This window comes from Brevibacillus panacihumi, assembly GCF_003710985.1.
Classification (GTDB): Bacteria; Bacillota; Bacilli; order Brevibacillales; family Brevibacillaceae; genus Brevibacillus; species Brevibacillus panacihumi.
Map to the genome: position 1 here is coordinate 516,399 of NZ_RHHT01000002.1, position 40,879 is coordinate 557,277.

The window sequence follows — 40,879 nt, forward strand, 5'->3', positions numbered from 1 at the left end:
ACGGTCAGCGGTCTCGTAGAAGAAGTGGAGATTCGAAAGGACAACGGAGAGATCACATCCGCCAAAATCGTCCTGGACGGCAAAAAATACGATGTTAGCGAAGAGGATGCGGTCGAAGATCTGGAGCAGTTCTTCTATGCGACATTGACGCTGAATCGCGACCAGGAAGTAACGGCAGCAACCGCGCAAGGGAAAAAAGCGGAAGAAAAAGTGAAATTCATCGGCATCGAGTCCCGCGTCAATGGTGACAAGTACGTCTTTTTCGAGGATGTCTCCACCAGCCTGAAGCTGGCTGAAGATGCGAAGGTAAAATATTACGACGGCTCTGACATGGACGAAGACGATCTGAAAAAAACAGATAAAATCGATCTGTGGACCAAAGCAGATGGGCAAGTCTACGCCATCGTAGTATTGAAACGATAACGAATAGAAGGTAAAGAAGATGGCCGTTTCCCCTACATTAAGGGAAGCGGTCGTTTTTTATCTGGAGAAACATACCTGAATCGCGTAAGGTAAGGTAATAAGAAGCTTTACGTCATCTTATATACTTGTGAGCGGAGGAAAAAATGCTGAGAAGACTGTTGTCCGCCCTTCTTTCATCCATCATTTTCTGCGTCATTTTGGCTTATCTTCAACACACACCGGTTGCTGAGCGCCAGCCGAGCACGTCTTACATGTCTTTTTCTTCCCTTGTGTTCATCTATCTCATTTATGCAACACCAGTTTATCTGCTCGGGGGCATACCTTGCTCGATTTTGATTGACACCATCACGAAGCGGATCTTCCGCCGTTCTTCGATTATCTTTTACCTCGTCAACATCATCTGCTATGCGTTAGCTGGCATGCTTTTGATCTTACTTTTATTCAGCTTGACCAAGATTAAGGAGTGGATATGGCTAGGGGCAGCTCCCGCTCTTCTTTACTATGTCGTGTATCTCCTGGTGAGACTCTTGATTCGCAAGCCACAATCCATCAATTACCCCTGGGAGGAAGGCGGCAAAAAAATGGGGTAGCAAAAGGGCGTACTAGCATGAGCCTTTCTCCATAGGGTTTAAGGAGGAGGTGAAAACAGTGGATCAGTTGCGCCAGTTCAAGCAGTTTATCGACCAGGCTGAACAAGTATGGACACAGATTGCCGCGTCACCAAGGGGGAAGCCTGTCTATACCGTGAATGGCGTCGATTATACGCCGCTCCCTGAACGTTATGGAAGCAAACGGAAAATATCTCGAATTTTTCGGCGGTACTGGGGGATCAAGCTGACGGAGAGGATGATTCGCAATCTGCGACTTCGCCTGGTTAAAGGAAAGCTGTGTGTGCCCTATCGGGTCTATCCTCCGCTTCCGATGAAGGTTGAATCCTTGAAATGGAGGAAGAACGGTCCGAACCAGAAGGTCATTTCGGCGGTCTTGAGCGGAGGAAGCAAGAACGTCCGTGTCGATTACCGGTTCATCCGTTCCGGGAACACCGTCTCTTTTACCATCATGAAACGCTCCAATTGTGAATACGATCTGCGCTACCGTGCAGAGGGTGCATCAACTGCACACACGCGAAACCAGCGGAAGAGAAATCAGCGGAAGAAAAATCAAAAGGGCAGAAACAATCTCCTCAAACCCCCGTAAAGTCCGGGGAGAGGAGTTTTTCTGTCCTTTTTTTGTCCAAGCTTAATGCTGGATGGTGACGCGGTACTCCCGAAGCCAATAATCCAACTGAGCGAGAAACGCGAACAATTGCGGCGTGCTCATCAATTGACCGAAAAAGGGGATGCCGGAGGCTTTGGCGTCCATGGCTGCGATTTGCCGAATGGCAGGTACGTCGATGAGGGGAAGCAGGGGAGAGGTCGAATCATCCAGAATCTGCAGCAGCCACGAGCGAACTGCTTCCGTGTACGCAGGGTTATGAGTTTTGGGATAGGGGCTTTTCTTTCGGTACAGAACCTCGTCCGGCAGGCAGCCCTCCATTGCTTTTCTCAGGATGCCCTTTTCGCGGTTGCCGTACATTTTCAGCTCCCAGGGAATATTCCAGACGTATTCTACAATCCGATGATCGCAAAACGGGACGCGCGCTTCCAGACTGGCAGCCATGCTCATCCGATCTTTGCGGTCCAACAGCGTGTTCATAAACCAAGCAAGATTGAGGTAGAACATCTCCCTGCGGCGGGCCTCTAATGGATTTTCACCCGGCAAGGCAGGGACCTCAGCCAATGTCTCCTCGTAACGCCTCGCTGCATATTCCTGTGGCTTCACCCAATCCCGCAGCTCGGGCGAGAGCCAGGCAGCGCGTTCCTGCGTCGCGCGCGCCCAAGGAAAAGTGTTCGCGAAAAGCATTTCTTCGCGATGGAACCAAGGGTAGCCGCCAAACACCTCGTCGGCACACTCCCCGGAGAGAACAACGGTTGTCTCCTTTTTAATCTCTCGACAAAAGAGATACAAGGAGCCATCGATATCCGCCATGCCAGGCAGATCCCGGGCAAGAGTGGCCGTGCGCAGGGAATCGATCAGATCCTCGGTATCAAAGGTGATCGTGCGGTGCTGCGTCCCCAAAAATTCGGATACCTTCTGAATGTAGGGGGCGTCTTCGTCGGGCTGAAAGGTGTTGGATTCAAAATGTTGCGCGTTATCTATATAATCGATCGAATAGGTAAAAAGCGTCCCCCGTTGCTGCTGTTTGAAGCTGGAAGCGGCGACAGCCGTGATGACACTGGAGTCGAGACCGCCGGACAGCAAGGTTGACACGGGTACATCGGCCACCAATTGACGCTGTATAGCATCCGTTACCAGCTCTCTTACCGTCTGTACCGTCCGTTCGAGGTCATCGGAATGGGGGCGGCTTTCCAATTGCCAATAGCGAAGGTGACGGAGCCGATCCCGTGTCACGGTCAGCATATAGCCGGGCCGCACCTCGTGGACGTTATGAAATACGCCGTGTCCTGGCGTCCGCGAAGGGCTTAGAGCGAAAACCTCCGCGAGACCTTCCCGGGAGAGGACCGGTTTCACCTCTGGATGGGCGAGCAATGCCTTCAGCTCAGAAGCAAACAGGAACGAATTGCCTCTTTGGGCGTAAAATAGCGGTTTGACTCCCATGCGATCACGTGCCAGAAACAATCGCTGGGCGCTCTCATCCCAGATCGCAAAGGCAAAAATGCCATTAAGCCGCTTCAGACAATCCGTGCCCCATTCCAGATAGGCATGCAGCAGGACTTCCGTATCCGAATGAGAGCGAAAGGAATGTCCAGAAGCGAGCAGCTCCTGTCTCAGATCCTCTGTATTGTACAATTCCCCGTTGTAGACCATCGTACATGCCTGCTCCCGATGGAGGGAAGTCATCGGCTGTTGTCCTCCTGCGGGATCGACGACGATGAGACGTCGATGCCCAAGCCCAACATGCGTATGGAACCAATAGCCTTCCGCGTCAGGCCCCCGTGAAGTGAGCCTCGTCGTCATTCTCTGCAAAACAGGCTGCTCCTGGGAAAGGTCTTTTTCCCAATCCAACCATCCGGTAATTCCACACATCGTCATCATCCTTTCCCTGCAGCGATTGCAAACTCAGCCTATGCAGAATGCCCAGGCGATTTGTCTGTCCAGAAGGGAAAATGAAAAAAAGAGGGAAATAGTAGAAAGTCGGTTTGGAAATGGGAGGTTCAAGTGGACAATTTAACCATTATGCTCATTGAACGAATGGGGATTTTGCTTACTTTTGCCTTTCTCCTCACGCGAATCCCGTTGTTTCGCCAGGTGCTGGATCGGGAAATCCACATGGGCACCTCGATTCTCTACTCACTGATGTTTGGGTTGTTTGGAGTGGCAGGGACTTATGCGGGTATCGTCGTCAATGAAGAATCATATATGCCGGCATTCTGGATCTTTTCGCTTGCCGAGCGGGAGATGATCGCCAACTCTACGCTGGTCGGAGTGGTCATCGGGGGGCTTCTGGGCGGTCCACTGGTCGGTTTGGGAGCCGGACTGATCGCAGGGGCACATGTATACGGACTCGGGGGATTCGCAGCGTTGCCCATCGGCTTGTCCATCCCGATTACCGGCCTTCTCGCCGGCTATGTCGCGCGATTTTTTTCACAGGAGCGGGTTATTTCACCGTCGAAGGCCTTGTTCATCGGCATGTTCGCACCTGTGATCCAGATGTCTTTTATGCTCATACTGGCCGGACCTCCTGATTTGGTCAAAACGGTCGTCAATGTGGTTGGAATTCCGATGGTTCTGACGAACAGCATCTCGATTGCCGTCTTTACTACGATGATCCAGATCGCGCTAAAGGAAGAGGATCGCAAAGCGGCATTGGAGGCGGAACGGGCTTTTACCATAGCAGAACGCATACTGCCTCATCTGAAAATGGGGTTGACGCCGCAGACGGCTCATGCAGCAGCCTTGCTCCTCCAGCATGAAGTGAATGCTGCCGCGGTGGCCGTTACGAACAGGGAACAAATTTTGGCCCATGTAGGAGCAGGCGGCGACCACCATTTGGCGGGAGAAGCGATACGAGGGGAATTGAATCGCCGGGTCCTTTACACGGGTATTATTCAAAAAGGATTGAATCGGGAAGTGCTTTCCTGTACAAAAAGCAACTGTCCGCTGCAAGCGGCGATCCTCGTCCCGATCCGGGAAGGCGGCAGTGTAGTGGGACTGATCAAGCTGTATTTTCGCAGACCGCAGCAGATCGGGAAGGTGCAGGAGGCCCTGGCGAAAGGACTGAGCAATTTATTGTCCAATCAGTTGACGCTGGCATTGACAGAAAAGATGAAAAGCCTGATGAAAGACGCGGAGCTGCGCATGCTGCAGGCTCAAATCCATCCTCACTTTCTCTTCAACACGCTGAATTCGATCGTTACGCTGATCCGCATCGATCCACAGCTGGCCAGACATATGACGATCCAGCTTGGCACTTTTATGCGCCTCAATCTCAAGCTGACCTCAAGTCCTTTGATCTCGGTCAGGCAAGAACTGGACCATTTATACGCGTATCTGGAAATTATCAAAATCCGTTTTTCTGAACAGTTCGCAGTTCGCTGCCGAGTCGACGAAGGAGTAGAAGATGCCCTGATCCCGCCAGGCACCTTGCAGCCTTTGATTGAAAATTGCATCCATCATGGATTGCGCGACATGCCGATCGGGGGAGAGATTTTGCTGCACGTAAAAAGGCAGCCGCGACAGGTTATCATCAGCATCGAAGATAATGGTGCGGGCATCCCCGCCGAGAAGCTGGCGATTCTGGGGAAAGTACCGACAGACAGCGAGGACGGCAACGGAATCGGCGTCCACAATGTCAATCAAAGGCTCGTCAGCCTGAGAGGTCCTGATGCCGAATTGCTCTATTACAATAAAGCGGAGGGGGGATGTGTCGTCACTTTCAGCCTACCATTGTCTGGAGAGGAGAGTGCTTGATGCCGATTCGAGTCATGATTGCGGAAGATGAGCGACTCGCACGGGAAGAACTTTATTACTTGCTGCAGCAGGAAGCAGATGTCGAACTGCTGCCTTTTGCGACGAACGGTAGAGAATTGCTGGAGATGGTCGAGGAGTACAAGCCGGACGTGGTGTTCCTCGACATCAAGATGCCGGAAGTGGAAGGGGGACAAGCAGCGCGGATGCTGGCTGCTCGAAAAGAACAGCCCCTGATCGTCTTTTCAACAGCGTATGAGGAGTACGCAGTAGATGCCTTCAAGCTGCATGCCGTTGATTACTTGTTGAAGCCGACCGAACCGACCCGATTGCGGGATACCATGCAGCGAGTGCGGGAGCGGCTGGAAAAAAACAAGACCGAGCAGGTCGCACCGCTCAAACTCGGTGCCAAGCTGCTGGTCGAGGAAAATAACCGACTTGTGGTCATTGATCCGGCGACGATTGTTTACGCCGTCAGAGATGAGCGGAATGTTCGGATCCATACCCAGAAGCAGGTTTACACAGCGCGGATGACGCTGCTGCAATTGGAGGAAAAGCTGCAAATGTACGATTTCTATCGCACACACAAGAGCTACCTGGTGAATCTGCAGTACGTGTCAGAATTGGAGCCGTGGTTTAATGGCGCCTACAACCTCATCTTGAAAAACGAAGAACAACTCCGTATTCCGGTTTCCCGCTCGGCAGTCAAAGACCTCCTGAAAAAACTGGAAGGATAGTTCGACAATCCCATCTGATCAGATGGGATTTTTTGCATGTTACGCAGGCAAGTCGACATGTTGCGCAAAAAATCATCCGAATTTTGCGAAATCTTCTATAATAACGTAAGCGCTTTCAATTCTGATTTATCTTGAAGGAGGTTTGTGTATGTCTCAAATGGATCTTGTCAGCCAGAATTTGCACAAGAAGAACAGTGCCGGACAAGACATCTCGTTGACGACACAGTTTGTAACAGAGGAGGAGCTGGAAAAGGTAAATGCTTCCTTCCATGCGCAGCGCAGACTCAGCTTTTCATTCGGAATTTATTTTTTTCTCATCACCTTGCTTATCCCGTTTTTGAGCGGAACCTCTGAATGGTGGTACGGAACACCTCTCATTTTTGGTCTCACGCTGAACTTCTGGACAACGCTTCTGCTGTTCCACATCTTTTACTGGGTACTGGCATTTATCTTTGTCAAAAGGGCCAATCGCCTGGAGGATCAACTCAATAAGATGTAAGTTCTGATACGTTTGAAGGAGGAATGTGTATGCTCAATATGTGGGCGATCCTGATGGTGATTCTGCTAGTCGTCGTGACGATTGGCATTTCGGTGTACACTCGCAACTTTAACTCCAATACCGCCAACTTTTACCTGGCGGGACGCAAGATCGGCTTTATGACCAACTCGACAGCCATCTGTGGGGACTATTTTTCAGCGGCTTCCTTTCTCGGGGTTGCTGGTGCCGTATACGCATCCGGCGTGGATGGAATGTGGTACGCCATAGGATTTGGGGCGGCTTTTGTTCCTGTGGTGCTTTTTCTGGCCAGCCCGCTGCGCAAATTCGGTGAGTATACGATACCAGACTTTTTGTTCGCCCGTTTTGGAAAAAGCCATAAAGCCCGCGTCATCGGCGTGGTCATGGTCCAGTTGATTTGTATTTTCTACCTGGCACCGCAGATGGTGGGCGCTGGAACGACTTGGGATGTGCTGGTGGGTGTCGGCTTCCTTGGCATGACTCCTTATCAGACTGGTGTTGTGGCCACTGTCGTCGTCATGATGTTCTATGTTGCGCTTGGAGGCATGAAGGGAACCACTCTCAACCAGATGATTCAGTTCTGGGTGTTGTTCACCGCGATGTTCCTTGTATTTGCACTCGTACTGATCAATGGAGTAGGAAATTACGCTTCACAAAACCAGCCATTGACCAACGCAAGCACTGTTACGGTAGCAAAGTTGATGGAAGGAGAAGAAGGGAAACGGGTATACGACAAGGCGAAAGCGACGATGTCGCCTGAAGCATTTGCCACTGAAGTAGATGCCGTCGTCCAAAAGGGTGACCCGAACGCCACTGTTCACGTTGTTGTGCCGCAGGCGAACAAACTGCATCCGGATCGGACCATGGTGATGCAAGAACCGGGTCATCGCTATGATTGGCTGAACCAATTCTCGATGGTGCTGGCACTTGTCCTGGGAACCATGGGACTGCCCCATATCATGAATCGTTACTATACGAACCCGTCTGGAAAAGTAGCGCGTCTGACGACCCTGTGGGTGCTTGCTTTCGTCGCATTCTTCTATATCATGAGCTCGGTGGTTGGACTGGGGGGAAGACGTTTTCTTCCGGAATTGGCGGGTGCTGATCCTACCACGGCAGCTTTGACCGTAGATGGCGTCCTGCTCAAATCCGACCAAATCCTTCCCGTCTTAGGGAAACTGCTCTTTGGCGAGTTTGGCCTTGGTTACGTAGCAGCAGGTGCGTTCGCAGCCATGTTCTCGACGGTAGGCGGTCTGCTGATTGCTTCGGCTGCTTCCTGGGGACATGACATCTATGAGAACTACGTCAATCCGAATGCTCCTGAGTGGAAAAAAGTAATGGTTGGGAAAATTGCTGTTGTAGCCATGTCGTTGTTCTCCTTGCTGGTGGGACTTGGCATTCCGGCCATTGGTCTGGACACGGCATATCCATCCTTGATTGCGATGATGGTTACCTGGGCATTTGCCGTCTCGGGGGGCGCATTCGTTCCGATGCTGCTCAGTTCCATCTGGTGGAAAAAAACAACCCGAAAAGGGGCCATCGCCGGCATGATCGTCGGCGGAGGCGGCTCCATCTTCTTTATCCTGATGAACATCTTGAAAGAGACAGGGGTATTTGCAGCAGGCAGCTTCGGAGCCACACTTGGCTCGCTGGCGTTTCCATCGATCTTTATCGTTCCGCTCAGCTTCCTGACGATCTATCTGGTCAGTATCACGGATAAGAATCAAATGCCAGTCTATGTCAACAATATATGGGCGCGTATCCACGGCTCCGATGAATTGTCCGAGCGGATTCGCAAGCAGATGAAGGAAGCGGACCAACGCTCTGCATAAGTTCGTGTGAAATTCAAATCAGGATGTCTTTGCGAGCCTGAAGTCTCGGCTCACAAAGACATCTTTTTTGATATCCACACAGTAGTTTCTTCTTGAGACTCTCTCCTTACGTGGGGAGAGGCAGTTTAAGCTGGTCGAGGAAAAAGGGAGCGTCCTCGATGAAGACCTAACAAGAAGGAACTGGGTGTAACAGAAAACACATCCATGATATGCTAAGTTTATAAAATTCAGACAAGGCAGGTGTCTCCATGAGCCAAAGCCCGTCCAACATGATCGACCACTCTGCTCTCCTTCGTCAGCTCATTCAAAAAAAGAAGCGCTTTCTCATTCCAATGTGTCTGTTTTTTCTGTTTTTTTACTTTTCACTTCCGGTTTTGATTATTATCAAGCCGGAATGGATGAACCAAGCAGTGTACGGCAGCATCTCGCTTGCCTGGATCTATGCGGCAGCACAATGCCTGATGACCTTGCTGCTCTCCTCGATTTACATGCTGCGGGCCCGTCATTTTGACCAGATGGCGGCACAGATCACCAGCTCCGTGGAAAGTGAGGAGATTACGTGAATCTATCCTCCGTTATTTTTTTTCTGGCGGTGATCATTGGCACCTTGGCGATCACGTATTCGGCCGCGAAACGGACAGGCAATACGAGAGAGTTCTATGCAGCGGGCAATCGGCTGACAGGACTGCAGAACGGGATTGCTATCGCCGGTGACTACATGAGCGCCGCCTCCTTCCTCGGAATTGCCGGCACCATCGCGATATATGGGTTTGACGGATTTATCTACGCGATCGGATTTCTGGTCTCCTATCTGATCATGCTGCTGTTGATTGCAGAGCCATTGCACAATTTAGGACGCTATACGCTCGCAGATGCAATCGCGGTGAGATTTGAAAGCAGGCTGCTGAGAGGAATGATCGCCTGCAGCACCTTGATGATCTGCATCATGTACATGTTGGCGCAACTCGTCGGCGCAGGGGCTTTGATCCACCATCTTTTGCACATCGAATATGAATGGGCCGTAATGGTCGTAGGGGTGTTGATGACCATCTACGTCGGCTTCGGGGGGATGGTGGCGACCTCTTGGGTTCAGATCATCAAGGCGATCATGCTGCTGACGGGTACGTTTCTCCTCAGTCTGATCGTGCTGTCCCGCTTTGACTGGAATCTTGTGACGATGTTCGACTATGTCAAAACAGCGACGCCACTGCAGGAAAAGTTCCTGCAGCCCGGCAATCAAATGAACGATCCCAAGGAGGTCATTTCGCTGCATCTGGCGTTAATCATGGGCACCTCCTGTCTGCCGCACATCGTATCACGACTGTTTACGGTAAAAGACGCCATCTCGACACGCCACTCCATCTACACCGCAACGTGGATCATTGGCGCCTTTTATCTGATGACGATCTTCCTGGGCTTCGGCGCCAGCGCGTTTGTCGGCTACGTGGTGCTGCGCGATGTCGGATTTGGAGGCAATCTCACCGTAACGCTTCTGGCAGATGTGTTGGGAGGGGAATTTTTGACCGCCTATATTTCTGCTGTAGCCTTTGCGACCATATTGGCTGTCGTGACCGGACTGGTCCTTTCCGCTTCATCTGCTTTTGCCCATGACGTATACAGCCATCTGATCCGCAAAGGAATGGCCTCTGAGCGTGAGCAGGTTTTGGTCGCAAAATGCTCCTCTGTCGTGGTGGGACTTGTCTCCACAACACTTGCGATCGGGGCAGAAAAGATGAATGTTGCGATCCTGGTAGGGCTGACCTTTGCGGTAGCTGCCTCGGCGAATTTGCCAATGATCCTGTCTACCTTGTATTGGCGCAGATTTACGGTACAGGGAGCGATTGTCGGCATGGCAAGCGGTTTATTTGCTTCCATACTGTTGGTCGGATTGGGTCCCATGGTCATGAATACAGAGCATGGGTTGATCCTGCGCGAACCGTTTTTTTTGCTGACGAATCCGGGTTTGATCTCGATTCCCCTGGGCTTTTTGGGGGCGATCGTCGGCACGTATTGCAGCCGTCCCGAGCCGGGGGCGGATGCGCGCTATGATCAGGTGCTTTTCCAGGCTCATACGGGAATCCGGATGACAAAAGCGAGGGAACAGAGGAAAAAGGGTGCATAAGGAAGGCAGATGGGTCCCACTCTAACGAAAGAAGGAGGGGGTACATATGGATGGGAAAAAAATCTCGGATTCTTTGCCATTATCTCAGCAGGATGTATATGAACAAACGCGTGATGTGCTGAATGATTTGCTCGCCGAACTGTGCGAGGCCATGGATGAAGAGGATGTAGAGGCTTATCGCCGCAAAGGGTATGAAATGATTGGTCTCTACTACCAAAAGCCGGTCAATACGGGAGAACTGATGCTGACGTTGGCGGCTGCACTGGAGGACATTCTTCACCAGCTGGAGATGACGCAACAAGGCGAGGAAGTATCCATGGTGCGTGGCGACTACAGTGTTATGAAGAAAGACGAGGAGGAATAGAATCGACCCTGTTGCCAAGGGTCTTTGTTTTTGAAAAAGGTTTGCGAAAAGAAGTTTCGATAGCAGGAAGATAGGGAATGAACAGGGGGAGGATGAATCAGGAGGAAGACCCCATGAAATATATCTCTGTAGAACAAGTTGAACCGGGGGATATACTGGCCCGCAGCATTTATACGAGTGAAGGCTTGACCTTGCTTCACGCCGGCGTTCAGTTGACGGTAGGAATGATCAATAAATTGCGTCGTTTTGGGGTGACAATGCTCAGTATTAAAGACCCCTTGCTAGATGATGTCGATATGGAAGAGGTTGTAACGGAAACCACGCGAAAAGACGCCATTCGCAACCTGTCTGCCGCGATCCAATGCGTGCAGTCCGGGAAGTACATGGATGTGCGCGGAATTCAAAAGTCGGTGGGAAATATCGTAGAGGAAGTTCTGCGGAATCGCCGGGTGCTGTTGAACCTCGGAGAAATACGGACAACGGACAATTCCCTGTACATTCACTCGCTCAATGTATGCATGATGGCGACCGTGATGGGCGTAGGCTTGGGGTATACCGCCAATCAATTGAAAGAACTGGCGATCGGCGCTCTGCTTCACGATATTGGAAAGATAAGCACCTCTCCGGAAAAAAAAGAAGACACATACGATGAGGAAGATCTGGAGAAGCATTTTACCTGGCTGGGGTTCAACATCTTGCGGAAGAAGCACGAGATGAGCATCGTATCGGCGCATATTCCCTTGCAGCATCAGGAATGGGTGGATGGGAGCGGGATTCCGAGGGGCTTGGCGGGCGACGAGATCCACGAGTTCGGCAAAATCGTGGCGATCTGCAATTACTATGATGATCTGATTTCTCCTTTTTCCGAAGAGCGGGAGACCCTCGCTCCTTATGAGGCTTGCGAACGCATCATGGGCTTGGCGGACAAGCGCTTCGATTTGAAAATGGTGATTCACTTCTTGCGTTCGATCGCTCTGTATCCGACGGGAAGCTCTCTGAAACTGAGCACGGGTGAAATCGGCGTCGTGATCGACCAGAACCGGGGCCTTCCTTCCCGTCCGGTGGTCCGCGTGATTCGCCGCGAGCAACACGCAAGCGAGGTCATGGCGGAACAGCATGATATTCGTGACATGGATCTGAGTGCGGAGCCCACCATCTTTATTACAGGTGTCATGGAGTAAGGGTTATTTGGATGAAAGATCAGGGGAGTTCCCTATAGTAGAAGGATTCCAACTTTTCTACAATAGGGGCAGATAACCAAATGATACCTGCTTGAGAGGGAGTGTTTGAATGTCTCGAATTTTGGTGCCGGTCGATGATACGGAACAATCGCTGCAAGCTCTCCGGTTTGCCCTGGCGTATGCGAAGGACAAGCATGAGCTGACATTGCTGCACGTCATACCTTTCTATCCGTCCAAAAACGTCATTAACCACGTTGGCCAAAAACGGTTGAAAGAATTCCAATTGGAAGAAGCGCATGAAAAATTGGCGCAGGTAAAAGAATTCGCTGATCAATCTGGCATCCCCTATACGCTGGAAATTCGTTTTGGCGATGTACCGCAAATCATCAAGGAATTTTCCCAAATCAATTTTGAAGCCATGGTTATGGGAACGCACGGATACGGGCGCTTGATGGGCTATTTGATGCAAAGTGTCAGCTACCCGACGATCCATGATGCGAACATTCCCGTTTTCCTCATTTCGGATGAGACGAATGTCGAACATTTTCCATGGAGCAAGGTGCTGATTGCTGTAGATGGCTCCGAGCAAGCAAAAGAAGCGCTTAAGAAAGCCACCGCGCTGAGTCAGTCCCTGGATGTCACCTATTCGCTGGTTACGGCAGTTCCGCCTCCGGTTTCCTATGCAGGGGCGTATGGACCAGGCTGGCAAGATGTGGCGACGCTGGAGGAGTGGGGCAAATCAACCTTGCTGCCCTATGAAGAAATGCTCCAGGAAAAAGGCGTATCATATCAAAGTCAGGTTCTGATCGGCGATCCCGCGACGATGATCAAGCAAACCGCAAAAGAACAAGGTGCAGATCTCATCGTCCTGGGCCATCATGGAATGGGGGGCGTAGCCGGAACCATGATGGGAAGTGTCACCTTCAAGCTGATCCATCGCGCAAAAACTCCCTTGTTGATCGTAAAAAAATAGCGGAAGCGAGATAAAAAGCTGCTTGTATGTTTCATACAAATGCGGCTTTTTTCTTTTTTAAGCAAGCCTTGTGTAAGGTTCAAGAGAAATAGGCATCATATACATATGGGGGGTATATTTTGCGAGCCTTTACCCAATAGCCACAAGGAAGCTGGAGGTAACTAAGATGAAAATGGCAGAACGAATGGTCGCAGCACTTTTTATCCTCGGTCTACTGGCCGGATGCGACAGGTCGGATGGTCAAGAAGCGCTATCGACCACAGAAGCTCATCACGACAGCCACGTTGGACATAAAAGCGATGAACATGGAGATGCCAAACGGATGAAAGCGGCATTTTCGTTCAGATCAGGAGCAGCAAAGGCGAAGGAAGAAGCGGAATTGGCAGTGCGTATTACCGATCCCGCGGGAGGGCCTGTGAAGGATTTTGAGCTGAATCACGAGAAGCTGCTGCATCTGATTGTCGTAAGTGAGGATCTGTCTTACTTCTCCCATCTCCACCCATCGTATCAAGGAAACGGGATTTTCCGTCTTCCCCTCACATTCCCTGCTGGCGGCAAATACAAGGTGTTTGCGGATTTCAAGCCCGTCGGAGGCAACAATACGACAGTAGGGCAGTGGCTGACTGTTGAAGGAACGCCCATGAAAGCCGAATCGATACAGGTGGATCTCGGACGGGCAAAAGAAGTGGGAGGTAAGGAAATTGCGCTCACACCGCTCGCATTGAAAGCCAACGAGGAGATAACGCTGACGTTCTCGTTTCGCGATGCCCGTACGAAAGAACAGATCACGGACCTGGAGCCTTATCTGGGAGCCACGGGTCATGTGGTGATCTTGTCCCGGGATGCAGGCCATTATCTGCATGTTCACCCGCTGGATGAGGCTTCAACCGGACCGGAAGCGAGGTTTGTGACCTCTTTTCCTCAGCCGGGCATCTACAAGATTTGGGGTCAGTTTCAGCACCGCGGGAAGGTAATTACCGTTCCATTCGTGGTGCAGGTGGAATAACATTCCCCGTCCGATCCCAAAATAGAAAAAAGTGTGGAGGCTTACGCTATGTTGGTGGGGTGTCATGTCAGCATTCGCGCCGGTTACTTGGGGGCTGCCAAAAACGCGTTTGGGCAAGGTGCCAGGTCGTTTCAATATTTTCCCAAAAACCCGCGCTCTCTTGCGGTGAAAGCATTTGATGCCCAGGATGCGAGGGCTTGCAAGCAGTTTTGTCAGGAACACTCCCTGCTCTCCATCGCACATACCCCGTATCCGACCCAGCTTTCGGTCGACGACAAAACGATGTATCGCGTAACCGTGGATTCCTTGCTTAATGACCTCGAAATTGCGGAAGCATGCGGATCCATTGGGATCGTCGTGCATTTCGGACAGTACAAAGGAACCAGGTCAGATCCTCTTTACGGCTATTTGCAAATGATCGGGATGCTCAACGAAGTACTGAGCCAATGGCAGGGCAGCGCTCTGCTATTGCTTGAGAACAACGCCGGACAGGGCAACCGGATGGGAACGACGCTGGAGGAGTTGACGCAGGTCAGGGATCTCCTCGACCAACCGCAAAAAGTGGGATTTTGCCTTGATACCTGCCATGCTTTCGCCAGCGGACTTTGGCAAGGGGAAAATTGGGGGGAAGTGGCAGCCCATGCACGTGCTTTGGGCTATCTGCAGCATGTCAAGGCAGTCCATCTCAACGACTCCGTGTATCCGCACCAATCGTACCGGGATAGGCATGCCAACATCGGCACGGGATTCATCCCGGAGCAAGGCTTTGCGGATCTGTTTCAGACGCCCGAATTCCAGGAAGTACCATTTATCTTGGAAACACCCCATCACCCGGGAAAGAACCATGAACAGGAACTGGCGGAGGTGAAGCAGCGTTGGCAGTCTAGTCAAACGAGCAGCTTAAGGGAGTAACTGGTCGCCGGATCATTGGCAGAGGCTGTCTCCTGTGTTAAAGTGTGAGATGTGTGTTGAATAGGGAGGTAGCAAGCAAATGAAAAGACGAATCAAGGTGACGATTGCAGATTTTGCAGCCTTGCAGGAAAATCTCAATGACCCGCAGGAGCTTGCGCTGTACGAGTCAGCGAACGGGAATACATACGATGCCGAAATCGAGCACGATGGCTATGCCATAGTAGACGTAACGGAGGAAGATTATATCGAGCTTGCTCCAGGCGAGTATCAGCTCATGATCGAAGAGTGGACCGATGCCGGACGTGTAGGGGAGTGGCAGTTGCAGACGAAATCCGATCCTGCTGATGACACGGCTCTTCTGTACAGGCTGGTGGATGCGAACGGCAAGGAGCAGGATGCGCCTGTATCCCTGTCCAAACAGGTTGTCGAGTTGATCGCCAAAGCTTGGTTCGGAAAAAGCAAGAAGCCGCAAGCCGATGAATAAATGGCAAAAGCCGCTGCTTCCAGGAATGGAGGGCAGCGGCTTTGCTTTTTCCTTATGCTATTACATTTCTTCAGGTGCAGCCAGACCCAGCAGACGCAATCCTTCTTTAAGAACCACGACAACGGCCGCGACAAGCTGCAGGCGGGATGCCTTCACGGCGTCCTCTTCGGCGAGGATGCGGACGTTGGCATAAAACTTGTTGAATACCTGTGCCAAGTCAATCACATATTTCCCGATCAGCGACGGGTCGAACTGGTTCCCTGCGCGGTCGACTACTTCCGGGAATGCGTTCAGAAGCGTGACGACAGCCCAGGCTTCCTTGCCTTCGAGGGCGCCTGGCACCAGTTCAGATGAGCTGGCAGGCTGGTAGTTTCCTTTGCGCAAAAGCGAGCAAGCCCGCGCATGCGTGTATTGCACATATGGTCCAGTCTCACCCTCAAATGTGAGCATCTCTTCCCAGGAGAAGTTGATGTCGTTGAGACGATAGTTTTTCAAATCGTGGAAGATGACAGCGCCTACTCCGACCTGCCGCGCCACTTCCTCTTTGTTCGCAAGGGACGGATTTTTTTCCTCGATCACCTTTTGGACGTCTGCGATGGCCTGTGCCAGCACTTCCTCCAGCAGGACGACCTTTCCTTTGCGAGTCGACATTTTTTTGCCGTCTTTCAGCATCATCCCGAACGGAATGTGGTGCATGTTGGCAGCCCACGGATAGCCCATTTTCTCCAACACTTTATAGAGCTGCTGGAAGTGCAGGCGCTGTTCATTGCCGACGACATAGACAGCCTTGGCGAAGTCGTAGGTTTCATGGCGGAAGAGAGCAGCCGCCAAATCACGTGTCGCGTACAGGGTGGCACCGTCCGATTTTTTGATCAGGCATGGAGGCATATCGTACTCATCCAGCGAGACGACCTGTGCGCCGTCAGATTCGGTGAGCAACCCTTTTTCTTCCAGAAGGCTGACAACGCGGTCCATCTTGTCGTTGTAGAAGGCTTCTCCATGTGTAGAATCGAAGGAGACGTTCATCAGGTCGTAGATCTTCATGAACTCTTTCAGAGACTCATCGCGGAACCATGACCACAGATGCTGTGCCTCTTCGTCGCCATCCTCCAGCTTTTTGAACCACTCGCGCCCCTGGTCCTCCAGCGAAGGGTCTTTTTCCGCCTCTTCGTGAAACTTTACGTACAGGTGGAGCAGCTCCTTGATCGGCTCAGCCTTTACTTTTTCTTCGTCTCCCCAGAGGCGATAGGCTACGATCAGTTTGCCGAACTGTGTGCCCCAGTCCCCAAGGTGATTGATGCGAACGGGCTTGTAGCCTTGCTTTTCCATGATGTTGGCGATTGCGTTCCCGATGACAGTTGAACGCAGATGCCCCATGGAGAAGGGCTTGGCGATGTTCGGGGAGGAGAGGTCGATGGGGACATTGCGGCCTTGTCCCAGATTGCTCTGGCCATACGCTGCGCCTTGGGCAAGAATCGTCCCGATGACTTGTGTGCTGACAGCTGCCTGATCAAGAAACAGATTCACGTATGGACCGACAGCTTTTACTTCCTGCAAAGGGGAACCCGAGATGTTCGCGGCGAGTTCAGTCGCGATCATCGGCGGCGCTTTGCGCAACGCTTTTGCCAATTGGAAGCAAGGGAAGGCGATATCCCCCATAGCGGGATTGGGTGGTGTCTCGAGCATGCCGTACACCTGTTCTTTGTTCAGACTATCCACGCCCATGTGGACCAATGCGGAGGCGATCATCTCCGCAACTTGATGTTTGTAGCTCATCTGTTTTTTTGCTCCTTTCCAAATTCGGTGATCTTCCGCCAAATAGAAAAAACCCCTGCGTCTCCTGAAAAAAGAGACGAGAGGTTGTGCTCCCGCGGTGCCACTCTTGTTGTCCCTGCCCAATGTCTTCTTGAGGCAAGGACCGCTTGATCTGCAATAACGGGCAGTCCCGGCTAAACCCTACGCAATCTGCCGGACAAATGGCAGACGTTCAGGCAGCATCTCCGAGGGGCGCTTCCTCTCATGGTCCGCATCGGGCTTTCACCATCCCCGACTCGCTACAGCATCTCACATGGAGTACTCTCCTCATCCACGATTATACATTCTTCCAGCATTATAGCCAATGAAGGGGGGAGTTGCAACTTACTCTTCCGGCTTTTTCAAAATTTCATCGAGCTTCGCAAAATAGGCTCGCGTCAAATTCTCGCGTTCCTCGGCACTCAGGTTCTCTGCGTTTAGCATTTGCTGTTTGAAATGCTCCAATTCAGCCCGCATGGCAAGCTCTGCTTTCGCTTCTTCTTCCAGGCCGTAATTTTCGGTTGGATCGAACGGGATCAGCCGATTGTCGTTACCGCTTCGCAGATACGGCCGGCGCCAGTTGTCCGGAAAATGAAACGGCTGCTCGCCGAACAGAAAGCCTAAGACATCGTCGGAATCGATCGGCAGGAAGTGATCGTATTCATCGCGCTGCCCTCCTTCCATCCATTTGATATGGACGAGAAAATAGCGCAGATAATGCTCCTGTGTTTCGGTATGTTTGACAATACTGTATGTCTCAAATTCGCTTTGCTCCAGCACCTTGACGGTTTCCAGGCAATCGAGAAATTCGTCCTTGTCGCGGGGGAGAAGTGTTTCCACGGCGTTTCGCTCCTTTGTTGGACTTCGTTCCCCATGATAGCAAAACAGCGGCGGACTGACAATCGACCGGGACAGAATCAGCGCCAGGCATGTCAACATGGATAACGCGAAAAAAGCCCGGGATTTCTCCAGGACCTTTCTCATATGGGTGAAATGCTGATCCTAATCGTCGCAAGAACACCCAACGATTACCAATAGGATAAACAGTACGAGCACGATTGCAAAGGTTTCTCCGAAGAACCCGTTGCCGCAAAATGAAGTACTCATGTTTGTTTCCCCTCCTTTCCTTTATGCTGTAGTCTATACACGAACGTGTAGATTGGCGTGGGCGAATGTCTAGAATGTAATAAATTTGGGCTCGTACACAGCATACATCAGAAAAATAGACAAATTCTCAATTGACTCTCCAACGAGGGGGTGTTAAGATACTTGCAAATGTCTTGTAAAATTCCAAAAACTTGAATAGCTGTACAACTCTTATCCAGAGAGGCAGAGGGACTGGCCCGATGAAGCCTCGGCAACCGGAATAAAATTCGGTGCCAATTCCAGCAAAGCGCTTTGCTTTGAAAGATAAGAGGATGGTTCAGGCGTATCTGTATCCGCGGACAAATCCTCTTCTTTCACAAGAAGAGGATTTTTTAATGCCCAATAACGAGAGCGATGGAGAGAAAAGGAGCAAGCCGATGAAACCTACTTTTCGAGAACAGCTTACCCGGAAAATTTTGATCCTGGACGGTGCCATGGGGACCATGCTGCAACAGGCGAATCTGACAGCAGAAGACTTTGGCGGGGAGGAATACGACGGCTGTAATGAGTTGCTTAATCTGACCAGACCCGATGTCATCCGAGGCATCCATGAGAAATATCTGGAAGCGGGCGCCGACATCGTCGAGACCAATACGTTCGGAGCCACATCTGTAGTCCTCGCCGAATACGACGTCGCAGACAAGGATATGGAGATCAACATCGCTGCGGCTCAATTGGCGAAGCAAGCGGTTGATCGCTATTCCACACCGGAATGGCCGCGCTATGTCGCAGGCTCCATGGGACCTACAACCAAGACACTCTCGCTCACCGGAGGAGTGACGTTTGACGAACTGGTCGAGTCTTACTACCGCCAGGCAAAAGGATTGCTGCTCGGGGGAGTGGATGTCTTGCTGCTGGAGACGTCCCAGGACACCCTCAACGTCAAGGCAGGCGGAATCGGGATTCGCAAAGCTTTTGCAGAGACCGGGATCGAGGTGCCGGTGATGATCTCCGGTACGATCGAGCCGATGGGGACGACGCTGGCTGGGCAAAACATCGAAGCTTTCTACTTTTCACTGGAGCATCTGCAGCCTGTCTCTGTTGGCCTCAACTGTGCCACAGGTCCGGAATTCATGCGCGATCATCTGCGGACCTTGTCCGGTCTGGCGAATTGCGGAGTAAGCTGTTATCCCAATGCCGGATTGCCGGATGAAAACGGCCACTACCACGAGACGCCGCAAGGACTTGCTGCCAAAATGCGGGCATTTGCCGAGCAGGGCTGGCTCAACGTAGCAGGCGGGTGCTGCGGAACCACGCCGGAGCATATCCAGGCGATGGCAGAGGAGTTGAAGGACTTGAAGCCGCGCGTGAATCCAGGGAAGTCCGTAAGCGCTGTATCCGGTATCGAGGTTGTCTATGTGGAAGACGATAACCGTCCCTTGCTGGTCGGAGAGCGTACCAATGTGATCGGCTCGCGAAAATTTCGGGAATTGATCGCGCAAGGGCAGTACGAGGAAGCGTCAGACATCGCCCGCGCACAGGTGAAGCGGGGAGCGCAGATCATCGATATATGCCTGGCCGACCCGGACCGGGATGAATACGCCGATATGGAGAAGTTCCTGCAATTCGTCTGCAAAAAGGTGAAGGCTCCGCTGATGATCGACTCTACGGATGTACAGGTGATGGAGCTGGGACTGCGCTATTCCCAAGGAAAAGCGATCCTCAACTCGATCAATCTGGAGGACGGGCTGAAGCGCTTTGAAGAGGTAGCGCCGCTGATCCGTCAGTACGGAGCCGCTGTCGTAGTAGGAACGATTGAAGAAGCTGGAATGGCGGTGACGCGGGAGAAGAAGCTGGAGGTCGCGAAGCGCTCCTACGATCTGCTGGTGAACCAATTTGGGGTAAAGCCGGAGGATATCATTTTCGATCCGTTGGTATTCCCGGTCGGAACAGGGGACGAACAGTACATCGGGTCGGCAAAAGAGACCGTGGAAGGCATCAGGCTGATCAAGCAGGCCATGCCCGCGTGCAAGACGATCTTGGGTGTGAGCAACGTCTCGTTTGGATTGCCTGCAGCGGGACGAGAGGTGCTGAATGCGGTGTTCCTCTACCATACGACACTTGCGGGACTGGACTACGCCATCGTCAACACGGAAAAGCTGGAGCGCTACGCCAGCATTCCGGAAGAGGAAAGAAAGCTGGCAGAGGACCTGCTGTTTCATACCAATGACGAGACCTTGGCTGCTTTCACGGAGTTTTACCGGCAGAAAAAGAAGGAAGTAAAGGTGGAGGTATCTACCTTGACGCTGGAGGAACGTCTCGCCCGCTATGTCGTCGAAGGCTCGAAGGACGGATTGATCGAGGATCTCAAGCTGGCGCTGGAGAAGTACGCGCCGCTCGACATCATCAATGGACCGCTGATGAAAGGAATGGAAGAGGTAGGGAGACTGTTCAACGCCAATCAGTTGATCGTGGCAGAAGTATTGCAAAGCGCCGAAGTCATGAAGGCGTCGGTCTCTTTCCTGGAGCCGTTCATGGAAAAGGCCGACTCGGCGGCCAAAGGGAAGATTCTGCTGGCTACGGTCAAAGGGGATGTGCATGACATCGGGAAAAACCTGGTAGAAATAATCCTCTCCAACAATGGCTATGAAGTCGTCAACCTGGGAATCAAGGTGCCGCCCGAGCAATTGATCGCAGCCTGCCGGGAGCAGAAGCCGGACGCCATTGGCTTGTCAGGGCTCCTGGTAAAATCGGCGCAGCAGATGGTGATTACGGCACAAGACTTGCGCGATGCAGGGATCGATGTGCCGATGATGGTGGGAGGGGCAGCCCTGACGCGCAAGTTCACCTCCAATCGGATCGCCCCGGAGTATCGCGGAATCGTGCTTTACGCCAAAGATGCCATGGACGGACTGGATCTGGTCAATCGCCTGCAGAATCCGCAGGAGCGGCAGCGTCTCGTAGAGGAACAGCAGCAGCTTCAGGAGGCGCTAAGCACGAGTGAACCTGCCGTGGAGGAAAAGAAAGCGAAGCTTCCGGCTCGATCTGCCGTCAGCCGAACCGTGCCTATCCACATCCCGCCTGATTGCCAGCCGCATGTCCTGCGCTCCTATCCGATCAGCCACCTGCAGCCGTATCTGAACCTGCGCATGCTTCTCGGCAAACATCTGGGCGTGCGGGGCAACGTCGACAAGCTGATCGAATCCGGTGACGAAAAAGTGTTGCAACTATACGGTCTGGTCGAAGAATTGCTCGCAGAAGCCAAAGAGAAGGGGAATATCACCGCTCACGGCATCTACCAGTTTTTTCCGGCCCAAGCCCAGGGAGACGACATCCTCGTCTATGACCCGAAAGATCACAGCAAGGTGCTGGAACGCTTCACCTTCCCGCGTCAACAGGAAGAACCGCATCTATGCCTGTCCGACTTCCTGCGTCCGGTCGAGAGCAAGGAGATGGACTACGTCGGTTTCCTGACAGTGACTGCAGGCGGGGGCATCTCGGAGCAATCGAGCGCGTTGAAAGAACGGGGCGATTATCTGCGCTCCCACGTCTTGCAGGCGTTGGCGCTGGAACTGGCGGAAGCCTTTGCTGAGCGTATCCATCACATCATGCGCGATAGCTGGGGAATCCCTGATCCGGCGGAGATGACCATGCTGGAGCGTTTTGGAGCCCGCTACCAGGGAATCCGTGTTTCCTTCGGCTATCCGGCATGCCCGAGTCTGGAGGATCAGGCGCAGTTGTTCCGACTGTTGAAGCCGGAACAGATTGGTGTCCAGCTGACAGAAGGCTTTATGATGGAGCCGGAAGCGTCTGTTTCCGCCATGGTGTTCGCCCATCCGGAAGCACGCTATTTTAACGCAGGCCCATCTGTGTTTGATGTCTAATTAAAGAGATGACAGAGGAGAGAAGGGATCAGGTTGACGGCCACCAAACTAGATTTACGCGAATACCTCCAGCAGCATCTGTTGGTTGGGGACGGAGCGATGGCGACCCAGTTGCACAGACTGGGCGTCCCCGTCGGAATCAGCTTTGAAGAATTATGTATCTCCAATCCGAAACTGGTGCTGGAAGTACACAATTCTTACTGCCAGGCGGGAGCGCGTTTGCTTGAGACCAATACGTTCGCGGCGAATCGCGATGCGTTGGCACGCTACGGAATGGAGCATCGCGTGACGCGCATCAATCGGCAGGCCGTGAGTCTGGCGCGTGAGGCAGCGCAGGGTGAAGCGTATGTAGCGGGGAGTATCGGTTCCATCCTGGCGGGACGGGTGCGAAAAAAGGTATGGGATGAGTACCGGGATCAATACGAGGAGCAGGCGATCGCTTTGCTCCACGCCGGAGTGGACGCGCTGCTTCTGGAGACGTTCCTGGATCTGGAGGAGCTGCTGCTCGCCATCGATGTGATTCGTCCGTTAACGAACATACCGTTGATTACGCAGCTTGCCACGCTCGAGGTAGGGCGGACGCGAGACGGCTATTCCTTGACAGATGCTTTCGCCCGCTTGGAAACAGCCGGTGCCGATGTGATCGGTCTCAACTGTCGCCTGGGTCCGGCGGAAATCCTGCGTTCTTTTGAACAAGTGCAAGCCCCCAAGGGAGCTGTATTATCCGCGTTCCCCAATGCGGGACGCCTAGGCCTTACAGACGGGGAGTACGCGTACAAGTCTACGGCAGACTATTTTGCTGAAAGCGCCCTTCGTCTGCGGGAGCAAGGGGTCCGGCTGATCGGAGGCTGCTGTGGCACCACGCCCGAACACGTCCGGGCCATGGCCGATGCCCTCGTTGCTCTGGAACCGAAGGAGCGCGTCAATCCCACAATCGTGCCGGGCGAGCGTCCGCAGGTCACAGTAACGAGCATCCGTGATCAGGATCGACCCAGCATCGTCGAGAAAGTAAAAAACGGCACCACGATTATCGTCGAATTTGATCCTCCTCGCGACCTCGATGCCGAATCATTCCTGGAAGGATGCTGTGAACTGCACAAGGCGGGGGCCGATGCGATTACATTGGCTGATAATTCGTTGGCTACCGTTCGGATGAGCAACATGGCACTGGGTGCCTTGATGAAAAGCAGGTACGGACTTGATCCCTTGCTGCACTTGGCTTGCCGCGACCGCAATTTGATCGGACAGCAATCCCATCTGATGGGGCTGCATGCTCTGGGGATTGACCAGATTCTCGTCATCACCGGAGATCCGTCCCGCTTTGGCGATTTGCCTGGGGCAAGCTCTGTTTTTGATGTCACCTCCTTCGATTTGATTCGGATGGTGAAGCAATTGAACGAGGGGATCTCGTTTTCAGGCAGACCGTTGAAGCAGAAAGCACAGTTTATCGTAGGCGCTGCTTTTAACCCCAATGTCCGGCAGATCGATGCCGCGATCGCACGCCTGGAGAAGAAAGTCGAGGCGGGGGCAGATTACATCATGACGCAGCCCGTCTACGATGCGGAATCCATCAAGCTGGTCTACGAAGCGACGAAGCACATCGGCGTTCCTGTCTTTATCGGGATCATGCCGCTGACCAGTCAGCGCAATGCGGAGTTCCTGCATAACGAGGTGCCGGGAATCAAGCTGTCGGCTGAAGCATTGGAGCGGATGAAACGGGTGCAAGGCGAGGAAGCGCGCCAGGAAGGGATCAAAATAGCCAAGGAGCTGGTCGATACCGCAATCCGCTACTTCCGGGGAATCTACCTGATTACGCCGTTCAACTACTATGCGATGGCGGCAGAGCTGATCCAGTACACACGCCAGCAGAGCGAGCTTTTGAAGGTGCCCGTTCAAGGGTGAAAAAACGTCAGGCATAGAAAAAAGGTCCGTCCACAGAACTGCTCTCCTAGCGTTCGTGCGACAGGACCTTTTTCGGTTGGTTACGCTTGTTGTGGCGGATGAAGCGGATGCCAGTTTTTTTCTTTCAAAAACTGGCTTAGCTCACCGAACATAGCCAGTCGCTCTTCACGGGTGAAGGAGGCGTTGGCACCGCTCGTGGAAGGAATGACAAAGACATAACTGCCCGCCCAATCCTCAGTGGCAAAATACCGCTCGGGCTGTAATCCGAGAGTAACCGATCCCTTTTTTTGTCCACTGGCCTGACGAAAGGCGGTAATGCCGTTAAAGCAAATGACGCGGGGACGATAGGTTTGGACCATCGCGACGAATTGCTCTGAGCCTAGCGCAAAATCCTCTTCGCGCAGGTCGACAGAGGAGAGGGTCGGGCGTGAGACCAGATCCGTGATGCCGTAGTTGTAATCGAGCAGCATTGCCGTCTCTACAGGCGCAAGCTGGCGCGGAGTCAGACCGCCCTGATGCAAGCCGCGCCAAAACAGGTTGGCAGGATTGGCGTAATGATACCCTGCGGTGGCGGAGACGCGCCCAGGGTTGATCCCGCAAAAAAGCACTGTGAGATCACGCCGGATATAGGTCGGCAGCCACCGCTCGGTAAAATCAATGCAGGTCATGTTACAGCTTGTAGATCGCCGTGTATTTTTTCACTAGATAATCCATCAGATACGTGGCGTTGGTGCCTTCGCCAGTGATAGCCTCTACCAGCTCGCGCGGGCTTTTCATTTTGCCGTATTGATGGATCTTCTCTTTCAGCCATTCACGGATTGGAGCAAAATCTCCTTTTTCGATGAGCTCTTCGTAGCCGTTGATTTCCTGCTGCATCACATGGGCAAACTGAGCAGCATAGACATTGCCGAGAGAATAGGTAGGGAAGTAGCCAAAGCTGCCGCCCGCCCAGTGAACGTCTTGCAGCACGCCCAAGGTGTCAGTAGGAGGGACCACACCCAGGTATTCTTCCATTTTTTCGTTCCAAATCCGCGGCAGATCGGCTACTTGAATGGTTCCGTTGATCAAGCCCTTTTCAATCTCATAGCGGATCATCACATGCAGATTGTAGGTCACTTCATCGGATTCGGTGCGAATGAACGAAGGCGTCACCTGATTGATCGCGCGGTAAAAGCTCTCTACGCTGACATCGGCAAATTGGGTCGGGAAGGCTTTTTGCAATTCGCCGTGCATGCCCTTCCAGAACGGCAGACTGCGACCAACCATATTTTCCCAGTAACGGGATTGCGATTCGTGAATGCCCATCGAGGTTCCGTCGCACAACGGCGTGAACAGGAGTGCCGGATCGATATTTTGCTCATACATCGCATGGCCTGCTTCGTGAATGCAGCTGAACAGGGCATTGTTGAAGTCATGCTCGTCAAAACGGGTGGTAATGCGCACATCTCCGGGATTGAATGAAGTACAGAATGGATGAACACTTCGATCCATCCGTCCGGCCTGGAAGTCATACCCGATGCGTTCCAGCACAAAGCGGCTGAACGCCTCTTGTTCTCCAGCAGGGAAGTACTTGGTAAGGAACGAGGTATCCGGTTTGTTTGGCGACTCGGCGATAGCGGCTACCAGCTCGACAGTCTTTTCGCGCAATGTGGCGAAGATGCTGTCGAGCTGGTCAACTGTCATGCCAGGCTCATACAAGTCCAGCAGGGTGTTGTACTTGTTCTTGCCATCCGTGCCCCAGTACTCGATAAACTTGAGCTGGAAGGCGACGATTTTCTCCAGATAAGGCTGGAACATGGCGAAGTCATTTTTTTCGCGAGCTTCCTCCCAGACGGTCTCGGCTTGTGAAGTGAGTACCACGAACTCCTGATAGGTTTCCGCCGGGATCTGCTTGTTGCGGTCATATTCTTTTTTGCATTCCAAGACGCTCTTTTGCGTGATCGGGTCTAGAGAATCGAGAGTAGCGCTGTCTGTCAACTCTTCAAGAAAGGCTCCCATCTCCTTGGAGGTCGCCAATTTGAATTGCTCTGCCGAAAGGGCGCCAATCACTTCCGAGCGGGCATCCATTCCTTTGCGGGGAGCCTGGGTTCGCATATCCCAATGCAGAACAGCCAACGCCTGATTGTAACTGGCTATTTTCTTGACGAAATTGCGAAAATCCTTCACACGTGTTTCCAAGTTGGTAGACATGAGTTCCCTCCTCAGAGCAGCTTCGATCCAACAACTGGATCGGCTTGCGTTCAAAAAATTTTTACTTCTAACATTATAGGCGTGTTGTAAAAAAATTACTAGGTGGATGCACGGAGGATTTGTCGGTATAATCGGTAAGGGAATAAAATGTGGCTATGAAAACGAATGAATACGACAGGAGAATGAAGATGAGTCAAACCAATCCACTATGGGAAAATGAGATTGCAAAACGGCGCACCTTTGCTATTATTTCCCACCCGGACGCGGGCAAGACGACCATGACGGAAAAACTCCTCTACTACGGTGGAGCGATTCGCGAAGCCGGCGTGGTAAAGGGACGTAAAAACTCCAAGCATGCCACATCCGACTGGATGGAAATCGAGAAAAAGCGTGGAATCTCCGTCACGTCCAGTGCTATGGATTTTGAATACAAGGGACATCATATCAACATTCTGGATACGCCTGGTCACCAGGACTTCAGTGAGGATACGTACCGGACTTTGACCGCAGCTGACGCCGCCGTCATGATCATCGACGTAGCCAAAGGCGTGGAGGCGCAGACGATCAAGCTGTTCAAGGTTTGCCGGATGCGCGGCATTCCAATTTTCACCTTTGTCAACAAGCTGGACCGCCACGGGAAAGATCCGTTCGAACTGTTGGAGGAGATTGAGCGCGTCTTGGGGATTCGCTCCTATCCGATGAACTGGCCGATTGGGATGGGCAATTATTTTAGCGGCGTATTTGATCGTAAAAAATCGCGGGTGGAGCTGTATCAGACAGACACCCAGCATGAAGAGATTTCTTTCTTCCCTGTAGAGGGCGCAGAAGACCCGTTGATCGGCGAGCGCGTCGGACAGGAGCTTTGGCAGCAATTGCAGGATGAAATCTCGCTATTGGACGTAGCGGGTGACGAGTTCGATATGGAGCTGATCAACAAGGGAGAGCTGACGCCTGTCTTTTTCGGCAGTGCGATCAACAACTTCGGCGTGCAGACGTTCCTGGACAACTTTTTGCAAATGGCGCCGCCGCCGTCTCCGAAGAAGAGCAATATGGGCCTGATCGATCCGTACGCCAATTTCTTCTCCGGATTTATCTTCAAAATCCAGGCCAATATGAACCCGGCTCACCGTGACCGGATCGCGTTTTTGCGAATCTGCTCCGGCAAGTTTGAACGTGGCATGAGTGTCAAGCACGTGCGTCTCGGCAAAGATATCAAACTCGCTCAGCCTGTGCAATTCATGGCGCAGGACCGGGAGATCGTCGATGAATCGTATGCTGGAGATGTGATCGGTCTGTTTGATCCAGGCATTTTCCAGATTGGCGATACCTTGAGCGTCGGGCAATCCTTCGAGTATGAAGAAATGCCGCATTTCTCCCCGGAGTTCTTCTCCAAGGTGATGGTGAAGGACGCGATGAAGCACAAGCAGTTCCAAAAAGGCATCATGCAGTTGACCGAAGAAGGGACCGTCCAGCTGTTCCGCACGTATCCGATGGAGGAGCTGATCCTCGGGGTGGTCGGCGTGCTGCAGTTCGAGGTGCTGGAGTATCGGCTGAAGGCGGAGTATGGCGTGGACATCATGCTTACTCGCATGCCGTACCAGATTGCCCGCTGGCTCGAAGGGGAAAAAGCGGCGCTGGATGCACTGAAAAACAAGACGGTGACAGACCGCTATGGCCGTCCTGTCATGCTGTTTGAAAGCGAGTACCAACTCCGGGTGGCTACGGAGAAATATTCCAATGTCAAGTTCCATGAAAGCTCGCTGGGCTTGAAGGCCCTGCACAACTAAAGATGGTCGACAATGAGAGCCTTGTGCATTTGCACAGGGTTCTTTCTATTTTAATCCTACTTGGACGACTCTCCTCATATACTGGGACAAAGCTTGGTCGACAGGAGAGAGGAGGGGGATACCATGCGGGTTCTCCTGTTTGTCGTGTTATTTGTCGTCGCCTTTGACATGCATGCCCAAACGCCGCTGCTAGCGCCGTATTTGAATCTGCTGGGGGTATCTGCCGCAGTAATCGGTTTTGTTCTGGGGGCGTACGCAGTCAGCAACTTGACGGGGAATCTGATTGCAGGTCCCTTTTTGGACCGCTTTCCGAAGAAGTGGTTTATCGCTGGCGGCCTGATTCTGGCTGGCTTCATGCTGATTGGCCAGGGAGTGGTCAAGAACACCGAAGGGTTTTTTGCCTTTCGTCTGATGCTGGGGTTTTTGATGGCGTTTGTCTCGCCTGCTTGTTCCGCCATGCTCGGAGAGACGGGACGGACGGAGCTGGAGCAGGGGCAGTTGATGGGACAAAAAGGCCTGGTGCTCACCTCGGCAGGAATCGTTTCGCCGGCGGTCGGCAGCTTTTTGGCGGTTCAATTTGGCTATGGGCAATCCTTTGTGCTGCTTGGCTACCTGATGATCGCCGTCGGGGTGTTTGCCTGGCTCGTCCTGCCCAAACGTGTCGATGTCATGCCAGGCACCCAACTGAAGACCCAGGTGACCGGGAATAAGGGCTTGATCGGCGTATTTGAAAACAAGATGCTGTACCCTGCTTTTTTGGGCGGATTTGCTGTGCTGTACGCACAAGGAACCATCATTTACGAGGTTCCGTTGCTGATTCAGCGGCAGGGATTGTCTCCGGCTGTGACTGGAATTCTCTTTAGTTTGAAGGGGCTTGGGACGCTTGCGATCCTCAGCCAGTTCTGGCTTTTGAAAATCTCGGTGGAGAACCGGATCTTTGCATCGTTCGCCGTACTGAGTCTTCTGCTCTATATCCTGGCGATCGGGGCGCCTGTCCCGATTCAGGTGATGATGTTCCTGATGGGCGGCTGCTTCGGCGTGCTTTTCCCCGCCTTGGCGACGATACTCACCGTCTATTCGCCCAGGGAGCTGTACGGAAGTGTCTTTAGCGTCTACTCGGCGGTGCTTTCCCTTGGAGCAGTCATCAGCCCGATTGTGGCAGGCCTGCTCAGCAACTGGCACCACGCCCATTTCATCGCATTTCTCGTCACGGCTACGGTCTGTCTGCTGGGAGGCGTGCATCGTTGGCTGGTGAGCGGAGTCGTTCGGTAATTCGGTATCGTCATGCCTTCTCTTGTGTCAGCAGAACGTCATCAATATAATGGCAATATGAGAAAAACAAAGACGGGTTCGAAACACAAGAAAATACGAAATACAGTGATTGCTCTGGGATTGCTGCTCCTTTTTTTGCTCTTCCCGACCTGGACTCCTTCCCTGAAAGATGAGCATGGGGCAGTGTTGCCAAACAGCGTTGCGAGCTTGGAGGAGGTCGAGCTTGGGGGAGTCAAGCAGTCGATCCTGATTCGCGGAAAAGATCGCAGCAATCCGGTCGTGCTTTTTCTGCATGGCGGTCCTGGCTATCCGCAAATCGCCTATGCGCGCCGTTACCAAAGCGAGCTGGAAAACGACTTTGTCGTCGTGAATTGGGACCAGCGCGGCGCCGGGAAATCCTATCACTGGAATCTGACAGAAGAGGATATGAAGCTCGACACCCTCATCGAAGATACGCGCCAGTTGACGGAATATTTGAAAGAGAGGTTCCAGCAGCCCAAAATCTTCATTGTAGGGCATTCGTGGGGGAGTCTTCTCGCGACCTGGACCGTCCAAAAATATCCCGAACACTATTACGCGTATATCGGTGTCGGACAAGTGGCAGACTCGCCGCAGGGAGAGTTGATTTCCTATCGGTACGTGCTTGAGGAAGCAAAGCGTCGAAATCTCATAGAAGCGGTCCGCGAACTGGAGGCAATTGGCGCTCCTCCTTACCAGAATCCGCGAGAGGATGCGACACTGGAGCGGAAGTGGGTCATGGCCTTTGGCGGTTCCGAGCGGGGGAGTGATACATACGCAGACATGATCGAAGGAATCTTGCTGGCCCCCGAGTACTCCTGGATGGATGGAATACGGCTTGTCTTGGGGGATTCTTTTTCCCGCCACGCAATCCTGCCGCAGACCAGGAATGTAAAGCTTGCGGATACCGTTCCGGAATTGGCGGTCCCCGTCATGTTTTGCATGGGCAGACATGACTACATGACACCCTCCGCTGTGGCATACAGCTACTATGAAAAACTGAAGGCGCCAGAGAAGCAATTTATCTGGTTTGAAGAATCTGCCCATTTCCCGCATTTTGAAGAGACGGAGAAATTCCACGAAGTTATGCTTGAGTTGAAAAAGGCTATGATGCGAGTGCCAGCAGGCATTCCATCATAGCCTTTTCCTATTGAGCAAACGAATTCATTTAGCTAAAAAACGCAATACACGTTGGTTAACGTATTCTGGCTGTTCCATCGATACAACGTGGCCGGCATTTTTCACGATTTCGGCTTCAATCCCGGGGACCAAAGCAGAAGCGCGAAGTAAGGCTGATTGCGGGTCATACATGACCTCGTGCTCTCCCAACAACAACAGAACGGGAACTTGTACTGATTGTAACTCGTCGTCAGTGAAAACATACGGAAATCCGTCAGCTTGAGGCTTTACACTCCTTGCTTCATCGTTCCACATGACTGCCGCATGATACTGTTTTGCAAAAATCGGGTGTAAGCCATTACGATCACCCATCATCCACTTTATAAAATTCTCAACTCCGTTAGGCTGTACAAGACCAAAGGCGTATGTATAAAAATCTTGATAAAAGGGTTGGAACGTTTCAGCAGGACTCAGGATGATGGCGCTTTCTACTCTTTCCGGCGCACGTAAAAGAAAATTCATGGTGTGAAGTCCACCAAGCGAAAGTCCGATCATGTGCGTCTTTTCGATCCCGAGGTTGTCAAACACGTCAAGAAGCCAGTCGGCGTAACCCGCTCTTGTACCGTGTAAATCAGTAGGAATGCTTTTGTTCTTATCACCGATGATGTCGATTGCATAGGTTCGGTATTGGGCACTCCAGTCGGCGATATTGGGATACCACATGGTAGAGCTGAACAGTGCGCCATGCAGCAATACGAGCGGAGGGGCATCCTTTGGACCGCTTGCAATCACATGTGTTTGACCGAAGCGGGTAGATACGTAGAAGGTTTCGTAATCGACGGGCCAAAGAGCCAGGCTTTCGTCATAGGTTTGATAATAGTGAATGCCGCTGTCATGTTGTGGTGGAATAATCGGTGAATGGTTTGACATACAAATCTCCTCCCCAATCCTGCTTGTATGGATGGACGATAGGTGAAGCATAGAATGTAACAGGAATAGTGATTAATATAATACAGATTTCTATATTTGTCAAATTACCTTTATTTTATTGTGTAAAATCATATGAAACACAAAACATAAATTGTATATAACAGTTTTTGTGAAACCCAATTCCCTCCATCTCTAGCTGTTCTTTAAGGAAAATATGGAAATCAGAAAAAGAAAAAAACCCACCCCAAGCTTAGCGCCAAAGGCAGGTTTTTGCGGATTTATGAACTTGGGCAACGCGATATTCTCGTCATTAGCATCATGCCAGTCAATTTCTCCGTTAGGACTTGCAAAGACATCTCGGTTATGAGCTACTGATGCTCATCAAAAATCAAATACCAAAAAATTGCAATTTCATCACTGTGTTTATGAATACCCTGATACAGGTGAAGATCAAACCCGCCAATTACGAAGCCACAGCTTTCGTAAAATTTGCATGCACTCACGTTATTGCTTTGCGTCTCCAACATGATTCCGGGCATTCCGCCGTTTATCGCCCACCGCTTAGCCTGTTCGATCAGTTTACGACCTACACCATGTCTTCTATATTTTTTGTCAACTGCTATGTCCTCTACATAAGCATATTTGTTCCAGTTCCGCTTTAATACTATTCGGCCTACGACTTGATTCTCGGCGCAGGCCAAGTACACGATTTGATTCGGGTTATCGATGTATTCGGAATAGTCTTCGTCCGATGCCTCTTCAAACTGTTCGTCCGAATAACGTTTCGTATAGCGAGGACATTCTTTCACCGTATATCTAATTTGTCGACCCGACAGGGACAGGACGATGGTGGAATCGACAGTAAAACTGTCATCTATATCGTTGCCGTTCATTTTATCTCCAACCGCGAACTCCCGAATCACAATATCCATACTCATCCTCCTATATGCATGCGTAGTCTTAATTGTGGAGTGTATAGAGTATGTCGGCGGGTCTCGGACCTAACGGAATGTAATTTTCATAGTCATCGTATCCTCTCAGGGGGCTTTAATTCTAAGGCGAAAGTGACACGCCACCAAACGGCAACCTGTCACTGCCCGCAAACCTGCTTATGAAACGTCCTATCGATTCTTACTCGTCTCCTGTCGCAACCGGATTATCAGGGTAGCTCACCCAATCGCTCCAGCTTCCGGCATACAGCTTGGCATCCGGTCTTCCCGCAGCGTGCAGGGCGAGCAGATTGGAACAGGCCGTTACACCAGATCCGCAGTAGACGATGATCTCTTTATCAGCAAAAGGGGCAATCCGTTCGTCCAGCTTTTCTTTTGTCAGCAAGGTTTGTTCAGAGGTGAGGTTGTCCTTGTAAAAGAAGTTCAGAGCACCGGGGATATGGCCGGCCTTGGGATCGAGCGGCTCCACCTCTCCGCGGTACCGTTCGCCTGCGCGGGAGTCGAGCAGCACCGTTTCTGGGCTACGCTCCCGCACCCCTTGGACATCGACAAGCATATCGGGTCTCACAGCCGGGACGAAGGCGCTTGGGACAGGAGAAGGCAATTCAGCCATTACAGCAAAGCCAGCCTTTTTCCAGGCAGAGTAACCCCCTTCAAGTACAGAGGTGTTGTCATGCCCGAGGTAGCGCAAGAGCCACCATAAGCGGCCCGCATACGCCATATCCTGGTCGTCATAGGCGATGACGGTTTTGCTCTGATCGATCCCGGCCTGCGAAAAGAGCGAGACCAGATCGTCGATTTCCGGCAGAGGGTGACGGCCTCCGTGCTCCTTTTTTTCACCAGACAGATCGCGGCTTAGATGAAAGTAAAGGGCCCCGGGAATGTGATCCTCCTGATATGCCTTTTCTCCGGCTTCCGCATCCGTGAGGACGAATCGGCAATCGACGATGACGATGTGCTCATCGTCGAGATGGTCGTGGAGCCACTGCGGGCTGACGAATGTTTGCATCATTCTCCCTACTTTCGTTTTTTTCTACATCATAGCAGATGGGGGAGGGATCAGGTAGAATATTCAATGGAACGAGAGAGAAAGGAGCTGGACGAATGAAACGCATCTTCCGCTATTTTTTAGAAGGACTTCTGTATGTGATCCCCCTGGCTGTGACCGTCTATATCCTCTATAAAATCTTTGTCATCGTGGACAGCTGGCTGAATCTGCCCATTCCGGGAGTGGGTTTTCTCCTGACCTTGGCAGGGATCTTCATCATCGGATTTTTGGCCTCCAATGTGCTCACGCAGGGGCTTATGTCGTTGATATCCCGCCTGTTTGAAAAAATGCCGTTTATCAAGCTGATCTACACGTCGATCAAGGACTTGATCAGCGCTTTTGTCGGAGAGAAAAAGAGCTTTGACAAGCCCGTCCTCGTCACATTGACCAAAGACGGTTTTCCGAAAGCTATTGGCTTTATTACCAAAGAAGATCTGGAATCGTTTGGACTTTCCGATCACGTAGCTGTTTATCTGCCGCAATCGTACAACTTTGCGGGCAATCTGTTGATCTTCCCCGCCGAACAGGTAACCTTGCTCGACGCCGACAGCACGGAGGTTATGGCATTTCTGGTCTCCGGCGGTGTGTCAGGTAAATAAGCGTCTTTCAACCCGAGACGTCGATATCCTGTTTCTTGCTTTTCTTCACAATACGGCGCACATCTCCATTGAGAATCAGGTTGGTCAGTACCCCGGCGACGAGGCCCCAGAAGGCCGCTCCAATGCCGCCAATCGAGATCCCGGAGATCGTTACGAGAAACGTAATCAAGGCGCTTTCCCGCTCTGAGGGTACGCTCATGGCTGACGTCAGGCTGGATGAAAGAGAAGCGAAGAGGGCCAAACCGGCGATGACGGCAGTCAATTCCTTGGGAAAAGCGGAAAAGACAGAAACGATGGTCGCCCCGAACATGCCAAACAAGAGGTAAAACAAGCCGGAGGAAATGCCGGCGATGTAGCGCTTGCCCGGGTCGGGATGCGCTTCCTTCCCGGTGCAAATCGCTGCTGTGATGGCTGCCAGGTTGATGCCGTGCGAGCCGAAGGGGGCCGTCAGGAGCGAGGCCAATCCAGTCGTGGCGATCAGCGGGCTTGCGGGCGTGTCGTAGCCGTCCGCTTTCAATACACCCATGCCGGGAGCATTTTGCGAGGCCATCGTCACAATAAACAGCGGAACACCCAACCCGATTATGGCATCCAGAGAGAACGTGGGCATGGTAAAAATCGGTTTTACCAGCTCCACCTGAATCGTGTCAAAATGCATCCGGTCAAAGCCAAGAGCCACAGCTGTTCCGACGAGAAGCGCAATAACGACTGCGTAGCGCGGCGTCCAGCGTTTGGCGCATAAATAACTGATCAGCATCGCGATGGCAAGCGCTGGGAAATCCGGTATCGAGACGAATACCTGAACCCCGAAGGAGAGCAGGATTCCGGCCAGCATCGCTGTCGTGATCGCTTGCGGTACATAAGCCATGATTTTGGAAAAAAGACCGGAAAAACCAAGCAGGGTAATGGCCAGCCCGGAAATCACAAAGGCTCCTATCGCATCGGAAAAGGAGTAGGCAGACCAGCTTGCAACCAGGAGTACCAGCCCCGGAGTAGACCAGGCGGTAATGATCGGCGCCTTGAACCAGATGCTCAGCACGATCGCGCTCAGCCCCGTCCCGAAGGAGATGGCCCAGATCCAGGAGGAAACCAGCTCATGGCTCAAGTTGACGACCTCTGCTGCCTGAAAGACGATCAGGAGAGGACCCGCATAGGAAACCATTGTGGCGATAAGTCCGACGATAAAAGCAGAAATAGAGAAGTCAGTGCGAAGTTGGCGCAGACGTGAATACAAAAAGGGTGCCCCTTTCTATGGATTTGTCTGATGATTCAGGATGTTTGCTCCCTATTATACCTGCTCTGATCCGTTTTGGCGTCAGGAGAGTTACGTTTTTTCATGCAAGATATACCGAATGGTCCGCTTGGTGATATTGAGCTTTTTGCTGAGAAGCTGCCGGTCGCCCTTGGTCTCGGTGAGTCCTTTTTCGATGATGGCTCTGCTGAGCTCTGTCTCCAGCTGTTTCAGTCTGCTGGTGAGATAGGCAAAATCGAGCTCATCAATCGATTTGACATTGTGGGTAACCGATTGGATGAATTTCGAGCACTCCTGATCCAAGCGCTCGGAGAATTCTGATGCAAAAGAGGCGGAGGGGCGTGGGTCCCGAGCTTTTTCACGCACATTTGCCGGCAAATGCTCGGCGCGCAATACCCGGCATTCGTGAAGGGCCAGTGTTTGATTCAAAACATTGATGAGCTGTCTGACATTGCCAGGCCAATCATACTGCTGCAAAACCTCCACTGCCTCGCGATCGATTTCGCATGAGGAGCCCCCTCTTTTTTCCAAAAAGACCTTGGCAATCGCAGGGATATCCTGCACGCGTTCCCGCAGCGGAGGAATCGCGAGCTTGATCCCTTCCAGACGGTAAAGCAAATCTCGGCGGAACCGGTTCATTTCCACCTCGTGCTCCAAATCCCGATTCGTAGCAGAAATAAAGCGGATGTTGCTCTGCGTTACCTGCTCGCCCCCGACACGAATGAATTCTCCGCTCTCCAGGGTGCGCAAGAGCTTGACCTGAATGGATGCCGGAGCTTCTCCGATCTCATCGAGGAATAGCGTCCCGTTATGGGCAAGCTCGAAAAAGCCTTTGCGTGCTTTCAATGCCCCGGTAAAAGCCCCTTTTTCGTAGCCAAAGAGCTCACTTTCCAGCAGTGATTCGGGGACAGCCCCGCAGTTGAAAGCAACGAAAGGGTGGTGGGCTCGCGAGCTTTCACCATGAAGAAAACGCGCCATTAATTCCTTTCCTGTCCCCGTTTCTCCCTCGATCAACACATGGATGGCCTTGGGTGCCAGTTTTTTGGCAATGGCAGCCACCTTCGCCATGGGACTGCCGGGTGTAAACACGATGCCGTACGACGCAGCTTGTTGGACCAGATCATGCTCCTGGTCGACGGATGCCTCGAGCACGGAATCGATGATTCGCTCCAGGCCGTCGAGATCATCAAACGGTTTTTCCAGATAATCCTTGGCTCCAAGCTGGATCGCTGTCACCGCCGATTTGATCGTGCTGTAGCCTGTCATGATCAGGACTTCGCAAGCCGGATAGACCGACTTGATGCGCTGCAGCAGATCTAGACCGGATGCATCGGGGAGCTTGAGATCAAGCAGGGCTGCATGAAAGCCTGCGGAATGGCTCTGCAGCAATCGTTCCACATCCTGTCCCGTATGGGCGACCGTGACATCACAGTTTTTTTGCTTGAGAAAATAGGTGAAGAAGGAAGTAACCTCGTGTTCGTCATCGACTATCAGGATCTGTTTCTTCTCCATGATGAACCTCCTCATCGGATGACAGTGGCAGCAACAAGGTGAATAGGCTGTACTCGTTGCTTTCGCTTTCTGCCCAAAGCTTTCCTCCATGCGCAGCGGCGATGCCCAAACTGACGGACAGGCCGAGCCCGGTCCCTTTGGAGCGTTCTTTGGTAGAGAAAAAGGGCTGAAAGATTTGCGGGAGATGCTCTGGCAAAATGCCCATTCCATTGTCGTGGACGGATAGTCCCGCATAGGAGCGGTCCTCGTCCTTCTGGTAAAACGTGCGTATGGTGATGCGCCCGTCTTCTTGACCAGCAAGGGCATCACGGGCATTCAGCAAGAGATTGATCACAATTTGCTCGATTTGATGGCGGCTCCCGTAAAAGGAGAGCTTTGCTGGTGCTTGCTCGAATTGGATGGCCAAGCCTGACACCGTAAGCTGATAACCGATCAATCCGAGTGCGTCTTCTACCACATCATCGAGGAAGACCTCTTCGAACTGATACTCTTCCTGGCGTGAAAAGGTGAGCAGGTTTTGAATGATCTTCTTGCAGCGGACACCGCAGCGATAGATGTCGTTCATCAAGGGAGCAGCTTCACATGCACCCATTTCACGCAAGAGCAGCTGGGAATTGCCGAGGATGGCCGTTAATGGACTGTTGAGCTCATGAGCGATGCCCGCAGCGATTTCGCCGATGGCTGCCATCTTCGCAGACTGAACCAGTTGAGCCTCAATTTTTACTTTCTCGCTGAGATCCTGGAAGAGCAGAATATTTTCTACACAAACTCCGACGTGGCTAGCGGTCAGTTGAAACAATTCGCTCTCTTCCTTGGAAAGCCCCTGTCCTCCGCGGTGAAGGATGGTCAGGAATCCGAAGGTTTGTTTTCGTAGATTTTGCAAGGGAACAGAGGTAGCCAGGTGCTGGGGAAGGATCTCGCTGATCGAGGCATGCAATCGTTGAGCAGCCTGCGCGAGATCGGTCGAGGCCGATTGCTGCCACGACTGGCATTGCCATTCCCCTCCGTTCCAGCGGGAAAGATAGGTCGATAAAGCACTTCCTTGCTGCAGGGAAAGAGCAAAATGTTCAAAGGGAAGGATCAGCTGCAGCTGTGTTGCGATGGCGATACTCGTCTCGGGCCAGGTGGCGTTGATCTGAATTTGGGTCAGCTGGTTGATGACGGCAAGCTGGTTGTTTTTCTTTTTCATCTCCTCCACGAGATAAATCAGCTCGGTATAGTAGCTCTTCCGGGAGGATTGGATGCCAGTCAGCTTCTCCAAGATCTCCTGTTTCCTGTACATATGGGTCCTCCTATAGGGCTTGCCGAAAAATGGCCGCAACATCATTTACAGTCATGTCGCGCGGATTGGTGGCCATGCAGACATCCTGAAGGGCATGCGTGCTCAGCCATTCGATCTGGTCGGGCTGCAGGCCGATCGCGGAGAGCGACTCCGGAATGTCCAGATCCCGCGCCAGGTCTTTGACAGCTTTTAATGCGAGGCGGGAAGAGTCGCGCAAGCTTAAGCCGGAAGTGTTTTCCCCCAGACATTCTGCGATGTGCCGGTATTTTTCAGGTACGGCTAAGTAATTGTATTCCAGGACATAGGGAAGCAGGATCGCATTTACTTCTCCGTGGGGAGCGTCGAGAAATCCGCCGAGCTGGTGGGACATGGCGTGTACTGCTCCCAGAATGGCGTTGGAGAAGGCGATGCCGGCTTGCAAGCTGGCCATGGCCATTGCATGCTTGGCCTCTTCGTTGTAGCAGCTCGCGACAGACGGACGCAGATGCTTGGCGATCAGCCGCATGGCTTGCAGCGAATGCACCTCCGTCAGCGGGGTGGCGGCAAGAGAGACATAGGATTCGATCGCATGGGTGAGCACATCCATGCCTGTATTGGCGGTCAGCTGCTGGTCCTTCGTCATCAAGGTTTGCGGATCGATGATCGCGATATCGGGAATCAGGGACTTGGAGATGATCGCCATCTTCACTTTTCTCGCGCTGTCGACAATGATGGAAAATTGCGAAACTTCGGAGCCCGATCCGGCTGTAGTCGGGACCATCACCATGGGCGGCAAAGGGTGGCTGATTTTATCGACGCCTTCGTAATCGACGATATGGCCTTCATTGGTCCCCAGCAGGGCGATGGCCTTTGCTGCATCGATCGCACTGCCCCCGCCGACGCCAAGGATGGCATTGCACTCCTTCAAGCGGTACTCGGCTACCCCGGCATGGACTTCATAATCTTTCGGATTGGCTGTAATTTGCGTCCACAGGACATAGTCGAGGTTCTGCTGCCGAAGGTAATGAATGATTTGCTCGATCCAGCCTGCGTTTTCAACTCCGGGGTCGCTGACGAGAAAGACGCGGGTCGCACCCAGCCTGCGCAGGCTTTCGCCGATTTGCCCCAGGGACTGGTTCCCAAAAATGATTTCCGGTGTCATAAATTTAGAAATCTGCATGCGGCATCCTCCTTTCTCTCTTCCCTAGTAATACATCAGGACAGAGCCGATTTCCTGTCGCAGCCAAAAGCTCGGCAAAGCGGCCGTTTTTTCGGCCCGTTCAGCCAACATTGCGGCCAGATGAAACGATATTTGAAGCTGATAGGAAGGAAATAAAAGCGTTTTCATCTTGGCACACGGATTGCAAAAAGAGTTGGCAGAGTCGAAAAACATCTGAAAAGAGGAGGAAGAAGCAATGAAAGCAGCGGTCGTCAACGGATTCCAACAAAAGCTGGAGGTAAAAGAGGTGGAGGTGCCTCAGGCAGGGTATGGTCAGGTGCTGGTGCGTGTCAAAACCTGCGGTGTATGCCATACCGATCTGCATGCCGCACAAGGAGACTGGCCCGTCAAACCGAAGCTGCCCCTCATTCCTGGGCATGAGGGAGTAGGAGTCGTGGAAAAGCTGGGTGAGGGAGTGACCTCGCTGAAAGTAGGGGATCGCGTAGGAATTCCCTGGCTGTTCTCAGCGTGCGGGGAATGCGATTACTGCCTGACGGGCTGGGAAACCCTGTGCCAGCACCAATTGAACGGGGGCTATTCGGCTGATGGAGCCTATGCGCAATACTGCGTCGCCCCGGCAGCCTATGTGGCACGCATTCCCGATGAGCTGAGCGATGTGGATGCCGCTCCGATTCTTTGCGCCGGTGTGACTACTTACAAGGCGCTGAAGGTAGCGAATATCAAACCAGGCGAGTGGGTCGCCATCTATGGAATCGGCGGACTGGGACATGTCGCGCTGCAGTATGCCAAAGCGATGGGGTACAATGTCGTAGCTGTTGACATCCACCCGGAGAAATTGGAGCTGGCCAAGGAGCTGGGGGCAGACGTAACCGTGAACGGGAGTGAAACAGATCCGATCCAAGCGATTCAGGAGCAGGTAGGCGGCGTCCATGCCGCCATCAGCGTAGCGGTTACCAAAAAGGCTTTTGAACAGGCGTACAAGTCTGTCCGAAGAGGAGGTTCAGTGGTGGTCGTCGGCTTGCCGAACGCTGACCTGCCCATCCCGATTTTTGATACCGTGCTAAACGGAGTGACCGTTAAAGGCTCAATTGTAGGGACCCGAAAGGATATGCAGGAAGCGCTCGATTTTGCCGCGCGAGGCAAAGTAAAGGCAATCATCGAGACGCAGCCGCTGGAGAAGATCAACGAGGTCTTCGAGCGGATGGAAAAGGGACAAATCAATGGCCGGGTTGTATTGACCTTGGACTAAGCATTGGAATAGGAAAAGCTGCCATCGAATCATGATGGCAGCTTTTTTCATGAAACAAAGACACTCCACGAGAGGCTTACAAAAACAGAAAGGAGAACAGGTAAAGCTGGTCGAGGAAAAAGGGAAAAAAAGCGAAGGCATTTGGGATCTTGACCCAGACGCAACGGAAAAGGCGGAACACGGTTTCAGCGGCCAACCCTGATCTACTCCCTGGAGCTGGCTGCTTTTGGCCGCGGTTCCGCCTTTGGAGTGGAGCCGGCCCTGTCCGACCCTCAGTGAAGATCCCAACCCGCCTGGAGCGTTTTTCCCTTTTTCGTATTATGAGGT

The 40,879-nt window shown here is 52.3% G+C and carries 35 protein-coding genes, 1 riboswitch and 1 other annotated feature (1 of these 37 running past the window's edge); of the genes, 22 read left to right on the forward strand and 13 right to left on the reverse strand.

The annotated features are described in order from the left end of the window. The 3 genes from EDM58_RS02570 to EDM58_RS02580 form a co-directional block, all read left to right on the forward strand. Window positions 1–423: the 3' end of an S-layer homology domain-containing protein gene (locus tag EDM58_RS02570; protein WP_246000492.1), read on the forward strand. Its footprint begins 1,923 nt before the window's first position; only the last 423 of its 2,346 coding nucleotides appear in the window; the start codon falls outside the window, past its left edge; the stop codon is at window positions 421–423. Between the two features lie 143 nt (window positions 424–566). Then, window positions 567–1,013, forward strand: a complete 447-nt coding sequence (locus EDM58_RS02575; RefSeq protein WP_122911926.1) for a hypothetical protein — start codon at window positions 567–569, stop codon at window positions 1,011–1,013. A 58-nt stretch (window positions 1,014–1,071) separates the two neighbouring features. Further along, window positions 1,072–1,620, forward strand: a complete 549-nt coding sequence (locus EDM58_RS02580) for a hypothetical protein (protein ID WP_122911927.1) — start codon at window positions 1,072–1,074, stop codon at window positions 1,618–1,620. Between the two features lie 42 nt (window positions 1,621–1,662). On the opposite strand, the gene asnB is transcribed toward EDM58_RS02580, so the two are convergent. After that, complete coding sequence (asnB, locus tag EDM58_RS02585; protein WP_122911928.1) at window positions 1,663–3,510, reverse strand: asparagine synthase (glutamine-hydrolyzing); 1,848 nt, start codon at window positions 3,508–3,510, stop codon at window positions 1,663–1,665. A gap of 132 nt (window positions 3,511–3,642) precedes the next feature. On the opposite strand from asnB, the gene EDM58_RS02590 reads away from it, so the two are divergent. From EDM58_RS02590 to EDM58_RS02645, 12 genes are all read left to right on the forward strand, one after another. Continuing rightward, window positions 3,643–5,394 (forward strand): LytS/YhcK type 5TM receptor domain-containing protein, encoded by a 1,752-nt coding sequence (locus EDM58_RS02590; RefSeq protein WP_023554682.1) that lies wholly within the window; start codon window positions 3,643–3,645, stop codon window positions 5,392–5,394. Then, window positions 5,394–6,128, forward strand: coding sequence for a LytR/AlgR family response regulator transcription factor (locus EDM58_RS02595; protein WP_023554681.1), 735 nt, complete (start codon window positions 5,394–5,396; stop codon window positions 6,126–6,128). The genes EDM58_RS02590 and EDM58_RS02595 overlap by 1 nt, the downstream gene beginning before the upstream one ends. Before the next feature lie 148 nt (window positions 6,129–6,276). Further along, window positions 6,277–6,627: a DUF485 domain-containing protein gene (locus EDM58_RS02600; RefSeq protein WP_023554680.1), complete on the forward strand. Its 351-nt coding sequence runs from the start codon at window positions 6,277–6,279 to the stop codon at window positions 6,625–6,627. A 29-nt stretch (window positions 6,628–6,656) separates the two neighbouring features. Continuing rightward, a complete protein-coding gene (locus tag EDM58_RS02605; protein ID WP_183187383.1) occupies window positions 6,657–8,477 on the forward strand; it encodes a solute symporter family protein in 1,821 nt (606 codons plus the stop codon). Window positions 8,478–8,725: 248 nt separating this feature from the next. After that, window positions 8,726–9,040: a DUF485 domain-containing protein gene (locus tag EDM58_RS02610; protein ID WP_122911930.1), complete on the forward strand. Its 315-nt coding sequence runs from the start codon at window positions 8,726–8,728 to the stop codon at window positions 9,038–9,040. Continuing rightward, window positions 9,037–10,599 carry a solute symporter family protein gene (locus EDM58_RS02615; RefSeq protein ID WP_023554677.1) on the forward strand — a complete coding sequence of 521 codons (1,563 nt, stop codon included), beginning with the start codon at window positions 9,037–9,039 and terminating at the stop codon, window positions 10,597–10,599. The genes EDM58_RS02610 and EDM58_RS02615 overlap by 4 nt, the downstream gene beginning before the upstream one ends. Before the next feature lie 46 nt (window positions 10,600–10,645). Beyond that, entirely contained in the window at window positions 10,646–10,963 is a 318-nt protein-coding gene (locus EDM58_RS02620) for a hypothetical protein (RefSeq protein ID WP_122911931.1), read from the forward strand. 113 nt (window positions 10,964–11,076) lie between these two features. Continuing rightward, window positions 11,077–12,144 carry an HD-GYP domain-containing protein gene (locus EDM58_RS02625; RefSeq protein ID WP_122911932.1) on the forward strand — a complete coding sequence of 356 codons (1,068 nt, stop codon included), beginning with the start codon at window positions 11,077–11,079 and terminating at the stop codon, window positions 12,142–12,144. Between the two features lie 109 nt (window positions 12,145–12,253). Continuing rightward, entirely contained in the window at window positions 12,254–13,117 is an 864-nt protein-coding gene (locus EDM58_RS02630) for a universal stress protein (RefSeq protein WP_122911933.1), read from the forward strand. A gap of 166 nt (window positions 13,118–13,283) precedes the next feature. Continuing rightward, window positions 13,284–14,123, forward strand: coding sequence for a hypothetical protein (locus EDM58_RS02635; RefSeq protein ID WP_246000494.1), 840 nt, complete (start codon window positions 13,284–13,286; stop codon window positions 14,121–14,123). Between the two features lie 48 nt (window positions 14,124–14,171). Then, complete coding sequence (locus EDM58_RS02640; protein ID WP_122911934.1) at window positions 14,172–15,035, forward strand: deoxyribonuclease IV; 864 nt, start codon at window positions 14,172–14,174, stop codon at window positions 15,033–15,035. A 79-nt stretch (window positions 15,036–15,114) separates the two neighbouring features. Next, on the forward strand, window positions 15,115–15,519 hold the full coding sequence (locus EDM58_RS02645) for a hypothetical protein (RefSeq protein ID WP_122911935.1): 405 nt from the start codon (window positions 15,115–15,117) through the stop codon (window positions 15,517–15,519). A gap of 60 nt (window positions 15,520–15,579) precedes the next feature. Here EDM58_RS02645 and argS read toward each other — a convergent pair whose 3' ends face one another. From argS to EDM58_RS02660, 3 genes are all read right to left on the reverse strand, one after another. Next, entirely contained in the window at window positions 15,580–17,295 is a 1,716-nt protein-coding gene (gene argS / locus EDM58_RS02650; RefSeq protein WP_122911987.1) for an arginine--tRNA ligase, read from the reverse strand. A 69-nt stretch (window positions 17,296–17,364) separates the two neighbouring features. Then, window positions 17,365–17,617, reverse strand: a binding site (T-box leader). Window positions 17,618–17,658: 41 nt separating this feature from the next. Then, window positions 17,659–18,153 carry a hypothetical protein gene (locus EDM58_RS02655; protein ID WP_122911988.1) on the reverse strand — a complete coding sequence of 165 codons (495 nt, stop codon included), beginning with the start codon at window positions 18,151–18,153 and terminating at the stop codon, window positions 17,659–17,661. 162 nt (window positions 18,154–18,315) lie between these two features. Further along, window positions 18,316–18,420 (reverse strand): YjcZ family sporulation protein, encoded by a 105-nt coding sequence (locus EDM58_RS02660; protein WP_122911936.1) that lies wholly within the window; start codon window positions 18,418–18,420, stop codon window positions 18,316–18,318. A 207-nt stretch (window positions 18,421–18,627) separates the two neighbouring features. Further along, window positions 18,628–18,730: riboswitch (SAM riboswitch) on the forward strand. Window positions 18,731–18,836: 106 nt separating this feature from the next. On the opposite strand from EDM58_RS02660, the gene metH reads away from it, so the two are divergent. Beyond that, window positions 18,837–22,283 (forward strand): methionine synthase, encoded by a 3,447-nt coding sequence (gene metH / locus EDM58_RS02665; RefSeq protein WP_122911989.1) that lies wholly within the window; start codon window positions 18,837–18,839, stop codon window positions 22,281–22,283. Between the two features lie 33 nt (window positions 22,284–22,316). Then, on the forward strand, window positions 22,317–24,185 hold the full coding sequence (locus EDM58_RS02670) for a bifunctional homocysteine S-methyltransferase/methylenetetrahydrofolate reductase (RefSeq protein ID WP_122911937.1): 1,869 nt from the start codon (window positions 22,317–22,319) through the stop codon (window positions 24,183–24,185). An 80-nt stretch (window positions 24,186–24,265) separates the two neighbouring features. Here the strand turns inward: EDM58_RS02670 and EDM58_RS02675 are convergent, their stop codons facing one another. Beyond that, entirely contained in the window at window positions 24,266–24,853 is a 588-nt protein-coding gene (locus tag EDM58_RS02675; RefSeq protein ID WP_122911938.1) for a mismatch-specific DNA-glycosylase, read from the reverse strand. A 1-nt stretch (window position 24,854) separates the two neighbouring features. Then, entirely contained in the window at window positions 24,855–26,375 is a 1,521-nt protein-coding gene (locus EDM58_RS02680) for a carboxypeptidase M32 (RefSeq protein ID WP_122911939.1), read from the reverse strand. Window positions 26,376–26,563: 188 nt separating this feature from the next. Here EDM58_RS02680 and EDM58_RS02685 point away from each other — a divergent pair, with 188 nt between their 5' ends. The 3 genes from EDM58_RS02685 to EDM58_RS02695 all read left to right on the forward strand — a co-directional run bounded on the left by EDM58_RS02685 (window position 26,564) and on the right by EDM58_RS02695 (window position 30,592). Then, the gene (locus EDM58_RS02685; RefSeq protein ID WP_122911940.1) at window positions 26,564–28,162 is read left to right on the forward strand and encodes a peptide chain release factor 3; all 1,599 of its coding nucleotides are present in this window, start codon (window positions 26,564–26,566) and stop codon (window positions 28,160–28,162) included. Between the two features lie 123 nt (window positions 28,163–28,285). Further along, complete coding sequence (locus EDM58_RS02690) at window positions 28,286–29,434, forward strand: MFS transporter (RefSeq protein ID WP_122911941.1); 1,149 nt, start codon at window positions 28,286–28,288, stop codon at window positions 29,432–29,434. A 183-nt stretch (window positions 29,435–29,617) separates the two neighbouring features. After that, window positions 29,618–30,592: an alpha/beta fold hydrolase gene (locus tag EDM58_RS02695; protein ID WP_183187384.1), complete on the forward strand. Its 975-nt coding sequence runs from the start codon at window positions 29,618–29,620 to the stop codon at window positions 30,590–30,592. 24 nt (window positions 30,593–30,616) lie between these two features. Here the strand turns inward: EDM58_RS02695 and EDM58_RS02700 are convergent, their stop codons facing one another. From EDM58_RS02700 to EDM58_RS02710, 3 genes are all read right to left on the reverse strand, one after another. Next, a complete protein-coding gene (locus EDM58_RS02700; protein ID WP_122911943.1) occupies window positions 30,617–31,501 on the reverse strand; it encodes a carboxylesterase in 885 nt (294 codons plus the stop codon). Between the two features lie 368 nt (window positions 31,502–31,869). Continuing rightward, complete coding sequence (locus EDM58_RS02705) at window positions 31,870–32,433, reverse strand: GNAT family N-acetyltransferase (protein ID WP_122911944.1); 564 nt, start codon at window positions 32,431–32,433, stop codon at window positions 31,870–31,872. Window positions 32,434–32,632: 199 nt separating this feature from the next. Next, entirely contained in the window at window positions 32,633–33,460 is an 828-nt protein-coding gene (locus EDM58_RS02710; RefSeq protein ID WP_122911945.1) for a sulfurtransferase, read from the reverse strand. A gap of 95 nt (window positions 33,461–33,555) precedes the next feature. On the opposite strand from EDM58_RS02710, the gene EDM58_RS02715 reads away from it, so the two are divergent. Next, window positions 33,556–34,098: a DUF502 domain-containing protein gene (locus tag EDM58_RS02715; RefSeq protein ID WP_122911946.1), complete on the forward strand. Its 543-nt coding sequence runs from the start codon at window positions 33,556–33,558 to the stop codon at window positions 34,096–34,098. A gap of 7 nt (window positions 34,099–34,105) precedes the next feature. Here EDM58_RS02715 and EDM58_RS02720 read toward each other — a convergent pair whose 3' ends face one another. From EDM58_RS02720 to EDM58_RS02735, 4 genes are all read right to left on the reverse strand, one after another. Continuing rightward, window positions 34,106–35,332 (reverse strand): benzoate/H(+) symporter BenE family transporter, encoded by a 1,227-nt coding sequence (locus tag EDM58_RS02720; protein ID WP_246000495.1) that lies wholly within the window; start codon window positions 35,330–35,332, stop codon window positions 34,106–34,108. 90 nt (window positions 35,333–35,422) lie between these two features. Continuing rightward, complete coding sequence (locus EDM58_RS02725) at window positions 35,423–36,862, reverse strand: sigma-54-dependent transcriptional regulator (RefSeq protein ID WP_122911947.1); 1,440 nt, start codon at window positions 36,860–36,862, stop codon at window positions 35,423–35,425. Next, window positions 36,831–38,144, reverse strand: a complete 1,314-nt coding sequence (locus tag EDM58_RS02730) for a sensor histidine kinase (protein ID WP_122911948.1) — start codon at window positions 38,142–38,144, stop codon at window positions 36,831–36,833. The genes EDM58_RS02725 and EDM58_RS02730 overlap by 32 nt, the downstream gene beginning before the upstream one ends. A 10-nt stretch (window positions 38,145–38,154) precedes the next feature. Further along, complete coding sequence (locus EDM58_RS02735; protein ID WP_122911949.1) at window positions 38,155–39,303, reverse strand: iron-containing alcohol dehydrogenase; 1,149 nt, start codon at window positions 39,301–39,303, stop codon at window positions 38,155–38,157. A gap of 235 nt (window positions 39,304–39,538) precedes the next feature. Between EDM58_RS02735 and adhP the strand changes: the two genes are divergently transcribed. Next, window positions 39,539–40,552, forward strand: a complete 1,014-nt coding sequence (gene adhP, locus EDM58_RS02745; protein ID WP_122911951.1) for an alcohol dehydrogenase AdhP — start codon at window positions 39,539–39,541, stop codon at window positions 40,550–40,552. Window positions 40,553–40,879 lie beyond the last annotated feature (327 nt).

What these genes read in the sequence shown, in the direction of transcription:
- EDM58_RS02575 (WP_122911926.1), top strand. Translation starts at nt 567, where the DNA reads ATGCTGAGAAGACTGTTGTCCGCCCTTCTTTCATCCATCATTTTCTGC.
- asnB (WP_122911928.1), bottom strand. Translation starts at nt 3,510, where the DNA reads ATGTGTGGAATTACCGGATGGTTGGATTGGGAAAAAGACCTTTCCCAG.
- EDM58_RS02595 (WP_023554681.1), top strand. Translation starts at nt 5,394, where the DNA reads ATGCCGATTCGAGTCATGATTGCGGAAGATGAGCGACTCGCACGGGAA.
- EDM58_RS02600 (WP_023554680.1), top strand. Translation starts at nt 6,277, where the DNA reads ATGTCTCAAATGGATCTTGTCAGCCAGAATTTGCACAAGAAGAACAGT.
- EDM58_RS02605 (WP_183187383.1), top strand. Translation starts at nt 6,657, where the DNA reads ATGCTCAATATGTGGGCGATCCTGATGGTGATTCTGCTAGTCGTCGTG.
- EDM58_RS02610 (WP_122911930.1), top strand. Translation starts at nt 8,726, where the DNA reads ATGAGCCAAAGCCCGTCCAACATGATCGACCACTCTGCTCTCCTTCGT.
- EDM58_RS02620 (WP_122911931.1), top strand. Translation starts at nt 10,646, where the DNA reads ATGGATGGGAAAAAAATCTCGGATTCTTTGCCATTATCTCAGCAGGAT.
- EDM58_RS02625 (WP_122911932.1), top strand. Translation starts at nt 11,077, where the DNA reads ATGAAATATATCTCTGTAGAACAAGTTGAACCGGGGGATATACTGGCC.
- EDM58_RS02630 (WP_122911933.1), top strand. Translation starts at nt 12,254, where the DNA reads ATGTCTCGAATTTTGGTGCCGGTCGATGATACGGAACAATCGCTGCAA.
- EDM58_RS02635 (WP_246000494.1), top strand. Translation starts at nt 13,284, where the DNA reads ATGAAAATGGCAGAACGAATGGTCGCAGCACTTTTTATCCTCGGTCTA.
- EDM58_RS02640 (WP_122911934.1), top strand. Translation starts at nt 14,172, where the DNA reads ATGTTGGTGGGGTGTCATGTCAGCATTCGCGCCGGTTACTTGGGGGCT.
- EDM58_RS02645 (WP_122911935.1), top strand. Translation starts at nt 15,115, where the DNA reads ATGAAAAGACGAATCAAGGTGACGATTGCAGATTTTGCAGCCTTGCAG.
- argS (WP_122911987.1), bottom strand. Translation starts at nt 17,295, where the DNA reads ATGAGCTACAAACATCAAGTTGCGGAGATGATCGCCTCCGCATTGGTC.
- EDM58_RS02660 (WP_122911936.1), bottom strand. Translation starts at nt 18,420, where the DNA reads ATGAGTACTTCATTTTGCGGCAACGGGTTCTTCGGAGAAACCTTTGCA.
- metH (WP_122911989.1), top strand. Translation starts at nt 18,837, where the DNA reads ATGAAACCTACTTTTCGAGAACAGCTTACCCGGAAAATTTTGATCCTG.
- EDM58_RS02675 (WP_122911938.1), bottom strand. Translation starts at nt 24,853, where the DNA reads ATGACCTGCATTGATTTTACCGAGCGGTGGCTGCCGACCTATATCCGG.
- EDM58_RS02680 (WP_122911939.1), bottom strand. Translation starts at nt 26,375, where the DNA reads ATGTCTACCAACTTGGAAACACGTGTGAAGGATTTTCGCAATTTCGTC.
- EDM58_RS02685 (WP_122911940.1), top strand. Translation starts at nt 26,564, where the DNA reads ATGAGTCAAACCAATCCACTATGGGAAAATGAGATTGCAAAACGGCGC.
- EDM58_RS02690 (WP_122911941.1), top strand. Translation starts at nt 28,286, where the DNA reads ATGCGGGTTCTCCTGTTTGTCGTGTTATTTGTCGTCGCCTTTGACATG.
- EDM58_RS02700 (WP_122911943.1), bottom strand. Translation starts at nt 31,501, where the DNA reads ATGTCAAACCATTCACCGATTATTCCACCACAACATGACAGCGGCATT.
- EDM58_RS02705 (WP_122911944.1), bottom strand. Translation starts at nt 32,433, where the DNA reads ATGGATATTGTGATTCGGGAGTTCGCGGTTGGAGATAAAATGAACGGC.
- EDM58_RS02710 (WP_122911945.1), bottom strand. Translation starts at nt 33,460, where the DNA reads ATGCAAACATTCGTCAGCCCGCAGTGGCTCCACGACCATCTCGACGAT.
- EDM58_RS02715 (WP_122911946.1), top strand. Translation starts at nt 33,556, where the DNA reads ATGAAACGCATCTTCCGCTATTTTTTAGAAGGACTTCTGTATGTGATC.
- EDM58_RS02725 (WP_122911947.1), bottom strand. Translation starts at nt 36,862, where the DNA reads ATGGAGAAGAAACAGATCCTGATAGTCGATGACGAACACGAGGTTACT.
- EDM58_RS02730 (WP_122911948.1), bottom strand. Translation starts at nt 38,144, where the DNA reads ATGTACAGGAAACAGGAGATCTTGGAGAAGCTGACTGGCATCCAATCC.
- EDM58_RS02735 (WP_122911949.1), bottom strand. Translation starts at nt 39,303, where the DNA reads ATGCAGATTTCTAAATTTATGACACCGGAAATCATTTTTGGGAACCAG.
- adhP (WP_122911951.1), top strand. Translation starts at nt 39,539, where the DNA reads ATGAAAGCAGCGGTCGTCAACGGATTCCAACAAAAGCTGGAGGTAAAA.